Origin of the sequence: Paraburkholderia phymatum, from assembly GCF_038900715.1 — a bacterium.
GTDB classification, from domain to species: Bacteria; Pseudomonadota; Gammaproteobacteria; order Burkholderiales; family Burkholderiaceae; genus Paraburkholderia; species Paraburkholderia phymatum_A.
Genome location: NZ_JAYMRZ010000019.1, coordinates 112,946 through 169,884 on the forward strand (window position 1 = coordinate 112,946; position 56,939 = coordinate 169,884).

The following is a 56,939-nucleotide window of genomic DNA, read 5'->3' on the forward strand; positions in this document are numbered from 1 at the left end:
CGGTACGCCTTCAGACATGATCTTCTCCGATGTGGTCCATATTATGACGCCATAGTTAACCCTTGAATTCGGACAAAACTGTTCTACTGATTGTGGGTCTGTCCTATCATGCGGTCAACGAGCCGCATGCGATGCGCCGACATAGTCCATTATACGGACCTCTAGACGAACCGCGCAATAGGCAACACCCAATGAACTGCGACTAAGCTCGCTCACCTCAGGATGGAAGATGAGCATTAAAGGCGTCACGCATATTGCGCTGGAAGGGAGGCTGGCGAATGAAGCGCGCGTCTATGGAAAAGTCACTTGGCGGCTCATTCCGCTGCTGTTTATGTGCTATGTGGTGGCGTATCTCGATCGCGTCAACGTTGGTTTCGCGAAACTACAGATGCTTCGCGACCTACAATTCAGCGAGACGGTGTACGGCCTTGGCGCTGGCATTTTTTTCATTGGCTACTTTTTATTCGAGGTACCCAGCAACATCATCTTGCACAAGGTCGGAGCGAGGGTCTGGATCGCGCGCGTGATGGTAACTTCGGCACTGATTTCCGCCGCGACCATGTTCGTGAAAACTCCAACGATGTTCTACGTCGTGCGGTTTGCGCTCGGAGTTGCTGAGGCGGGCTTGTTTCCTGGTGTCATCCTCTACCTCACCTACTGGTACCCATCCGCGCGCCGTTCAAAGATGATCGCTCTTTTCATGACCGGCATTCCGGTTGCGGGGGTCATCGGCGGTCCGGTATCCGGCTGGATCATGCACTCAATGGCTGGCGTCTATGGCTGGGCTGGCTGGCAATGGCTGTTCCTGCTTGAAGCACTGCCCTCGATTGTTATGGCGATCGCAGTGCTCGCGTTCCTTAACGACCGGGTGAGCGATGCAAAGTGGCTCGACGAAGACGAGCGGAGCTTGATCGCGCGCGACATCTCAAGAGATCAAACTCAGACTCAGTCCCACTCGCTGCGGGACGGGTTCACTAATCCCCGGGTTTGGCTAATGTGCGGAATATATTTCTTCTTCGCAGTTGGTCTGTACGGCGTCGGTTTCTTTCTTCCGACCTTGATCAAAAACTCGGGCACAACGGACCCACTAACTATCGGCCTATTGAGCATAGTGCCGTATGCCGCTGCGGTCATTGTGATGATCCTGGTGAGCCGTTCGTCAGATGCCCGTCGCGAACGACGTTGGCACATCACAGCGCCAGCATTGATCGGTGCAATAGCGTGGTTGTTTGCAGCCGGATTCAAGCACGACGTACTGATCGCCATGATCGCTTTGACAATTGTAACGTGCTGCGTCATTGTGACCATCTCGCAGTTCTGGTGCTTGCCGACAGCAATTCTGAGTGGAGCGGCTGCTGCGGCTGGCATCGCTGTCGTGAACTCAGTGGGCAACCTGTCCGGTTTCCTGGGACCGTTCTTTATCGGCTGGATCTCGGACAGAACGCATTCGACGGACATTGGGCTCTTCACTCTGGCGGGGTCCCCTAGCGATCGGTGGACTGCTCGTTCTGCGAGTCAAAAAGGATCTCGTCAATCGGTAATTCGTTTACCTTAATAATCGACCGGAATCGCGCAGGAGAAGTGGCTATGAGTAGTTGTGTCGGTGTGATAGGACTCGGTGCAATGGGTCAGGGAGTCGCTAACAATCTCATCAAAGCCGGTTTCAAGGTCTACGGCTGCGATCTCCGCCGCGACGCAGTTGAGGCCTTCGAGCGACAGGGCGGTAAGAGCTGTACGTCGCCAGCGGTACTTGGCGAGCAGTGCGACGTGGTCATTGTGCTCGTCGTCAACGCGGTACAGACCGACGGCGTGCTCTTCGGCGAGAACGGTGCCGTGAATGGCATGAAGCCCGGAAGTGTGGTGGTGTCCTCTGCAACGGTGCAGCCTAAGTACGCTATGGAACTCGGCAAGCGCCTGGCGGAGAAACGCATTGAGTTGCTCGACTCGCCGGTATCCGGCGGTACAGCAGGCGCGGCCAATGGGACCTTGACGTTGCTGACGTCCGGGCCGGATGCTGCGTACGAGGCCTGCGGCGATGTGCTGGAAGCAATATCGTCAAAGGTCTACAAGCTTGGCTCGGGCCATGGGTTTGGCTCCAAGGTCAAAGTGATCAATCAGCTCCTGGTCGGAGTCCAAATCGCCGCTGCGGCGGAAGCGATGGCGCTTGGCCTGCGCGAAGGTGTCGATCCGCAACAGCTGTACGACGTCATCACGCACAGCGCAGGGAATTCTTGGGCCTTTGCCGATCGCGTGCCGCATATCATCAACGGCGAGTACTCTCCGCCGCACACCGCACTCGACATCTTTGTCAAGGATCTCGGTCTGGTTCTTGAAGCGGCGCGTGCGAACACCTTCCCGTTACCGCTCGCATCCACCGCGTACCAGATGTTCGCCGCAGCTTCCGCGGCGGGCCTCGGCAACGAGGACGATACGGCCGTCATCAAAACATTTCCGGGCATAAAACTGCCCGGAATCTGAACATCAATCTCAATACAGGTCTTCGTCATGCAACCTTCGATTATTGGTTGGAGCCATCTGCCGTTCGGCAAACTCGACGCACTCGATCCCGAAGAAATGATTGCCACATCAGCAAGAGCGGCGTTGGAGCATGCGAGCGTCGCACCGGAGTCGATCGACTCGATTCACGTCGGGACTTTCAATGCAGGGTTCGTATATCAAGACCATCCCTCGGCGCTCGTTTTCAACTCCATTCCTCAGCTTCGCTATTCGGCCACCGTTCGATGCGAGAATGCTTGCGCGACGGGTTCAGCCGCAATCTATTCCGCACTTGATGCGGTGCGCTCCGGCCGCTCGAAATACGCGCTCGTGATCGGTTTCGAGAAAATGACCGGCCTGCCGACGAAGGAAGTCGGTGATGTCCTGCAGAAGTGTTCGTATGCCAAGGAGGAAGCGGGTGTAGCGGGCGGGTTCGCAGGAATCTTCGGAACCATTGCACAAGCTTACTTCGACCGCTACGGCGACCAGTCGGACGCGCTCGCCGCTATTGCGGCGAAAAACCATTACAACGGCGTATCGAATCCATACGCACACATGCGCCGTGACTTCGGCTTTGACTTTTGCCGGACGCCGTCGGAGAAAAACCCGTTCGTCGCAGGGCCGCTCAAGCGCACCGACTGTTCGCTGATCTCCGATGGCGCCGCTGCCATGGTCATTGCCGCCCCCGAGGTCGCCGGGAACGCCCCGCGAGCGATTGCGTTCCGTTCGGCTACCCAGATCAGCGACTTCCTGCCGCTCTCGCGTCGGGATTGCACCGAATTCAGCGGCGCGCGGGAAACGTGGAAAAAAGGCTTGGCTGACGCGGGCGTAAGTCTCAGCGACCTCTCGCTAGTCGAAACTCACGACTGCTTCACCATCGCAGAGTTGCTCGAATACGAAGCGATGGGTCTGGCCGAAAAAGGTCAAGGTGCCCGCGTCATCCTTGATGGTGTGACAGCAAAGGACGGTCGCCTGCCGGTGAATCCGTCAGGCGGGCTCAAGTCAAAGGGACATCCGATCGGTGCGACGGGTGTATCGATGCACGTGATGGCGGCGATGCAGCTTGCGGGTGAGGCCGGTGACATGCAGATCCCGAACGCGACCCTCGCAGGGGTGTTCAATATGGGCGGCGCCGCCGTGACCAACTATCTGAGCATCCTCGAGCGCCGCTCGTAATGCGTATTGGCCATTGAAGGAAGAAACGCGACATGCTGACTACCGTCATGAACCTTGGAGATTTGCTCACGCAGGTCGCTCGCCGTCACCCGAACGAACCCGGACTTATCACGCCAGCGCAGACGTGGACATGGTCCGAGATTAACAATCGCGTGGACGCTGTCTGCGCAGCCTTACGCAGGCTCGGCATAGGAAAGGGCGACAAGATCCTTGTCCATTCCCGCAATAACCTGCCATTGTTTGAGAGCGCGTACGTCGCATTCAAGCTTGGCGCGGTATGGGTCCCGACGAACTACCGCATTGCCCCCCCTGAGGCTGCGTACCTCGGGAAGTCGAGCGGCGCAAAGGTGATGATCTACGATACCGGCTTCGAAGAATACGTCGATGCCGTTCGCGAGGCGTCGTCAGCGCTTCAGGTGATTCTGGCGCTGGGCCAACCGCGCGCCGGCGAACTGGCATATCAGACTCTCGTTACTGCATCAAGGACACCGTTCGAGTCGGAAGAGGTCGACCGTGACGATCCCCTCTGGTTCTTCTACACATCGGGCACCACGGGGCAGCCCAAAGCTGGCACGCTGACGCATGGCCAGATGGCGTTCGTCGTGACGAACCATCTGGCGGACCTCATGCCGGGAATCGACTATCGATCGCGCTCGCTCGTGGTGGCACCGCTCTCTCACGGCGCAGGCATTCACGCCATCGTCAACACGGCGCGGGGCGCCGCGAGCGTACTGCTGGGCTCTGACCGTTTCGATCCGGAAGAGGCGTGGTCGTTGGTCGAGAAGCACAACGTCGACAATATGTTCACGGTTCCAACAGTCGTCAAGATGCTTACCGAGCACGAATCTGTCGACCGATATGACCACAGCTCCCTTCGCTTCGTGATTTACGCTGGCGCGCCAATGTACCGCGCAGATCAGAAGCATGCTCTGAAAAAGCTGGGTCGTGTCCTCGTTCAATATTATGGCCTTGGGGAGGTGACGGGGAACATTACGGTGCTGCCGCCGTCGATGCACGAAGAAGACGACGGGGCGCCTAACTGCCGGCTTGGCACGTGCGGCTTCCCGCGCACTGGCATTGAAATAGCGATTTGTGACGACGACGGCAAGAAGTTGCAGCCGTTTGAAACTGGTGAAGTATGTGTTCGCGGTCCCGCCGTGATGATTGGCTACGACAACAACCCGGAAGCCAACGCGAAGGCGTTCAAAAATGGCTGGTTCCATACGGGCGACCTCGGTCATCTCGACAGGGAAGGGTTCCTCTACATCACTGGTCGCTCCTCCGACATGTATATCTCGGGAGGATCAAACGTCTACCCGCGTGAAGTGGAGGAGGCCCTCCTGACCCACGAAAGCGTTCATGAAGTTGCTGTACTTGGAATGCCAGATCCGAAGTGGGGAGAGTTGGGCGTCGCGGTGGTTGTCTGCAAGCCGGGATGCGAGCCCGCTTCAGAGCAGCTGATCAACCACCTCGACGGTAAGCTGGCGAGATATAAATGGCCGCGACATGTCGTCTTCTGGGAAACGCTTCCGAAGTCTGCATACGGAAAGATCACCAAGAAAGACGTCCGCTCGCTTCTGCTGAAAGAGTGGGAAGCGTTCTGCATCGGTCAGCAGGCGAGCGTGTGAGATGGCGATATACAAGATCGGCACACGTCAGCCTTTGGTACATCCACAAGCCTATGTGTCCGAGCACGCCGCCATCATAGGGGACGTTGAGATCGGACAAGGGGCATCCGTCTGGCCCGGGGCCGTGATTCGAGGCGATAACGAGAAAATCACGATCGGAAAAGATGTCAACGTGCAGGACGGCGCCATCATCCACGCGGACCCGGGCTTCCCAGTTGCGATTGGGAACGGCGTGTCTATCGGCCACCAGGCAATGCTTCACGGTTGCGTGGTGGGCGCGCATACCCTCATCGGTTTGCAGGCGGTTCTGCTCAACGGTGTGACGGTGGGACAAAACAGCCTGGTTGGTGCCGCGGCTCTCCTCGGAGAGAACAAGGCGTTTCCAGATCGCAGTCTCATCATCGGCGCGCCTGCGAAGGTGGTTCGCGAGCTGGCCGATGACGTGGTTGAGAAGATCCGGCTGAACGCTCAGGACTATAGGGGCCGAGGCCGGCTTTATGCAGCGGAGCTTGAGCGGGTGGACCGCCAGCAGCGCTGAGCTGGGCCCATGCCGGATGCGCGTGGGGCTTCGATCACAGCAACAGAATAGGAGCGGGGGCACCCCCGTTGAACGATCGCGCGAGCACGTGCGGCTCTCGGCACCTGAAGCCTCGATGGGAATGTCCTCCGGGCCCTGTCTGATTACTGTGATCGCGATCCTCGAGTCTCAGTCCACGACAGGAGCGGAAGAATGTTGCGTTTCGATGGCGAAGATTATGTATGGAACGGTACCCCCGTCCAAAAATTGAAAGTCGATGAGCTCAGTGACAGTGATCGCTTCGAGTTTCTTTGTGCGATTTACGCACATGACCCGATCTTCATTGAGATGGCGAGTGGTTGTGCGTGGAAGAACGTATCGAGCAGTGGCAGCTGACTACGACTGAGAATGTACTGACAGGAAGAAAGCGCCCGATGCAGGCCCTCGGGGGCGCCGGGGATGCGGTATGTAAAGCCCGGCGGAGGTGCTCATGCCGCGCCGGAACCATTGGGTCCACATTATGAATCAATAGTTACCCTTGCGTGGATGAAATCGCTGTTTACCCGTCCTGCACCGTTCTATTATCAACCTATAGCAAGGCTGAGCATTTGCATTCGTATCATAATGCGGACCCTGCCTAAACGGCGTGCTAGTCGTACGTGGGCGGCGGAAGTGCGCTACGGAATACCGAGACGGGCCGAAGCGAAATGATTCCCTTGGAATAACAGGTCTTAAAGACCGGACAGAATGCGAGACCGAAACGAATGGAGACGAGCATGAAAATTGAGGCAGCAACACCAGATCCACAGTCAATCGAAGCAGCGCGACACTCATCGCCGGCAGACCGGGTTCGATCGGTCAAGTTAATTGCCGCCTCGACCTTAGGGAACGCGTTGGAGTTCTACGATTTTATTGTCTACGGGACGATATCGGCGCTGGTTTTCAACAAGTTATTTTTCCCGTCCCACTCGTCTGCCAGCGGGTTGATGCTTGCGTTGGGCACGTTCGCGGCCGGTTTTCTCGCCCGACCGTTGGGCGCGGCTATTTTCGGTCATATTGGGGACCGGCTTGGTCGTAAAACGACCTTGCAGATGACCCTCACCGTGATGGGGATGGCCACGGTAGGCATCGCGCTTCTGCCCACATACCGCGAGATTGGTAGCGCTGCACCCGTCGTTCTGGTACTCCTTCGCATTCTCCAGGGAATCGCGGTTGGCGGTGAATGGGGAGGCGCCGTATTGCTTATTGGAGAACACTCGGACAACCGCCGTCGAGGCTACTCATCTAGCTTTGCACAGCTGGGCTCTCCTGCCGGTACCTTATTGGCCAATGCGGTTGTACTGGTTACCATTACTTCAATGTCGGAGGAAAGCTTTTTGACATGGGGCTGGAGACTACCCTTCGCGCTCGGAGTAGTCTTGCTAGCGGTCGGCTGGTACATGCGACGCGAGGTTGATGAAACGCCAGTGTTCCTGAAGTTGCAACGGACAAGAACGGTCGCGAAGTCTCCAGTCCTGGACGTCTTCAAAAGTCATAAGAAGCGCTTGTTACTGGCAGTCGGCTCCACGTCGGTGATCTTCGGGGGCTATTACCTTTTCACGACAATCTGCCTGGCGTTCGTTTCGACTCACCACTTGCCGTCGTCGATCGGACTCTATGGGACTATATTGGGCTCGGCATTGGCGCTGCCCGTCCTGCTGTGCTCCGGGCGCCTTTCCGACAGGCTCGGTCGTCGACCAATGTATGTCATCGCCGCCGTCGCGATGGGCCTCTGGTCCTTGGTGGTTTTTCCCCTGATCAATACGGCTTCGCCTGTTCTTGGGGTTGCTTCGATCGGTTTGGGGCTAGCATTTTGGGCAATCGCTTATGGCGTCCAAGGCGCTTTTCTGCCTGAACTATTTCCCGCCGAGGTTCGGTGCAGCGCTGCTTCGCTTGCCTACCAGGTGACAGGTGCTATCGGTGGCTTATTGCCGATGGCAGCTATATCGCTCATGAACTCATTCGGGAGTACGTTGGCGGTGTCCTGCATGATCATCGTAACCGCCTTATTTAGCCTGATTTCGGTCTTTTTCTGCCCTGAGACGGCCCACGATTAATAGTTTTGTAGGACTGCCATGGAACATATTGAACATCATCAGGCGGAGCTGTCAAACTCCACACTGCACTTTGTCACCGCTGGAGAAGGTCCCCCTTTGCTCTTGCTACACGGCTGGCCTCAGACATGGTATTGCTGGCGACGGGTAATTCCGCTCCTCGCGCAAAATTACCGCGTCATCGCTCCGGATCTTCCCGGACTAGGCGACTCGATGTACAGAAGCGAACGCTTCGACAAGCGCTCAATCGCAGCCGAGATTGTTGAACTGGCGAGCAAACATCTCGGCCTCGATGGATTCCATCTCGTCGGTCACGATTGGGGCGGTGGCGTCGCGTGGGCGGTTGCGGCTCACTTTCCAGGAAACGCCAAAACGTTGACACTGGTGGATATTGCGATTCCTGGAGATGGAAGCCCGAACATCAGTCAGGGCGGTGCCAGGTGGCATCATGGCTTCCACAACACTGTGAGCTTGCCGGAAGAACTGATCACCGGACGAGAAGCCCTATATCTTGGATGGTTCTATCGAAACTATGGAGCCACTGAAGACGCAATTAGCGCCGCGGAAACAGAGGAATACTTGCGGGCTTACAGGAAACCCTCGGTTCTCCATGCGGGATTCGAACTCTATAGAGCGGTCGCACAGGATATCAAAGAGAATGAGGCTCGAGCTCTGGTGTACCGGCCTTCTATTCCTGTGCTGGCGATTGGAGGCGGAGCATCGTGGGGCCGCGGGTCTCAAGTCGCAGAGTCAGCCAGAAGGATGGCCGACGATGTCACGGGAGAGATCATTGAGGGTGCAGGGCACTGGATTCCCGAAGAACAACCGGAGGTTTTGGCAAGCTTGATCGGCCGATTTTGTATGAGGAGATGATTTGCTGTCGGCCATCACTTCACTGATACGTAAGCACCCGATCAGCGCCGTAGCGTAGATCGTTGAAGCGATATGGAGCTTGGTGCTAACGGATGGGTTCGACGCGAGCTGAGGACGGCAACGACGACGCGACGTTCCAGGGCAGCAATTCGTCAACGCGGTTGATCGGGTGATCCGGATTGCGGTCGATGATGTGGTGTAGATACGCTTCTGGATCGAGGCCGTTCAGGCGCGCCGAGCCAATCAGGCTATACATCGCGGCTGCGCGCTCACCACCGGAGTCGGCGCCAACGAACAGATAGTTGCGGCGGTTATGCTCAGATCAGCATAACGTCGACCGATGGCCACCCCGCGTAGCGCGCGCTCGACTGGCAGGTTATTGATTTCGAGCTGGCCATCATCGCAGTAGTGTGTGAGCGCTTCCCACCGGTTCAACGCATAGAGGATCGCCCGACTCGTGTCAGATTTGCGCGAGAGCGTTTCGAGCGTCGTCGTGAGCCACGCATAAAATCGGTCAAGTAACGGCCGCGCGTGCTCCTGGCGATAGGCGCGGCGCACGTCGGGCGGTTTGCCCCGGATCGTTTCCTCAATCCGGTATAGCGCGCCGATACGCTCGAGCGCTTCGGTGTTCAACGCATTGGGGCGCGCTGCGTGCAATTCGTAGAACTGGCGTCGAGCGTGCGCCCAGCAAGCTGCCTCCGTGACGCGCCCGGTTTCGTAGATGGCCTGGTAGCCAACGTATGAATTGGCTTGCAACGGACCGTCGAACGACCCGAGGTGCTGCTGCGGATGGATACCCTTGCGATCCGGCGTATAGGCGAACCACACCGCCGGCGGTGTGATGTCGGCCGATGCACGATCATCGCGCACGTACACCCACAAGCGACCCGTCTTCGTCTTGCCGTTGCCCGGAGCAAGCACTGGAACCGGCGTGTCGTCGGCGTGCAGTTTCGTCGCCGACATCACGTGACGACGCAGTGTTTCAACGAGCGGCTGCAGCAGCGTCGCCGCGTGACCGACCCACTTCGCAAGCAGCGAACGATCAAGCTCGACGCCTTCTCGCGCGTACATGACTGACTGCCGGTAAAGCGGTATGTGGTCTGCGAACTTCGAGACCAGCACGTGCGCCAGCAGCCCTGGGCCGGCGAGTCCGCGTTCGATGGGGCGGCTCGGTGCAGGCGCCTGGGAGATGTGGTCGCAACACACGCGGGCAAACTTCGGGCGCACATGACGGATGACCCGGAAGCTGGCCGGTACGTACTCAAGCTGTTTGGCGACGTCTTCGCCCAGCGACTTCATCAGGCCACCGCACTGCGTGCACTTCCCGACGCAGTCATCTGCTATCTCGACGCCGTTGACCCGCGCGAGGCCGAGCTTGCGCGTGCGCGTTACGCGGCGCTCGACACGTACTCGAACCGCAGGCATACGGCTATGCGGCCGCCGTGGGTGCGCGGCCGGCAGCGCGCGCCGAGGTCGTGGAGCAGCAGCTGCTGCTGCAACTGGGCGCGGACGAACTCGACTATCTGTCCCGCGACGCTATCGACGTGCTCGACGCGCAGTATTTCGCCGAGAAGAACGCCCTGATCGTCGTGACCGCGGAGGCCTATTAGCGCGCGATGTTCGATCGCAGGCTTCACCTAGAACCTGCGCGACTCGCACATAGCCCGCACGCTCTTCCCATTGGCCCGATACCGCGCGCGGCCCGGCGGCCGCGGCCGGGGCGGCATCTGGGCCTACACCTCTCATCTCGGCGATGCGCGCTCGGGAAGTGGCTTCAGCGGCATTCGACTTGCCGTGTCCATTGCGATGGCGCGCAGAAAATCGCAACCTTGCTTTCACATGAAAGCGATGACAGCCGCGCGAGTGCGTTGACTTTTTCTCACAATAACCAGCCTTAATTTCCATTGAGCCACGTCGACGCGTCTCCGATAATCTGCTCACGATAATGGCGCGTAGCGCCTGTCGAATCCGCCCGCATGGGTTGCTCGACGCACAGTCGTGAAGAGCGGGCCGCAGACAACCAGGAGACAACGTGGAGCAGACGAGCGAAAGCGGCGCACGCCGCGTGGCAGTCGTGACGGGTGGTGCGATGGGCATAGGTGCGGACACTGCGGAGCAGCTCGCGAGACGCGGTTATCACGTCGTGCTTGCAGATATCAACAATGGCGCCGCCGAAGAGACGGCCGCTACGTTCAGGCGCGAAGAGCTGTCCGTATCGGCTGTGCAGATGGACGTCGCGAGTCCCGAGTCGATTGCCGCCGCGTTCGATACGATCGCCGGCACGCACGGACGTTGCGACGTGCTCGTCAACTGCGCCGGAATCGCGACGCTGGTCCCGTTCATCGATTATCCCCTCGACGTCTTCGTCAAGACGATGCAGGTCAACGTCACGGGCACGCTGTTGTGCGCGCAACATGCAGCGCGTCTGATGGTCAGGAACGGATGGGGCCGCATCGTCAATATCGCGTCCGTGGCGGGCATGCGCGCGGTCGGCAAGGGGCGCACGGCATACGGCACGTCGAAAGGCGCGGTGATCGCGCTGACGCGTCAGATGGCGGTCGAGCTATGCGACTACGGCATCACCGCGAATGCGATTGCGCCTGGACCCATCGACACGCCGATGACGAAGGCGCTGCATACCGACCAGTTCCGCGACGAGTATTCGCGCGCGATTCCGATGAAGCGCTATGGCAAGACATCGGAGATCGCAGCGGCTGTCTGTTATCTGGCTTCCGAAGAGGCCGCCTACACGAACGGCGTGGTGCTGCCCGTGGACGGCGGTTTCTTCGCGTGGGGCGCGGGCGCGGTCTGAGCAACGGCGGTGCGCGCCTCGCGGTCTCGACGCTGCGAGGCGCGTGCTTCGTCAGGCTGCTCCGCCTAGCATCAGGATGCGTTGCGCCATGCGCAGATTTGCGTAGTCGATCATCTTGCCGTCGACGGACACGGCGCCTTTGCCCTCCGCCTCGGCTTGCCGCATCGCATCGACGACGCGCGCTGCGAAGGCGAGTTCGTCCGCCGATGGCGTGAACGCGTCGCGCGTTGCGTCAACTTGTGAGGGGTGAATCACTTGCTTGCCGTCGAAACCAAGTGCCGCTGCCTTTTCTGCCCAGGCCCGCGTCAGCGTCGCGTCGCGGTATGCGCCGCATGGTCCGTCGATCGCGCGCAAGCCGAAAGCGCGCGCAGCGACGAGCACGCGCATCATCGGATAGGCGAACAGGTCGAGCGGCGTTTCGACATGGCACGCGCCCGGCGAGAGCGACGTGTGGCGATAGCCGTCCGGCGAGCCGCCGATTTCCGCGCTGCGCGCGCCGATCGAGCCCGCGAAATCGCCGACGCCAAGATGCAGTGCTGCGATGCGCTGCGCGCTCTGAGCCAGCGTCTCGACCATGACGAGGCCGAGCGCGGTCTCGATCAGCAGATCGATTTCGAGGGGAGCGGCGCGGGCCGCGCCTTCGGCTGTGTCGATCCAGCGCGCGATGTCGGCGATCTCCGCGGGGCGTTCCGACTTCGGCACCAGTATCGAATCGAGCCGCGCGAGCGGCGCGAGCGTGCGCACTTCATCTTCGATGAAACGGCTGCCGTATGCATTCACGCGCACTAACACCGTCTTGTCGCCCCAGTCGAGCGCTTGCAGTGCGCTACAGGCGCATTGCAGCGCCTCGTGTTTTTCCTGCTCCGGCACGGCATCTTCGAGATCGACAAACACGGCATCCGCAGCCGAGCGCGCGGCGGATTCGACGAGACGCGTTCGATGTGCGGGCACCGCGAGCACGGTGCGCGTCAGGCGGCTGGCGGCGCGGTTCATGCGGCGCTCCTCTTGCGGGCTGCGAGTTCAGCAAGCACGCGTGCCGTATGTTCGCCGACTGCGGGCACGGGATTCATTGCGGGCTCGACGCCTGCAATCGTGATCGCGGGGAGAAACATGGTCTGCATGCCCGTTGGCGATTGCACTTCGCGCGTTCGCTTGCGTTCGCGAATCTGCGGATGATCGACGAATTCCTCAACGGAGTTCATGCGCGCGTTCGCAATGGCGGCCATGTCGAGGCGGCGCAGCACTTCGTCACTGTCCCATTGTACGAAGCGGGCGACGATCAGCGCTTCGAGCGCATCGCGATTCGCGAGCCGTTCGGGATTCGTGGCGAAGCGCGGGTCGGTGGCGATCGTGTTGTCGCCGAGCACGACGTCGCAGAACGACGCCCATTCCCGCTGATTCTGGATGCCGAAGAAAATGCTGCGGCCGTCACCCGTTCTAAACGGGCCATATGGCGCGATCGTCGCGTGGCGCATGCCGTTGCGCTTGAGCGGCTCGCCGCGGCCCGTCGCATAGTAAGCGGGATAACTCATCCATTCCGTCATCGAGTCGAACAGCGAGACCTCGAACGCCGTGCCGCGCCCTGTGCGTTCACGCTGATAGAGCGCCATCAACACGCCATTGAGCGTGTACATGCCCGTGGCGATATCGGCAATGGCGAGTCCGCATTTCGCGGGCTCGGCTTCGCTGCCGTTGATCGCGAGAAAGCCGGATTCGCATTGCACCAACAGGTCGTATGCCTTCTTGCTGCTGTACGGGCCGCCGCTGCCATAGCCGGAGATATCGCACGCAATGAGGCGCGGATGGCGCGCGACGAGCGACTTTGCGTCGAGTCCGAGCTTCGCGGCCGCGCCGGGTGCGAGGTTTTGCAAGAAGACGTCGGCTGTTTCAAGCAGCGCGTCGAGTGCCGCTGCGCCATCGGTGCTCTTGATGTCGAGCACGACGCTTTCCTTCGAGCGGTTGGTCCAGACGAACTGGCTCGACATACCGTTCATCACGTTGTCGTAGTCGCGGCAGAAGTCGCCGCTGCCCGGACGTTCGATCTTGATGATGCGCGCGCCCCAGTCGGCGAGATGGCGGGAAGCGAGCGGCGCGGCGATGGCCTGTTCGAGCGACGCCACGGTGATGCCCGAAAGCGGAAGGGACATGCGTTGTCTCCTGATTGTGCGGATCACGATGACGGCAAGCGTTGCCGTCGCACAAAAATCCTAGCTCGCGAAGGTCTTCAGGAGGAAATACTGTTTGGAACTACGGGGTATAAGCATGTCTAATATTCCCGTTGAAAACCACGCTTGTGCGCGCGACGAAGCATACGGTCCGTTGTCAGGACGGCTCGCCCGAGAGCGTGGGCGCGATCTCTTCGACGATCTGCTGCACGCAATCCTGCACGGCGCGCGAGGCGGCCGTTTGCGGCACGGCGTTGAGCCGGCACAGTGCGACGGAGCGTTCGAGCGTCGGCTTCACGAGGCAGCGAGTGAGCAGATCCGTTTTGCGGCCCATGTTGAGAAAGCCCGAGAGTATCGTCGCGACTTCGCCGCGCCGGGCGAGTTCGAGCATCGTGGGCAACGAGTCGACGTCGGCGACGACGCTCAGATCCAGCCCCGCGCTGGCGAACGCGCGCTCGACGAGCAGCCGCAGGCCGTGCGATTTGCCGGGCAGCACCAGCGGTACGCCCGACATCAGTTCGAGCGGTACGGACTTTGCGCGCGGATTGCCGATCCATGCCGCGCCGTGCACGCAAAGACGCTCGTGAAAAAGCGGAACGGTGGAGACGCCGCGCGTTTCGGTCTCGCGAAACAGCACGGCAAAGTCGAGGCGTCCGTTCGCGAGCAGTTCGTTCAGGTATCCGCTCATGCTTTCGAAGATCTGCAAATGGATGCCCGGGTGAGCGGCCCGCATCCGCTCGATCAGCGGTACGGCGAGCGTCGACGCAACGCTGGTCGGAAGGCCGATCGCGACCTGACCCGAGAGCGCATGCTCGCCGCGTCTGACGTCGCCGCGCATCTGCTCGAGCTGCTTGATGATGGACCTTGCATGACGATACAGCGTTGTGCCGGCGTCGGTGGGCGCGACGCCCGAATAGCTGCGCAACAGCAGCGGCACGCCGAGATCGTCTTCCATTTCCGCGATCTGCTGGCTGAGCGACGGCTGCGAAACGGACAACGCGAGCGCCGCCTTCGAGAGACTGCCTGCATCGACGCAGGCCACAAAATAACGCATCTGCCGGATGTCCATCGCGCGAGTCTCCTTGATGTGCCGCGACGTAGGTATAGGCGGCGATTATATGCTCTATCGCCAATTCGTATTTGTTGCCGTTACATCGATCTCCCTATACTTTTTTTGCCCAGGCCGTTGCGCTTGCTGAGCCTGGTATCACATTCGCGGAACTGAACAGAACAGGAGACACAGCATGCCACTCGAGGCGCAAACCCTTTTCATTGATGGCGCGTGGACCAGCGCCGCTTCGGCGGCCGCGCTCGACGTGCGTTCGCCGACCGACGGCGAGACCTTCAGCGCGATTTCGCGCGGCGACAAGGCCGATGTCGAGCGTGCTGTCGGCGCGGCACGCCGCGCGCTGGAAAGGGTGTGGGCGACGATGGCGGGCTTCGAACGCGGCCGCATCATGTCGAAGCTGTCCGATCTGATTCTGGCGAATGCCGAGGAGCTTGCGCAGACCGAAGCGCGCGACACGGGCAAGCCGATCACGCAGGCGCGCACCGACATCCGCGCGACGGCGCGCTACTTCGAGTTCTACGCGGGTGCCGCCGACAAGATGCTCGGCGACGTGCTGCCGTTTCTCGACGGATATCAGGTCACCGTGCAGCGCGAGCCACGCGGGGTGTGCGGATTGATCATTCCGTGGAACTACCCGGCATCGATGTTTGGCCGCACGGTCGCGCCCGCTCTTGCCACGGGCAACACGGTCGTACTCAAACCGGCAGAAGACGCGAGCATGAGCTGCATCCGTCTCGCTGCGCTCGCGCACGAGGCGGGCGTGCCCGCGGGCGTGCTCAATCTCGTCACGGGGTTGGGCGAAGAAGCGGGCGCGGCCCTTTCGCAGCATCCTGACGTCGATTTCCTGTCTTTCACGGGTTCGCCCGAAGTCGGCACGCTGATCCAGACGGCAGCCGCCAGGAACCATGTGCCTTGCGTGCTCGAACTCGGTGGCAAGTCGCCGCAGATCGTGTTCGACGATGCGGATCTCGAACGCGCTGCGCAGACCATCGTCGGCGTGATTACGCAAAACGCGGGGCAGACCTGCTCGGCAGGCAGCCGCGTGCTGATCCAGCGCTCTGCATACGACCGCTTCATCGCGATGCTCAAGGAGCGCATGTCGGCCGTGAGAGTCGGCGCGCCCGCAGCCGATCTGCAGTGCGGGCCGGTGATCAACAGTACGCAGGCGAAGAAGGTGCAGGGCTTTCTCGATCGTGCGCGCGCTGATGGTATCGAAGTGATCGCACAAGGCTCGCTCGACGGTAGCGCGGTCAAGACGGGCTACTTCGTGCTGCCGACGCTGTTCGGGCCGGTGCCGACCACACATGAACTCGCGCAGGAAGAAGTGTTCGGCCCCGTGCTCGCGGCCATTCCGTTCGAAGACGAAGCGGAAGCGATCCGTATCGCGAACGGCACGGCGTATGGTCTCGTCGCCGGCTTGTGGACGGAGAACGGCGCGCGTCAGATGCGAGTCGCGAAGAAGCTGCGCGTGGGGCAGGTGTTCATCAACAACTATGGCGCCGGCGGCGGCATCGAATTGCCGTTTGGCGGCGTGAAGCGTAGCGGCCACGGCCGCGAGAAAGGCCTCGAAGCACTGAAGGAATACACGGTCGCGAAGACCATCGTGCTGCGCCACGACTGATCGCGCGCGACACCGCCAATGACAATGATCCGAATGGACATCATCAGGAGACAGTCCGTATGACGGCAGTACCTGAATTTTCCCGCGCTGCGGTGTTGCGCGAATTCAAGGCGCCTCTCGCAATCGAAGAAGTCCCGGTGCCGCGCGAAACTGAGCCCAATGCCGCGCTCGTGAAGATCGAGATGTGCTCGATCTGCGGCACCGACGTGCATCTGTGGCAAGGCTCGCTGTCGCTCAAGGTGAATCTGCCTGTCATCATCGGGCACGAGATGGTGGGCCGCGTGATCCGCACAGGTGCGGGCGTGAGCACCGATTCCGTGGGTACGCCGCTGAAGGTGGGCGATCGCGTCGTCTACACGCACACCTCGTGCGGCGGCTGCTACTTCTGCACGACGGCGCGCAAGCCGACGCTGTGCACGAACCGCCGCGCGTACATGTACGAGAACATCGAAGAATCGCCTTATCTGCTCGGCGGCTTTTCGCAGTACGGCTATATCCTGCCGCAGGCGGGGCGTCTGCGCGTGCCCGATTCGGTGCCGAACGAGCTGGCGAGTCTGTCCAGTTGCGCGCTGCGTTCGGTGATGAATGCTTTCTCGCAGATCGGCGAGATCGAGCCGACCGAAACCGTGCTGATCCAGGGCGCAGGTCCGCTCGGCCTGCTGGCGACGGCGAATGCGCGCGTGCGCGGCGCAGAGAAGATCATCGTGGTGGGTTCGCCGGAGCCGCGCCTCAAGATGGCGGAGCGTTTCGGCGCGGACGTGTGCATTCCCGTCGAAGGCACGACGCCCGCCGAGCGGCTCGACAAGGTGCTGTCGCAGACGGAGGGACGCGGCGCCGACATCGTGATGGAGTTCACGGGCGTGCCCGCCGCATTCGCCGAGGGCCTTGCCCTTGCGCGCAAAGGCGGGCGGTATCTCGTGGTCGGCCAGCTCGGTGAAGCTGCTACGTCGATGCAGCCGTCGATGATCGTCAAGAAAAATCTGCAGGTCATTGGTTCGTTCTCGGGCGACGCGCGCAGCTATTCGCTCGCGCTGCAGTTTCTAGCGCGGCATCAGCATGCGTTTCCATTCCACGAAATGATTTCCGGCCGCTATACGCTCGACGAGGTGAACGTCGCGCTGACGCGCATGAAGAACTTCGAAGAGATCAAGCCGGTCATCACAGTCGATTGACGATGGACGGCACGCTCGCCGGAACGGATGGGCGGGCACGGCACGCCAGGCATTTCCAACGCGCGGACATCATGCCGGGTCAATCCGGCAGAACATAAAAGGAGACAACAGATGGCTATGAATCGTCGCAACTTTCTCGTCACGAGCGCAGGTTCAGTGGCGGTTGCCGCATCGGGCATGCTCGGCGCGCCCTGGATTCGCCGCGCGCAGGCAGCAGAGTTCACGTACAAGGTCGGCACCGATCTGCCCGCATCGCACCCGCTCAATGTGCGGATTCAGGAAGCCGCGAACGCGATCAAAAAGGAAACCGACGGACGCATGGAAATCCGCGTGTTTCCGAACAATCAGCTCGGCGGCGATCCGGACATGTTCGCGCAACTCCGTGCAGGGGCGCTGGAGTTCTTTACGCTCTCGGGCGCAAATGCGCTCTCCGCTCTCGTGCCGAAGACGGCCATCTCCGGTGTCGGCTTCGCGTTCAAGGATTACGACCAGGTATTCGCGGCGCTCGACGGCGAACTGGGCGCGCATCTGCGCGGCCTGATCACGAAAGCGGGTCTCGTCGTGCAGGACAAGGTCTGGGACAACGGCTTCCGTCAGATCACGAGCAGCACGAAGCCGATCAGCACGCCCACCGACCTGCAAGGGATGAAGATTCGCGTGCCGCCTGGCCGTCTGTGGATTTCGCTCTTTCGCGGGCTGTCCGCCGCGCCCACTTCGATCAGCTTCAACGAGGTGTATTCCGCGTTGCAGACGAAGGTCGTCGAAGGTCAGGAAAATGCGCTTGCCGTCGTCGATACGGCCAAGCTGTACGAAGTGCAGAAGTACTGCTCGATGACGAGCCACATGTGGGACGGCTTCTGGTTCCTCGGCAATCGCGCTGCGTGGGACAAGCTGCCCGCGAACATCCGCGACATCGTATCGAAGAATCTCAACTCGTACGCGTTGCAGCAGCGCAAGGATGTGGCGCAACTGAATTCGTCGCTGCAGAAGACGCTGGAAGGCAAGGGGCTCGTGATCAATTCGCCGGATATGACGGCGTTCCGCGACGTGCTGCGCAAATCGGGTTTTTACGCCGAGCAGAAGCAGTTCTTCGGCGAAGAGGAGTGGGCGCTGCTCGAGAAAGTCACCGGGAAGCTAGCATGAGAACGCACATCGTCGAAGACTTCTCGCAGCCGCCGCACGACGGAGGCGCGCTTGCGTTGCCGTCGACGCCGGACCGGCTCGCGCGCGTCGACCGCGTGCTCGGGCTGATCGTCGCGGTCCCGGCGGCGCTGCTCGTGCTCGCGGAAATCGTGCTGCTCTTCAGCGGCGTGTGCGCGCGCTACGTGCTTCACCGGCCATTGGTGTGGGGCGACGAACTGGCGTCGATCCTGTTCCTGTGGCTCGCGATGACGGGCGCGGCAACGGCGCTGCATCGCGGCGCGCATATGCGGATGACGGCCATCGTCAACCGTGCGGGCCGCGAGTGGGGCGCAATCTGGGATACGGTTGCACTCGTCGCGAGTCTGCTCTTTCTTGGCCTGATCGCGGCGCCCGCGTATTCGTATATCCAGCAGCAATGGATGATCGTGACGCCCGCGCTCGAATTCAACGACGGGCTGCGGGTCGCCGCGATCGTCTATGGCGTCGGCTGCATGCTGCTGATGTGCGTGGTGAAGCTGCTGGCGATCGGCTGGAAGCCTGCACTGATCGGCGTGGTGGTGTCGGCGGCCGTCGTGATGGGGCTGGACACGGCTGGTCCGCTACTTCAGTCGTTCGGCAATCTGAACCTGCTGATCTTTTTCGTCGGCGTCGTTGGCTTCACCGTGCTGAGCGGCATGCCGATCGCGTTCTCGTTCGGGCTCGCGGTGTTCTCGTACCTGTCGCTGTCGACGTCGATGCCGCCGGAAATCGTGGTGAGCCGGATGGACGAGGGCATGTCGCAACTGCTACTGCTCGCGGTGCCGATGTTCATCTTCCTTGGCTTGCTGATCGAAATGACGGGCATGGCGCGCGCGATGATCGGCTTTCTTGCGTCGCTGCTCGGGCATGTGCGTGGCGGCCTGTCGTACGTGCTAGTCGGCGCGATGTATCTGATCTCGGGCATCTCGGGTTCGAAGGCGGCGGATATGGCCGCCGTCGCGCCGATCCTGTTCCCGGAGATGAAGAAGCGCGGCGAGCATCCGGGCGAACTGGTCGCGCTGCTGTCGGCGACGGGTGCGCAAACCGAGACCGTGCCGCCCAGCATCGTGCTGATCACGATCGGCTCGGTGACGGGCGTGTCCATTTCGGCGCTCTTCACGGGCGGTCTGCTGCCGGGGTTCGTGCTCGCATTGGCGCTGTGCGCGCTGGTCTGGTGGCGTTCGCGCCGCGCTCAGCCCGTGTCGGCGACGCGCGCTCCGCTGTCGGAGATCGGCAAGGCGCTGCTGATCGCCGTGCCGGCGCTTGCGCTGCCCGTCGTGATCCGCTTTGCGGTGGTCGAGGGCGTTGCAACGGCCACGGAAGTATCGACGGTCGGCATCGTCTACGCGCTGCTCGCCGGTCTTTTGATCTACCGGCAGTTCGACTGGAAGCGCATCGGTCCGATGCTCGTCGAGACGGCTGCACTGTCGGGCGCGATCCTGATCATCATCGGGACCGCGACGGCGATGGCGTGGGCGCTCACGCAGTCCGGCTTCTCGCACAGCCTTGCCGCATTCATGGAACACCTGCCGGGCGGCGCCGCCGCTTTCATGGCGGTGTCGGTCGTGATGTTCGTGCTGCTTGGCAGCGTGCTGGAAGGCATCCCCGCGATCGTGCTGTTCGGGCCGCTGCTGTTTCCGATTGCGCGCGAAGTGGGCATCCACGAAGTGCAGTATGCGATGGTCGTGATCCTGTCGATGGGACTTGGGCTGTTCTCGCCGCCGTTCGGCGTCGGCTATTACGGTGCATGTGCGGTCAGCAAGATTCATCCCGACGAAGGCATTCGTCCGATCGTTGGCTACATGATCGCGTTGTTCATCGGCATTGTCGTGATCGCCGCCGTGCCGTGGATCTCGACCGGGTTCCTGAAAGCGCCATGATGTCGTGCGCTTGCCGCGCAATCCATAAGCGCTGGCGAGCCATGCAAAAAGGAAAAGGGCGGTGACGAAAAGTCACCGCCCTTTCTCTTGTTCGCTGCTCGCCTGCTGACGACTAGCGCGTGTTGCCGTCGCGCGCGGTTACGAACAGATTCGCGTCGCCCATCTGTCCGCCCTTGAGTGCGACCTGCAACTGCTTCAGATGCGGCTTGTTCGAAATCACGCGACAGAGCGGCACACCCGGCGTCAGTCGCGCGTCGATTTCGAGTGCGTCAGGGCCGAGCACCTGTGTGACCTGGCTCGACGTATCGCCGCCGGAAAGAACCAGTCGCCGCAACGGCACCGCTTCGAGCATGGCCTGAGCGATGGCTCCCAGCCGCTGACCCAGCAGACGCCCGCCGCGATGCCGCGCTTCGTCGTGGCTCATGCCGTCCGCTACGAGCGCGTCGAGCATCGCAGCGATACGCGGATCTTGCGGCCCGCGCGCGGTGTGCATCACGACGCTGCGCCCTTCTCGAAGCGCCGCGACAGTGCGCGCGACGATCTGCACAAAGGTCTGCTTCCAGTCGCGCTCGTCGAGCAATGCGCGTGCGTCGATTGCGATGTCGACGAAGCCCGCTGCAATCGCCGCGTCGATCTGCGCAGCGGACAGCGGCGACGCGCTGCCCGACAGCACGAGAATCTGCGAGACGGGTTCGATGCGGTCATACGAAGGACGAACAGAGGGCAACTGTCCGCTCTCGGTCCACCATTGCGTCAACGCATATTCGAGCCCGGAAGAACCGACCGCGAACACAGGCGCGTAACGTTGCGCGTCGCGTTCCAGCAGACGCCCGACTTCTGTCAGATGCGCGTGTGTCGACGTGTCGAGCAGCAGGCCGGCGGGCTCGACGGCCAACGCGTGTTGCCACGCCGCGTCGATGGCGCTCCGATCGCCTTCGAAGCCCGGTAGAAAGAAACCGGCTATCGGCAGATCAGTCTGGCGCGCGAGATGCCGCAACAGATCGCCTTCGTCCATCGGCGTGACGGGATGCACGCTCATGATCGGATGGCGGTCGATCCTGTAGATGCGGCCGTCGGTGCCCGAGCGTGCGAACAGATTGCCGAACACGCAGAACCGCTGCAACGCGGGCGTGCCGGCGACGATCGGAATGGTATGTCGCGTGACATACGCCCGTGCGATTTCCATCACACGGCCAATGCTGCCGATGGTCGCGGAGCTGTCGAACGTCGAGCAGACCTTGTAGTGGAGAATCGGCGCGTGCAGTTCGCGCAGCGCCGTGAAGATCGGGGGCAGCGCCGCGTCCATTTCCGCGGGTGTCATCGCGCGGCTGTCGCCCGCCACGCCAATCGCGTCGAAGCCGTCGTGGCCGTCGAGGCTCGCCAGTTGCGCACGCGTCGGTGGCTTCAGGAAGAGGGCGCAGCGCAGGCCTGCAAAGGCGAGTACTTCCAGAGCATCGGTCGAACCCGTGAAGTCGTCGCCGTAAAAGGCGAGCCGAAGAGAAGGTTGCACGTTCAGCGGAGCGTCGCTCATCGTCTCGATCAGATCGCGTTGAAGTGGGAGAGGGCGGCGCGCAGTGCGGGACGCGTGCGTGAATACGTATCGAGATCGATGCCTTCGACGGCCGCTTCCCACGCTTCGCGCATGCTCGCGACGCCCGCCGCGATGCCTTGCGGATGGCCGATGATACCGCCGCCCGCCAGATGCATCAGGTCGACGGTGCGCAACGCGGCGAACATATCGGATGCCTGCGACGCCCATTGTCCCGACGAGAACACCGGCATCAGCGGTTGGACACCGGCGAAAGGCGCGAGGCACGCGCGCGCCGAATCGAGTACGGACGCGTCCGGTTCCCAGAACTTGCTGCGAATGCCGTTCACGTGCAGATGGTCGACGCCGGCGAGACGCCACAGCTTCTGGAATGCGGCAAACGAGAAGCCGAGCTGAGGGCAGCGCGTCAGCGCGCCCCAGCCGTTGCGATGTCCGTGGATGGGCAATTGCGTGTGCCGGCGAAGATGCTCGACGCCGGAAAATCCCACCCAGTTCACGCTCATCATCACGCAATTGCCGCCTGCATCGAGCACCTGATCGTGACGGCGCAGCATTTCGTCGATGGTCCCCGAAATATTGATTGCGTACATCGGCATGCGGCCTATCCGGTCCGCGTGCCGGTGAAGCACGGGCATGACGGCGGCGAGCCGCGCATCGAAGCTCGCGTAAGCGGGATCGGCGAGCAACTCGTCATCCTTGATGAAGTCGATATCGGCGGCGCACAGGTCGTCGACGATCTGCGCGGTCTGATCGGGCAGCAATCCGATGCTTGGCTTGATGATCGTGCCGATCAGCGGGCGCCCATGAACCCTCGCGACACGCCGTGTTCCTTCGATCCCGAAGCGCGGCCCAGGAAAGCGCTTTGCGTGATGCTCCGGCAACTGGATGTCGAGCAGGCGCAGGCCTGTTATTTCGCCGAGTTCGAACAGATTGCCAGCGACGGTGGCGAGAAGTTGCTGCAAATTTGCGCCGACGTTGTCGACGGGAAACGCGATCTCGATCTCGCCGCGATAGAAGATCTCTGCCGGCTCCCTGCGCTCGACGAATGCGCTGTGCAGCGATGCGTCGAGCGCGGGCGGCAACGATTCGACCTTGAGCACGCGAGCCCGCGCGCGCTCCTTGAGCGCGTCTGTTTCGCCTGGCAATGCGAGGAAAGTGCCGCTCGACTGCTCGCCCGCGATGACCTCGGCGGCCTTCGCGATGGGAACCGAACTTTCGACGAAATAGCGTGCCGTGAATTCCGCGCGTGAGTGAGAAGAGTTGGGCATGTTGTGGCTCGTTGTTTTGCTGTGCGCGAAGGGGGGAAGAGCGAATAAGCGCGCCGCGCGTCTCCGAGCGCGATATGCGGCGCGGGCGCGCGTGAAGGCCGCATGCCCCCGATTCACGGACTATAAGATTGACCGTCTAAAGCTCCAAACGATATGATTTCAGCAGGCGATGCGAAAAACTCACAATAGCGTTGCATCGTCGCGATCCTCTATCCGGTTCTCTGCCGTTTAACGCTGGCGCTTGCGTGTGAACGCGAGAGCGCTCTCTAGCGAGGAAATCTGCGCGTGCCCCGTCCTTCACTCAATGCATTGCGCGCGTTCGAAGCCACCGCGCGTTTGCGCAGCTTCGGAGACGCTGCGCAAGAGCTTTCCGTCACGCACGGCGCGATCAGCCGTCACATTCGCTCGCTTGAAGACAACCTCGGGGTGCTGCTGCTGTTGCGCAACGCGCATTCGACGGAGCCGACACCCGAAGGCGCGCGGCTCGCCGACGGGTTGTCGCGCGCGTTCAACCTGATCCAGGCGAGCGTCGAGCAGGTGAGGCCCGGTCCGCTCACGTTGTCGTGCTCCGCGTCGATCATGATGTACTGGCTGCTGCCGCGGCTCACGAAGCTGCATCGCAAGCATCCAGCGCTCGAAGTCAGCTTCAACATGGGCTATGACGAGGTCGATTTCATGCGCGACAACATCAGCGTCGCGATCCGGCTGAACACGATCAGAGCACCAAGAGAGATCGAGCCGCATCCGCTCGTCGACGAATGGGTCGGCCCCGTTTGCGCGCCCGAATATATGCGCGCGACGCGCATTACCCACGTAGGCGATCTGGAACGCACGCGGCTGCTGGCGACCAATACGCGTCCTGCCGCGTGGGACGACTGGTACGTGGCGGCGGAGCATACGGCGGCGCGCCGTCCGCCCATCGCCGAGTCGTTCGAGCACTTCTACCTGCTGATTCAAGCCGCGAAATGCGGACTCGGCGTGGCCGCCGTGCCGCGCATGATGGTGCGCGACGAGCTGGACTCCGGCGCGCTCGTCGCACCGTTCGGCTTCGTGCCCGGACCGCGCAAGCTCGTGCTGTGGGTCGCACCGCATCTCGAAGCGCGACCGCAGACCATCGCGCTTGTCGAGTGGCTGAAGGACGAGTTTTCACAAGCCGAAGGCAAAGCGCTCTAGCTGATGCGCGCGGCGTGACCCGCGCGCCGCGAGTTCAGATCGCGGTGCCGCCGTCGGCGTTGTAGACGTGCCCCGTCACGAACGATGCTTCCGGTGAAGCCAGAAACGCGATCACCGCGGCGATTTCTTCCGGTTGCGCGCCACGGCCCATCGGCGTCGCGGCATAGATCGTGTCGATGAAGCCGGGCGGCTTGGTGTCGAGTTGCCGGCGCACGAAGTCGGTGAGCGTAAAAGCGGGCGCAACTGCATTCACGCGGATGCCAGATTTTGCAAACTCTTTCGCGAGCGACTTCGTCATCGCAATGACCGCGCCTTTCGACGTGGCGTAGGCAGCGGTGCCGAGCATGCCTCCGCCTTTCTGCCCGGCAATCGAACTCAGATTGACGATCGCGCCGCGCTTCTGTTCGAGCATGCGAGCGATGGCGTGTTGGCAGCATAGCCAGGTGCCCGTCGTGTTCACCTCGATCACGCGATGAAATTCTTCCAGCGTGATGTTGAGGAAGGGCTTGGCGCTTTCGAGGCCCGCGCTGTTCACGAGCACATCGAGACGGCCCCAACGGCCGATCACGGTTTCCATCATCGCCTTGACGCTCGCTTCGTCGGCGACATCGACCTTGACGGCGATGGCGTCGCCGCCGCGCGCGCGAATCTTTTCGGCGGCGGCCGCCGCGGGTTGTTCGCGCAGGTCGGCTATTGCGACGCGATGGCCACGGTCGGCAAGCAGCACGGCGCTCGCCTCACCGATGCCGCTCGCGGCGCCGGTGACGATCGCGACAGGTGTCTCATTCGTCATTCTTTCTGCCTTCTGATGAGGCGACGGCCGTCCGTCGCGGTGGATCGTGTGCGCGCTATCTGCGGGCTCCCGCGAAAATATATGGCGCGTGCAGGGCCATCATCAAACGAAATGTTTTCCTGAGACGCGGAGAAAAACTCACTATCGGCACCAGCCGATATAAGCCGTTGGCGTGGATTCACGTCGAGCGGCTATTTCGGGCTCTGGTGCAAATTTCAATGGCGAGCGAGAAACGGCGTATTCGCCGCCACCTCATCGAGCGGAAAGGACTGTCTTCCAAATAGCGGGCGCACTGGTATCTTTGAGGCGTAGGTTCGTGAGATCGAATTGAGCTTTGCGAATGCAATGCATCAACTCGATGCCCGAGATCGTGACGGCCGCGTTTCTGAAGCATTTGAAGCCGAGCATCGCGTTGACCCTGGACTTGATGTTGCGATGATCTTGCTCGATCAGATTGTTCAAGTATTTGGAGGATCGCAACGTCGTGTCTTTGGGCAAGATCTCATCGGCCCTCATTTCGCGCACCGCGCGGTGGGACGCCGCGTAGCCGTCCAGCGTGATCGTTGCGGGAGCGCGGCCCTGACTTCTGATCGCCTTCGCGAAGAACGCCTTGGCCGCAGCCACATCCCGCCTGGCGCTGAGTCGAAAATCGACCGTTTTTCCCGCCCGGTCAACTGCGCGGTAAAGATAGACTCATTTGCCACGGATCTTCACATAGGTCTCGTCGACTCGCCACGACTGACCGGCTTTCAAGGCCCGGCGATTCCATCGTTTGACGAACTCCGGCGTGAAGCGCTGGACCCAGCGCATGATCGTCGTGTGCGCCATCGACAGACCGCGCTCGGCCATCATTTCAGCGAGGTCTCGAAAGCTGAGCTTGTAACGCAGGTACCAGCGGACACAAAGGACAATAACTTCGCGATCGAAGTGGCGCCCGTTAAACAATCCGTCAATGTCTTTCAGCTTACGCATTGGCTCGTGCTCGTCAAAAAACCGAGCGTAACAGACCAGCACATCCGAATTGCACCACAACCGTCGACCGCAGCCGCCGGAGAGTGTCGGTGAATCGGCGCGCCGTCAAAACCGCGAACTCCCTGCCATTCCTGCCTCAATTCGCTGCATTGAGCACCAGTGAGCGAGATGAATGAAGAATCGGTACGTCCGGGCCGCCGTGCGTCACGCAGTGCAGCCGGCGCGCTGCTGTTGTATGTTCAGAATGTTCAGCCGCGAATTAGGAGGAGTCCATGACTCAGAAGGCGCGAGAGCTTTACAGGAGTGCGAACGGAGACCGTTGGTCGCTCGTCCACGACTACGACTCTGGCCTGGTGTTTGTCCGCCATGAGCCGAACCTTTCCTCAGGTGGCCGCCCGTCCGACATTTCAGTTGGTGACTTCCTCGTTCGAGATGGCAAAGGGCCGGAACATACCGAACTGCTGCGCCTGATCGGAACATTGGTAGAGACGCCAGTCGCTAAATAGTGCTTACCGAGGACGAGGTGCTCTCGAATTGCGATGGCAGCGGATGGATCAGGAAGTCTCCATTACGCGGCCTTCAGAGCACGAGATAGCCGCCTGCGGAAGCTAACGCGGCTATCACCGGCGCCTGGAACCACCATCTCTGTCAGGCTTATTTCCCATAGTGCAAGCAGCCCAATGCAGTCAACTCATTGCACCGAGGCGACCGGGTCGGGCGGGCGAAAAACTGGCCCAAACCCCACTGATCGAGCGCGACCCGGATCCAGGCACCACCTCGCCACACGACGCCCACGGAACGCCAATCGCGGCAATCCTGACTGGCGCAAATCTTAACGAGGTGACGCAACTCGCTTCGCTGATTGAGGCCATCGTGCCGGTGGGCGAAATGCGTGGGCGACCTCTGAGCCGCCCTGAACGCGTCTATGGTGTTCGAGATTACGACCGCGACAAGTAGCGACACATTCGATCGTGTCCATGATTCTTGCCGATATGGACCGCGTCGTTGCCGGCGAACTGCGTATCGACGTACTCGTTGATGGCATCAGCGACGACACACGAAAGCGAGACGACACCGAAGTCCGACGAAGATGGCGTGGAAGCGCACGCTTCCAGCGACGACCGCGAACGACACCTCGGCGGTCACCACATTCCACGGCCCGGTCTTTCCCTTCCGCGGGCCCGTTCTACTTGGAGACCGCGCCAAAGCATCACACGGCCGACGCTTTCCGGCGCTTCGCTCATTGTCGCGCCGGCTTCCTGCACGAGCCTGTTGCCGTTGTCCACAGCGTGAATGACTCGGGCATTGCTACGGGGACCGCCGTGCCAAAGCAGAAGTTGCTCGATAATTTCCGCATCAACCGATTGCTCTGCCGCCCTGCATGCACCCCCGATCTTCTTCTGCGCGGCAGTGTCATCCTGAACATCAGGCAAATCCTGTAGCAGGCGATCGTAGTAAGCCTGTTCGCGTGGCGAGAGATAGCTTTCGCCATTCGACAACTTTGCACAGGCGCTGGCGATCAACGTCTGGCACGGGCAATGTCTCGAACGCATCCAGTTCGTCGTCATGCGCCTAAACGAAGAATGCGCCATCGTGCCGAACAATGGGACGAGGCCGGTCAGGGTCAAGGTGCTGCGGAAGTCTCTGGACCTTTCCCGAGCGCTTCCGCTGGTACTACGAACGAATATGGCGCTGTGACGCAGTCCGGATCAGGCGCAGACTAGAGCGCTTTTGACGCCTGTTCCTTTGCCAGAAGCCGCTTTGCCTGAAGGTCACCGCGATTCGCTTCCTGCGCGGTTTGAACCGACGTCTCGGTGGCTTCAAGCAACGCCGCACGCGCCGCGCCGCTGATACTGACGGTATACGAGGCAGGGGAAGACGTCGACGTCGTCTTACTGGTTGATGGTGTACCCCCTGCAGATTGTGACGGAGGTGTGGTGACAGACTGGGTCGAGTTCTGGCCGACTGCCTGGATTGACATGGTTCTCTCCAAAAGTTACGCCGTATTTCGGCAGCAGGTCTATCGGCAAACTGACCGGATCACTTGAGAACTATATTTTTCAGAAATCCCCATCCGGTTAAGGCAACCTTAATGTTTGACGGGCTCTCGTCTGAATACCCGACCATTCGCGTTGCGGATTACGCTCACACCACCTTACACACATCGAATGTTTATTGCCCGCCCATAGCCGGGACGTCGGGGACCATGCATCGGCGAACAACGACTTTCGCGCTACGTCAATCAGACCACGCATCAAACGCACACTCAACGTAAGCATTCGATAAGGTTCGCGCCGTCATAGTATGGCGCAACAGAACGGACTTCATATTGGACTCAATGAAGCCGAACGCGGTAAATCAACGCCTTTGAACAAAGGAGTGGGGAGAATGTCTGACGCGCACGTCACACCAATGCAAAACAAGGTGCCTGAAGTTACGGCCGCATTCTGGACGATCAAGATCCTGTCCACGACGGTCGGTGAAACAGGTGCCGACTATCTTGCCGTCCATGTCGGGCTCGGCACCACCACCACGATTGCCATCACGTTGTCGCTGCTTGCGGCTTCGCTGGTCACGCAATTGCGCAAACGCGCATATGTGCCATGGATCTACTGGCTCACTGTGGTGCTCGTGAGCGTCGTGGGCACGCAATTGACCGACGTACTGACCGACGGTCTCGGTGTCAGTCTGTACTTCAGTACCGCGGTGTTTGCCATTCTGCTCTGCGGCGTCTTCGCTATCTGGTATCGGAAGGAACGAACGCTCTCCATTAACGCGATCGTGACAAGCAAGCGCGAGCTGTTCTACTGGACCGCGATTCTTGTCACGTTTGCATTGGGTACGGCAGCCGGCGATCTCGCGACAGAAGCGATCGGCCTCGGCTTTAGCCTCGGCGTCGTTGTGTTCGGCATCCTGCTCCTGCTTATGGGCTGCGCGGCGCATCTCGGCGCGAACCATGTACTGATCTTCTGGTTCGCCTACATTCTGACGCGGCCCTTCGGCGCGTCGCTTGGCGATCTGCTGTCTCAGTCGAGAGATTATGGCGGGCTCGGCATGGGCACCGTCATGACCAGCGCGGTATTCCTCGCCGTCATCGTCGTGCTCGTGGGCATTCACGCTTCGGCCAGAACGCGCCAGGGTCAGGCCACGTAGCACACATCGGGTTTCAGTTCACGCCGCCAGATCTGGCGAAGCTATTGCATCTTCATACGGAGGATCGGTTATGAACCGGCGCATGGTAGTTCCTGTACTCGCAGTTGCCGCTTTCGCAACCTGTACGATCGAAGGCTCGCATATTGCTTCAATGTCGCAACGTCTCGCTGCGCTGTCGCCGATCTCGGTGGCACATGCCGCTACTGCACCATCGAAGCTCGGCGATCTGTCGAAGTTTCGAACCATCGCGACCGACACGTCGAAGCTCGTCGACGCGAATGATCTGGCCGGCGCGAAAAAGCGGATCAAGGATCTCGAAACATCGTGGGATGATGCTGAGCCTTCGCTCAAACCGCGCGCCGCCGCCGACTGGCACAAGCTCGACAAGGCCATCGACAACGCGCTCGAAGCGCTGCGCGAGAAGTCGCCCGAACAGGCCAGGTGCAAGGTAGCGCTCGCCGATCTGATCGCGATGATGGATCAGATGAGTGGGAAAGGTTGAGCAGGCTTCAATACGAAAGGTGAAACGCGCTTTCGTCGCGGGATGCGAGCGCGTTTTCATCAAAGGCCCGGTTCGCACCAGGGAATTGGTCTCCAGCTCATGGGCCATGACAGAAAGTTAGCAAATATCGTTTTCGCGATCTCCGCCATGAAAACAACGCTGCGGCTGCCCAAACAGTGCTGTCGATTGCCGTAGACTTTGCACCTTCTCCTCAATCGGCACGCGAACCTGGTTGCTGCGAGTCCCAATGCGATGCCCTGCGTCGTGACAGCCAGACTCGAATGCATCAGGATGCCGCATACTGTATCGATGGGAGTGGTGAAGCATAGATGCCGGTGAACGGCATCCATCGCTCCTTCTGACGAAGAACGCCGCACGTGGGTGGCCGCTGAAACAGCTCGCATGGTGACAGGATGGCCACAGTTACCTGGTCCGCAACCCGGAAAGCGTGACGCGCAGACCTGGACGGTCGTCGTTGCTGTCGAAGGAGAGTGTCGCGTGATGACGCTGAGCGATTTTCAGCGCGATGGCGAGACCCAGGCCGCTGCCATGTTCCTTGTGGCCCGTGCTGCGATAGAACCGGTCAAAAACGCGCTCGCGGTCCGCCGCCGGAATGCCGGGGCCGCTATCCGATACGCTCATGCTGACCTCACTACCGCTACGCGTCAGGATCACATCCACCTTCCCGCCCTGGGGGGTGTAACGGATCGCATTGTCGATCAGATTATTGAGCAGCACTTCGAGTCCCTGCGACTCGGCGCGCACCATGTAGGCATCGTCGGCTTTCGTCGATGAGCCGTTGCATTCAAGCCCCAGGTCGATCTGCTTTGCCTCGGCGAGCAATGAGAAGTCACCCACCCCACGCTCGCACAATCTGCGCAGACTCACGGCTTCGAATTTCGCGCTGCGTGGCGCATCTTCACGTGCCAGCGTCAGCAACTGGTGTACGAGGTGGATTAACCGGTTCAGACGCCCTTCGATGCGCGCGAACGCCGGCTTGCTGCCGACCAGTGAACCATCGCGCTCGGCGGCCTGCAATTGCAGCTTCAGCGCGGCCAGCGGCGAGCGCAATTCATGCGCGGCATCCGCGACAAACGTGCGTTGCATTTCGGAAGCAATGTTCAACCGATGCAGCAGATCATTGAGTGCCTCGACGAGCGGTTTCATTTCGACGGGCATGCGGCCATCGAGCCGCAGCGGTTCAAGCGAATCCAGTGAGCGTGTCGACAATGCGCGGGAAATGCTGCCAAGCGGCGCGAGTCCCCGGCCGACCACCCAGAGCACGATCAGAATGATCGCGGGAAAGAACAGACCGAGTGGCCACAGCGTACGCAATGCCAGCCGCAAGGCCAGATCTTCGCGCACGGACACGGGCTGAGCGACCTGTACGAAACGATCGCCCTCCTGAACACCCAACACGCGCCAGTGATATTCATCGCGTTCAATCGTGCGAATGCCTTCGGGAAAGCGCGCAAGATCGATACCGCCCAGCGATTTATAAACGCCCCTGCCAGCCTGATCCCAGATCTCGATAAGAATGCGATCGTCGGACAGACCTTCGAAATCCGGCGTGCGCCGCGTGAGCGTATCGACGCGGCTGATATTCGCGGGCACAGAAAGCGCCACCGTACGCAATTCGTAGTCGAACAGTTCGCTCGCCTCTTCACGTGCCGTATGAAAGATGCCAAAACCCGCGATCGACGCTGCCACAGCCAGGCCAGCGATCAGCCAGCCGAGCAGCCAGCGCCGGATCGACGTCATTCGCACCTCTTCAGGCGATAGCCCACGCCGCGCACCGTCACGATCTGCTCTGCCCCGATCTTGCGACGCAGGCTATGCACGTGCACTTCGATCGTATTGCTGCCAACTTCCTCGCCCCAGCCATACAGCTTCTCCTCGAGTTCCGAGCGCGTATACACGCGCGTCGGTCCTTCGATCAACGCCTGCAGCAGGCTGAATTCGCGCGGCACGAGAGCAAGCGGTTCGCCTTTCAACGTCGCTTCATGTGTGGCGGGATTCAATGTCAGATCGCCATGCGAATAGACGGGACTGGTCTGCCCCGTGCGCCGACGAAGCAAGGCACGCACACGCGCAGCGAGTTCGTCGAGATCGAAAGGCTTGACGAGGTAGTCGTCCGCGCCCGCATCGAGTCCGCCGATGCGGCTTTCAACGGCATCGCGCGCCGTGAGAATGATCACAGGCGCATTGCCGCTTCGCCGGCGATAACGGTTGAGTACATTGATGCCATCCGCTTCCGGCAAGCCGAGGTCGAGCAGAACCAGGTCGTAGACATCGTGGTCCAGCGTCAGTTCGGCCTCGCGTCCATCGCGCGCCCAATCAATCGCATAGCCCGCGCGCCGCATCGTGCCCGCGACAGGCTCGCCAATCATCTCGTCATCTTCCACCAGCAGCAAGCGCATGGCGCCAGTTCTCCTGAATAGCCTTCATTGTCGGCGCCTTTTGCTTAACGCGCCCTTAAGGGTCTCTTAAGCGCGTGCTGCCGACAATCCGCCCGTTACTCGACGCAATCTTCATCCGAGCGGCCCCGCTCAGGAGTATGCCTTGTCCTTCCACTCTGCCGCCCGTTTTGTCCGCACGCGCTTCGGTTCACGACGCATGCCGTTTGCGGTCATCGCGGGCGCCTATGTCCTGACCTTGTCAGGATGCACCTGGTATCACCGCGAACCGCTTTCGCCCTATACGACCAGTACGTCTGCCACACAGCTCGAGCGCATCCAGATCGACCCGTCGCGTATGCCGTTGCCTGAACTGGCCGCGCATCGCTTCGATCCTTCCGATGGACTCGATATCGAAGAAGTCGCCATGCTCGCCATCGCGAACAATCCCGCATTGAAGCTCGCGCGCGACGATCTGCATATCGCCTGTGCACAGGCCTATTCCGCAGGTCTGCTGCCCGATCCGCAACTGAGCATTTCAAGCGACTATCCGGGCGCATACGGCGCGACGCGCGCGTTCAACTACGGCTTGAGCATGGACGTGATGGCGATCGTCACGCGCAGCGCGAACAGGCAGTCCGCTGATGCGACTGTTGCGAAGACGGATCTCGGGCTGCTCTGGCAGGAGTGGCAGACCGTTGCACAGGCCAGGCAGATCTTCATCAAGTCGCGCTTCCAGCAGCAGACGTTGCCGCTGTTGCAGCAGCAGCGCGACCTTTCGCGCATGCGCTATGAACGGATGGCCGAAGCGCAGCGCGCCGGCAATCTGACCGCAGACACGCTGACAGCTGCGCTCACGTCATACACGGACGCGAACCGCCAGTACACCGATGCGCAACGTGCCGCCCAGCAGACGCATCACGATCTGAATGCGTTGCTCGGTCTCGCACAGGACGTGCAGTTGCAACTGACGGGCGACGATCACGACGTGCCGCTCGCTGACGACACCCTCGACGCCGCCCTCTCCGCGCTGCCCGAACGCAGACCGGATCTGCTCGCGCTCCGGGCGGGCTACGAAGCGCAGGAGCAGAAGTATCGCGCGGCGATTCTCAGCCAGTTTCCGAGCCTCTCCGTGGGCTTCGTACGCGCACGCGACACGTCCAACATCTACACGAGCGGTTTCCAGATCAACCTGAGCCTGCCGGTCTTCAATCGCAACCAGGGCAACGTTGCGATCGAGCGAGCAACGCGTCAACGTCTGCGCGACGAGTATCAGGACCGGCTCAACACGGCCTACGCGGACGTCGCCCAAATGCGCGCGGACACCGCGATCCTCACGCGCCAGTTGCAAGCAACCGAATCGGCGCTGCCCGATGTCGACGCTGCGGCAACGCACGCCACCGCGGCCTACGCGGAACACAACCTCGCGCTCGGCGCATATGTCGATGCGCAAAGCGCGTCCATCACAAAACGCATTGACGTGGCGACGCTGCGCGAGTCGCTTGCCGAACAGCGCGTCGGCTTGCAGGCGTTGCTCGGCAGCGCGATCCCCGATGCTTACTCCTCAGACAGAACCTTCACCGAATCCGATGCGAAATAACCGCACATGGCTTTATTCCGGCCTCGTCGCTGCCGGCATCTCGGCAGTCCTCTCAGTGTGTTGTGCTTCATCCTATGCGGATGAAGCGCCCGTCACCACCGTGCAGACGGTCACGCCCACGCGCGGGACGATTGCCCAGCCTGTTCATGCATACGGCGTGGTCGCGAGTTCATCGTCGAGCGTGACGACCGTCGATCTGCCGTACGTCGCGCGCATCGACCAGATGCGCGTGCAGGCCGGTCAGGCCGTCAAGCGCGGCGCACCGCTGTTTGTCGTGCAGGCCGATCCCGCAGCCGTGGTCGCGGCAACCCAGGCGAAGAGCGCGGCGCGGCTCGCGCAGGACGAACTCGCACGCACGCAATCGCTCTATGACAAGTCACTCGCGACGCAATCGCAGCTGGCCAGCGCGCGCAAGGCCGCGCTCGATGCAAAACAGGCGCTCGACGCGCAACAGCAACTCGGCATCGGCGCCGGGCACACGACCATCGTCGCGCCGCATGACGGGGTCGTCACGCAGGTGACCGTCGCGCAGGGCGATCAGGTGCAGGCGGGCGCGCCGATCCTGCAGCTGTCGGCGGACTCGCGCGGCGATAGTTCACGGCCGAACGTGACGCTCGGCGTTGAACCCGCCGATGCCGCATCGATCCATCCTGGCGACGCCATCATCGTCAGCGGCCTCTCGACGGCGCTTCAGACGGCGCGCGTCGCGGGACGTGTTGCGATGGTCGGTGCGTCCATCGATGCGCAAAGCCAGCTCGTCAATATCGGCGCGAGCGTACCGTTCGGGCAAAGCGCTTTCATTCCGGGCACGCGCGTGAAGGCCGACATCGCGACGCAATCGGGCACGCACTGGATCGTGCCACGCAGCGCCGTATTGAGCGACGCGCATGGCGACTATGTGTATCAGACGGGCAGCGACAACAAGGCGCATCGCGTGAACGTCAAAAAAGTCGTCGAGGACGGTGACCGTTATGGCGTCGATGGCGTAATCGACGCGGCACGTCCGCTCGTTGTTGTCGGCAACTATGAACTGCAGGATGGCGCAGCTGTGCATATCGATGGGACGAATGAGCCGGGCATCGGGCCGAACGCAAGGAAGGGAACGACGCGATGAACTTCAGCCAGTGGATGCAAAGGCATCGTCGTTCGCTGCTGTTCGTCGTCGCGTTGCTTGCGATAGCCGGTGCGCTCACCGCGTTCCGCATGCCGATTTCGCTGTTTCCGAACGTCGCGTTTCCGCGCGCCGTCGTATCGCTCGATGCCGGCGACCGTCCCGCCGAACAGATGACGACGCTCGTCACGATGCCCGTCGAGGAAGCGCTGCGCCGCGTGCCGAACGTGCGTGACGTCGAATCGAAAACGAGCCGCGGCGCCGCCGAGATCTCGATCAATTTCGACTGGGGCACGGACATGGCACAGGCGACGCTGCAGGCGCAGTCGGCCATCAGCGAGATCCTCGCGACGCTGCCGCAAGGCACGTCGATGCAGGTGCGCCGCATGGACCCGACCGTGTTTCCTGTACTGGCCTACAGCCTGACTTCGCAGCAACAGTCGCAGTCGGCACTGCGCGATCTCGCGCAATTCCAGTTGCGCCCGTTGCTGTCGTCGGTGGAAGGCGTGGCGCGTGTCGACGTGATGGGTGGCGCCCAGGACGAGTTCGAAGTGGCGATCGACCCGGCGCGTCTTGCCGCATACAAGCTCTCGCTCGCGGACGTATCGAAAGCGATCGGCACGAGCAACGTGCTGATGGCCACGGGCCGCATCGAGGATCACTACAAGCTGTATCTGGTAATCGCGAACACGACGATCACGCATATCGATGAACTGAGGCACGTTGTCGTGTCGTCGAATGGGCCGACGCAGATTCGGCTCGGCGATATCGCCACGGTGCAGCAGGGCGTCGTGCCGCAATGGATGCGCGTGACAGCCGACGGCAAGGATGCCGTGCTCATCAACATCTATCAGCAGCCGGGGGCGAACAGCGTCGCGATGGCGCGCGCGATTCACGCGAGACTTGCGGACTTCCAGCACAAGATGCCAACCGGTGTGCACCTCGCAAACTGGTACGACCAGAGCGAGCTGGTGGTCGCGTCGGCGTCGAGCGTGCGCGACGCGATCATGATCGGCGTTGTGCTGGCCGCGCTCACGCTGTTCGTGTTTCTGCGCAACTGGAAGATCACGGCCATTGCCGTCGCGCTCGTGCCCGTCGTCATGGCTGCCACAATCCTGTTGCTCGACGTGTTCGGCATGGGCTTCAACATCATGACGCTCGGCGGCATGGCGGCCGCCGTCGGTCTCGTCATCGACGATGCGATCGTGATGATCGAGCACATCGTGCGACGCATGCGCGAAGCGGGCGCGCAGGCGTTCCATGGCCGCGTGATGTCGGCAGCGCTCGAATTCACGCGCCCGCTTGCGGGCTCGTCGGCCGCGACGCTGATCATCTTCGTGCCGCTTGCGTTTCTTTCCGGCGTGACAGGCGCGTTTTTCAAGGCGCTGTCCGTGACGATGGCAAGCGCGCTGCTCATCTCGTTCATCGTGACGTGGCTCGCCGTACCGATTCTGTGTGATCACTGGCTCAAGGCGAAGGACGCGGAAGAACACGAGGAAACGCGCCTTGCATCGTGGATGAACAGGCGCTACGCGTATCTGATCGAGCATGTGACGTCGAAGCCTTGGCTCGTGCTGACTGGTCTCGTGCCGCTCATCGCTGTCGCCGCGTTCGCGTTTACGCAGGTCGGCAGCGGCTTCATGCCGACGATGGACGAAGGCGGCTTCGTGCTCGACTATCACACGGCGCCCGGCACGTCGATCACCGAAACGGACCGCCTGATGCAGCAGATCGAGACGATCGTGCAGTCCAATCCGAATGTCTCGACGTACTCGCGCCGTACAGGCGCGGGTCTGGGTGGCGACCTGAACGAACCGAATCGTGGTGATTTCTTCGTGCGGCTGAAGTCCGGCAGTCGCGAGCCGATCGAAACGGTGATGGAAGAAATCCGTTCGCAGATCGAGACTCAGGTGCCGGGCGTGAGCGTCGAGCTCGCCCAACTGATGGAGGATCTGATCGGCGATCTGACAGCGGTGCCGCAACCCGTGCAGATCAAGATCTATTCCGACGACCAGAACACGCTCGACACGACGGCCCGCAAGGTCGCGGCGCGCATTGGCAAGATTCCGGGCGTCGTCGATGTGAACGACGGTATCAATCCCGCCGGCGATGCGCTCGAAATGCGGATTCGCCCCGATGCGGCAGCGGCCGAAGGGATGGACGTGCAATCGGTCGCACAGACCATCTCCGACATGCTGGAAGGCAGCGTCGCCACACAGTTCCAGAGCGGGCCGAAGACGGTCGGCGTTCGCGTGCGTGTGGCGAACGCCCTGAGCCTCACCGATACCCAACTCGGCCAGCTGCTCGTGCGCGCGCCGGACGGTCATCTGTTTCCCGTTGGCCGCGTCGCGGATATGGTCAAGGTCACAGGTCAGCCGGAGATCAGCCGCGACAACCTGAAGCGCATGGTGGCCGTGACGGCACGCATTGACGGGCGCGATCTGGGTTCGACGGTCGCCGATGTGCAAAAGGCGCTCGGTGAACCGCAACTGCTGCCGTCGAGCGTCTACTATGAGCTTGGTGGTCTGTACCAGCAGCAGCAGATCGCGTTCAAGGGGCTCGTCACGGTGTTCGGCGCGGCCGTCGCGCTCGTGTTCGGCCTGCTGCTCTTTCTCTACGAGCGCTTTCGCGTTGCGCTCGCGGTGATGGCGATGCCGCTGCTCGCTGCGGGCGCGGTCTTCATCGGATTATGGATGACGGGCATCGAACTCAACATCTCCGCGATGATGGGCATGACGATGATCATCGGTATCGTGACCGAGGTCGCCATCTTTTACGTGTCGGAACTGCAGGGACTTGTGCTCGACGAAGGCCTGCCATTCGAGCGCGCGCTCGTCGAAGCGGGCCGCAACCGTCTGCGTCCCATCGCGATGACGACCATCGCGGCAATTCTCGCGCTGCTGCCGCTCGCGTTTGCACTGGGCCAGGGCTCGGCGATGCAGCAGCCGCTCGCCATTGCGATCATCTCCGGGCTCATCGTGCAGTTGCCGCTCGTGCTTCTGCTGCTGCCCGTGCTGCTCCAGTTGCTGATGAAAAAGCGCGTTCCGGGGAGCGGGACGGGCTGATGGGTGGCTTTTCGACGCAGACCATGAGGGCTGGATGTTCGCCTTTCCTGGCCTTCATGTCTGCACGGCTTTTTTGCCGAAGTCAGCCCGCAAAGCGTGCTGGGCAAGAGTTTGGATCTTATACCGATGTGGATCGTGCTGCCCCCTCTTTCCCCCCCGGTCGCTCTCTACCGGCCAAGCACCCAGACAGCAGCCCTTTGATTTACAACCAATATCTATTGGGGGCGGTTCGCAGGGCAGCGTCTAGTCTAGATCACCCTAACCGGAAAATCGCACGTAGATCAAGGTCACCCCTTTGGAGCGGACCTTCACGGTGCCAGCCATGGAACCAGCGCAGTCGCATCGGGCGGCACCATGCGGAAACCGCCGTCGCGCGGCGCGTGTGCGGGTTGCGACGCTAAGAACTCGGCAAAGCGCAGTCTGGCGCGTTCACCCGCCGTCGTGACGAGGGCCGGCAGAGCGGCCGGGGAGAAAGAGGGTGACCGCATGATCCATCGGTATAAGGTCTCCCAGATGCCCGGTTAGCTGGACGTCTGCACTGCAGTGACGGTTCCGGTCCGTTGTTGCCGGAGCTGCGCGACCGGGCCGTGGTCCGCATCCGTACACGTTCGCGAGATCGTGTCCTTGGCCGTGTACATCCCCGCAGCGGCAACCGCCTCGATGTCCAGCTTCCAATCCCGGTAGTAGTCTTGGACCGCGTTCACGGCTGTGATGGGAAGAACTGTAATACTACTAAGCGTGTCGTGTCCGTGTCAATGGAAAAAAACTACGACCAATTGATTGGCATCCTAACTATTTGACATAAGCCTGATCATCAACGTTTTTTTGGAATCCTATATAGTGGCATTGTCGTTCTGAATCAAAAAGCCTCAGTCCGAAAATTGAGGCTCGTGTCTGTTTTTACATTCTGATGAGTCGTTTTGCGAGTATTGCTTTCAGGTCTCTTCTGGTGTCGCTTATGATGTGTATGTAGATGGTGTCATTTGCAATCTGGTAGATGATTCTGTTCATGCCGCTGATGACTTGATAGTAACCAGTGAGTTGGAAGTCCATCAGTTCAGGTGGGTTGCTGCCCTTCAGTGGAAACTCTTCGACCTGTTTGATTGATTGCTGTATCTTGATTCGGGTCTCAAGCCACGTCCTGTTGCCAAACTTGTTGATGATGTAGCGTCGCAAGTCTTGCAGGTCGGACTTGGCAGGGCCGAGAATGACCGACTTCATTCGATCCCTTCGTCCCTGTCCATGCGTTCCAGTTCGGCAAACACTTCGTCCGTGGGCGTGAAGTTGCCAGTCTCGATGTCCTTCTGACCCATCGCGAGAATCTTGAGGAGGGCGACTGTCTGTTGCATGTCCTCATACGATTGGGCATCCTGCACGACAACCTTTGCCTCGCCGTTCTGGGTGATGAGCATGGGCTCGCCGCTCTCGGTGATGTCCCGGACGATTTCTGCTGCGTGGCTTTTCAGGTAGCTTATTGGCTTGACCTGACTCGGTTTCATACCCGCGCCCTTCGGTTGAGATTGCAAGACTAAATATAGACCTAAATTCGGTCCGAGTCTAGAGCGGACGCGCCAAGAGGCTGAAATAGGGGCGGTTCAAAAATAGTAGGCGCCCGTCACGACACCAACCGCGCGGTGCGTCATAATTTGACATAATTAAAGTTATCACCCGATAGAACGGTCGTGCTTTTTTTGTGAAAATAATCCTACGTCACCGCCATCACGCATTGGTCCGTCCAGGATCTCGGTCAAGGCGTCAGCCTGTGAGCAATCTTGCGGCTTGCCTGAACCATCACGCTGGCTAGGCCGATGATCTTGTCGGGATCGCGGGCCGTGAAGGTCTGGGCGATGCCGCTAATGGGCGCATTCAGCACGCCGGCCGACCGGTTGGTCCAGACAAGGCTCAGCGAACATCCATGCAGCGCCTCGTGCGCAAATACACTGGCTTCTGCGGGACTGATTCTCGCCAACGCTGCGTCAACCTCGTCCGGGCTGATGCAGTCCGGCAGATAGTTGATCCGAACCTTGCCGAGCATCTGCTGTTCGAGCATGATCGTCACCTCGCGTGGCCGGCCGATACGTCCGTGACCGGGCACAGGACGCGCGGTCGATCGTCACCCTGCCCGTCGGGCCCCTGAAGCGGTGGCAAGAAAATGGCCCGCGCCTTCGCGGACCCTTTTCTGGCGAGGCACAGACAGGCGGCCAGTTTCCCGCCAGCCCCGCCCGTGCCCCGCGTCGCGGCACGTGCCGTTAATGCCGTTAACACGCACCACGTCTACATGATAGTCACTGCGGCAGCGCCCGGCGGCGTTTTTATCCCCCTCGCACATGCGCGAGCGCGGTCGTCGGGCGGCCGGTCCGGGAAGCCAGTATCTCCCGGATGGCGGCCAGCGATTGCTCGGCGGCCGCGCTCGGCGTGATATGGCGCGGTGCGCTGAACCGCGGCGCCTTCACGCCGAGCGTCCGGCACACCGCCGACAGGTACGGCTTCGATGCGCCGTACCGCTGCGCTGCTGCCGCGATTGCTGCGTCGCCGACCTGGTCGCGCAGCCACGCAAGCGTGCGGCGGTCCCGTTCATTCTGCACGCGCACCAGATGCTCCATGACGCCCTCCAGTACTGTATGTACGAACACCTGTATATATATACAGTATCCGAGGGATTTTCAAGCGATCTGAGCGCATCGCACAAATCGCAGGCTTGTCCTCGGGCGCAAACCATGATTTATTCTCGATAAATGCAAGCTTTTGGGCTTCCAGCGAATAAATCATGCGCGCCGCAGCGATGCGGGTCCAGCCGGTCACGACAGCGTTCCGATCCGGCGCCGTCGGTCGTTCGTCCCTCTCTTGCATGATTTAATTGCAAGAACTTAAAATAAATAGCCGTTCCGCCGAAAAACCCATGCAACCGGGGATCCGATGGCCAGCAAGACACTTCAACGCCTGATGGACGTCGCGCCACGCGGGCAGCCGCTCGATCCGGAGATGCTGCGTGATTGCGGCATCAGTGCGCAACAGACCACCTATCTGGTGAACGCCGGATGGCTGCAGCGTCTGTCCAAGGGCGCCTATCTCCTGACCGGCGACACGCCAACGCGTGACGGGATCCTGGCTTACCTGAGCCGGCGGATACCGGGCCTGCATGTGGGCGGCAGGACGGCCCTGGACTGGCAGGGGGTGCGCCACAATGTGAGCTTTCGCGAGCGTGTCGTCCTGTGGGCTGATCGTCCCTACGTCATGCCGGACTGGGTCGGCGAACACATGCCCTACACACTGCAGACGACGCGCCTGTTCGACGCGAACCTGCCCGCCGGCACCGGCCTGTCACCGCTTCCCAACCGCGATCCTTCACTCGTCGTTGCCGAGCCCGAACGCGCGCTGCTGGAATTGGCCAGTGACGTCGGCAAACGGCGGGCGAAGGGCCAGTCGCTCGAGGAAGCCATGAGCATCGCTGCCTCGTTGCGCAATCTTCGCCCAAAAGTTCTCGATACCCTGCTTTCGCATTGCACGCGGGTGAAGGTCGTGAAGCTGGTGCGCGACCTTGGCGAGGCGAGCGGATTTGCCTGGGGCAAGGATTTGCAGCGGCATGTCGACAGACTGGGGGCCGGCCGGCGCTGGACGAGCAGCCGCAAGGATGGCCCCCGCTTCACCCTGAAAGCCTGACCGCGGTTCTGCCGTGAAAACTGAATGCAATGAACGACCTGTACCTGAATACCGTTCGCCTGATGCTGGCGATTGCACCTGACGTGTTTGACACGCCCCACTTCGCGATGAAGGGCGGCACCGCGATCAACATGTTCGTGCAGGACCTGCCCCGCCTGTCGGTCGACATCGATGTCGTCATGCGTGCGCATGGCCCTGCCCGACGCGAGGCGCTTGCGATCATTGACGCCGAGCTGACGCGTGCGAAGGCAGCAATCGAAAGGCAGGGACACACACAGTCACGGTGGCAGCAGCCAGTGGCCGGCATCAGGGTGACGATGTGAAGCTGACCGCATCGTCCGCAGACGCGCAGGTGAAAGTCGAGGTGAACTACGTTTTCCGCGGCACGCTGATGCCAACAGTGATGCGCAGTGTCGTGCCGCGCGCGCAGAGCATGTTCCGTGTCGATTTTGAGGTGCCGACGCTCGATGATGCGGAGCTGTACGGCAGCAAGCTCGTCGCTGCACTCGACCGGCAACATCCGCGCGATATTTTCGTCGTGCAGCACATGTACGACACGTACGGGCTGCGCGAGGATTTCGTCTCAGCGTTTGTCGGTTACCTCGCCGGCCACAACCGGCCCGTCCACGAGGTGCTCTTTGCGAAGCCGCGATCGCTCGAGCACGAGTATGAGGGTGGCTTTGTCGGGATGACGGTTGACCCGGTGGATCTGCACGTACTGGAGATGGTGCAGGCGCGGCTCCATCATGATCTCCCGCGCGCATTGAGCGGGCGGCACCGCGAATTTCTCGTCTCGCTCGTCCGGCTTGCACCCGACTGGTCACTGATGCCATACAAGCATCTGCGCGAGCTACCGGCCATTCGCTGGAAGCTGGAGAATCTCGGCAAACTCAAGACGCGCGACGCAACGCGTTTTGCCCAGCAGGCTGCCTTGCTGCAGGACGGCTTTGCCGCGCTCGATCATAGCTAAGGTGCGAGGGCGAGCAGTCCCGGAGAGGTGAGGCTCGATAGCAGGCCGACGCGATTGGTCACGCTGACCCGCTCAGGGGCTCGATTTCACGCGAACGAACGTGTGCAGAAAAAGATGCTTAGTAAGCGGCCTTGACAAATCTCTGCTCATAGAAGGTTTTGGACGCCTGTCCATGTCCACGGGCTCGCGAGCGCATGACTGCGCATGCGAGCAGGCGTTGGACAAACCTCAAGACGATGCGACATTCACTGTGCGGCGCGGTCACACATACGCAGCTGGTGTCGTACACCCGATTCGATGACACGCGCGATTTGGAGTAATCGTCCTTCTCGCGCCCATTTCCGGTAGTAGCAGGACGTCGAACCGCCTAAGCAAGACTTTGCAGACACGCACGCGTCGCGCGATCGAATGGTTTGCAAGTCATTGATTGATCAGGCCCCTCCCCTCTCCTACCGCCAGAATTTGCACGAGAAGTGCGATTACCTCTATTACCAAATACATATGTACCTAGATAGCGCGCGTAGCTCACACTGCGCAATATGGCATGAGTTTTTAACCCGAAAGACCGTGCCTGCCATGATCCGCCGAGAGTTGCGAAGATGAGCGCCAACCCATCCTCACCGCCACCAGAGACACCTGATTCGAGCAACAACTATGTTCCAGGTGCGTCTTCTGTCTTTGGCCTGGCTCGCGACGTGTCCGTTTGCCAGCGGCTACTTTCGTTTGCCGCGCAGCGTGGCATCGAGATTCGGGAAGAGCATCTCAGCGCGGTCGGCCGTGCAGTCGAGGCGCGATCCAAGAATCATTGGAATGCATTCGATATCGCGTGTTTTTATGCGGCTTATGCAGCGATTGCAAAAGCTGTTTCTCCCGTGACGAGGGAGACGCTCACCCGTCGGGCGCCAGCCATGGCGCAAAAGTCGATGTGGTGGTACGGTTGCATTGCAGCCTTCATTGCCGTACTGGTGATCGCGTTGTCATGCCTAATGCTGATCTTTAACCAGTTCACAACCGACATCGACAAGCAGGTTGAATCGAACGACAAACTTGCTCTCTTGATCCACGACGAAACGCAAGCCTTCATTTTGCAAGTATGGGACTCGCGCGAGGAGCACGCAAGTGATCACCTCGTCAACTCTCAAATGGCGCGGGAACTGAAGGCGAATATTCAGAAGTTCGCCATCAGCATGCGCCAGCTGTATTCGGATATCGACAGCCTGAACGATGTTATGAATTTTTTGGGTTACTTGAGATTCAGTAAAAAGACAGAGATTTGGCAACGCGACGAGTACATGGGCAATTGCAAAACCAAGGATATTGGCATGGTAGAACCCATCACCAATCAGGATACAAATTTCTGGATGTGCTCTGCAGATGGCTTGAGAGCGAGCCTTGAGATCAAGGTGCCGCTGCTCCATGTCGGTACCACTGATGTGCCAGACAACCCGCCGATGCCCCGCGCACGGCCCGCTCCAAAGCCGCCCGTGGATCAGGTGCAGGAAGGGTTTCAAAAAATAGCCGTGTATCAGGATATCCGCGAAATTGCGTTGAAGCTGAAGGCAGAGGCAAACAACTTTGGTGGGTCGATCGTCGGGTTTGTTCTTCCAGTGTTGTATGCAGCACTCGGCGCTTTCGCGGCTGTCTTGAGGCGAATCTGGTCGGAATTGGCGGCGAGCACGTATCACCTTCGGAAATCCCCGATCGTGAATCTCGCTCAAATCGCGACTGCCGTCATTATCGGCATCACAATCGGACTCTTCACCAGCTTTCTGGAGAGCAGCAAGACGCTGCCACCGCTAGCGTTGGCATTTGTCGCGGGCTATGGCGTCGACAAGTTCTTCGAGTTTATCGAACGCATTGTGAGCGCGATTTTGCCTTCCGAGCAACCGCGCTCGCCGCCGGAACCCGAATTGAGCAAAGCCAAGTGAGGGCACGTAAACATGCTTCTCGGGCGGTCGGCCAATGAAGCCCCGCACCCGGATCTATGCGGCTACCCCGGTGACTGCGCCGGTCATGATCCGGCTTTGAAGTTGGGGATCGTACTTTCCGTGAAGAATCTGGCGGTACCGCAAAAGCGCCTGCAACAAGGTTTGCTGATTCATGGATAACGCGCGGTCGAGGGGCAGGCAGGCCGATCATTGATCCGTCTACTTTTTCCGTGCAAACCGCCAGACTTCGCGCGGTCCGAACGGTCAGGGGGTGTATGTCTTCGCGGTGGGAACCGCCTGAATTTGCGCGGAGTACGCACAATGTTCGGAGGCGCGTTCCGCACGTGACGGTCGAGGTCAATCAGTCCGCTGCCAACTGATATTTTTCTCGTGCATCGGAATGACTTATCGGTGATGTCTCCGCTAACCGGGCAGTCTCACGATCGTGACGCGCCGGTTCTCCGGTGCCGTAGGATTCTGGATATTCAACGGCTCGGACGAACCTTTTCCGATGGCCAAAAGACGTTCGGGCGCAACGCCATCTTTGCGCGTAAGATATTCCAGAACTGCAACAGCGCGATCCGCGGAAAGTTTCATGTTGGCATCGGGATTGCCTCGCGGGTCGGCGTGCCCCTCGATGCGAAACCTATACTCAGACAGTTCCACTGAATCCATTGCATGCGCTACTTTGTCGAGCGCTGCGCGCGCACGATCAGTGAGCGTTGTGGAGTTCGTGCCGAACGTGATCAGCAAGTTCAACGAACCACCGTTCGTCGGCATCATGCCACCACTATCAGGGACCAACCTATGCACAAGCCCACGTGTGGTGGTCTTGTTGTCGGCCGCCTCTGGCTTCAACGCATTGATGATCGACTTCTCATCAATATTCTGCTCATCCAGTAGTGGTTCAGCGGCCACCATGCGTGCAATGACGATGCACAACATTGCAATGGAGATACCGCATCGTTTGTGCACCGTAGCGGCTTTGACGCGTCTTTGTTCCCACATAGCGCTTCTCCCAACTTCGTTTTTGCAAAACGAAAAGAGAATCAAAGATCTGCCTGCTTCGGCTTCGCAAAACACAGCCGACTTACTTGTGACCTCACGAGCCGGTTGAATACATGCTTCTTTGCGCCATTTATCCTGGAGCAAGTAGTGAGGGAGACAATGGAGACAAGGCTCTTGAACTCACGGCCAATCAAACCTGAAAGTGACCTCCCATAAATCATTCTCGTCCTGCTGAGGATAAGCGCTAAGTGCAAGTCCCAAATCACGCCCAAGACTTTGATTGTGTATTGCGTCGACGGCTTCGACAGAAGCGTATTTTCCTGATGTCCATACAAACATTGCTCCCGGGCACTCGTCCTGATTGATACCAGACTCGCCTTTGTACCAATCTTTCGGTCCATAACAATGCCAGTATCTTCGTTTGTTGGCTCCGAAGCGCTGGATAAAGATTCTGCCGTACCCACCATTTTCCGGGGGACTTAAAGTACGCATCCAGTGTGCTCCGGCTTCTCCATATGCCGATGAGAGAATTTTGATTTCAAGAAACCCCGGTCGGACTTCCTTCACCGATACCCCTTTCATCCACCCTCCAATTGTCGAGAGCCCGCCTTGGATGCGCTCAAGCGGGATAGTCAAACAGACGCGCGCATCAATGGGTGGCGATCGCCAACCGATGATCCAGACGCCTCAGCTTCCCCCACCATCCCCAAAAAGGGCAAAAGGTGCCCAGAAAAGCGGGTGCGCATACGACGCGATCATCTTGCCGTCCTTGAACCGTCCTGATTTGTCGATCATCGCGACCATGGTTTGCCGCAAAGCTTCGGCGCGGCCCAGGGTCGGGTCTTCTTTCTGAAAAGAGAACAGATGGGTGGTCAGTTCCTCGGCCGATCCGGTTTCCACGGCCCAATGCGTCGCTAGCAGAGCACGTGTGCCCGCATAGAAAAAAGCCCGCCCGAGACCCGACACCGCCTCGGAACCGGCACCATCGGCCGCTGCCGTATTGCAGGCCGACAAAAGCACCCAGTCGGCGTTCAGCTTGAGTGTAAGCACATCGGCCATCCTGAGCAGTCCATCACCATCGCCCCCCACCACCTTGGGGTTCGACAAGGCCAGAGCAGGCTGCTCGAGTCCGTCGAGGTCGCCCGGCACCAAACCGTGCGTGGCAAACATGACGATACGGCGATCGGCAAGCAACGGACTCTTTGCCGCTGATACTGTCGCAGCCTCGCCGAGAAAAACGTCCGAACTCTCATTCGCACCAAGGGCACGGGCGACACCGCGTACCTCCTCCGCTGTTTCCGGGAGAGGCATCAGATCGTCCAGATGCGCCGATACCACCGCCTGGCTATCCAGCGCGCCGCGACCGGTAAGACGTGCATCAAGTACATGGATCGCACCTGCATTGCGTTGGCTCAATTGAAGCGTCCTGGCTGACTGACCCGCGCTGAAGACGGGATCACCGAAGCCGATAAAGTTCTTGCGGGCGCCTTTCTCGCGGGTCATGCGCCGCAGACTGACGAAGGCAGCCGCTGACGGCACGCTCGAACTGGCATGCGTGCGGACCAGCCACGCGACCTGCCGGTAACGATCGAACAACGCGCGCGTGTCAGTCGATTGCGCAGCAGGTGCACTGGACAGTAACGCAAACGGCACAAAACCAAGGGCCTCATCGGGGATAATCACGAGCGAATGCGTGTGTTCCCATCCCGGACGGACAGGCTCGAGCACCTGTTTGTAGATCGCGTGACTCGCGGCGAGATCGAACGGCTTGATGCTCGCGAAAGTCTCACCCTGTATTTCGGTCGTCGCCCGGATTGACGCCACAAACCGTCCAATCTGCTCGCGCCCGCCGTTCGACGCGCGAAACAGGATCGCGCCAGAAGGATCGACGCTCCAGATATAGGTGCGTTTATTGGTAAGGAACGTCGAGACAAGCACTTCGTCGGGGCGCAATACCTGTGCGACGGCATTGATGCCCACGACCGGTGATTCCAGTGCGTCGCCACGCCCGCCGAGGCGCGCGATGAGATCCTTGTGGACCACGTCCTGTTCGCGCTGGATCTGTTTCAGTTCATCCACGAGATTTGCCGCGACCTGCCGGATCTGCACACTTGGTTGCGTGGCGGATAGCCTTGCAAGATGAACGCGCAATGCACTCGCCCGCAAACTGAGGTCCTGTTCCTGACGAACGATGTCTCCTGTTTGCGACAACGTCGCGGCGGCCCGCGCCGCGGATGCCTGAATCGCGCGGCGCACCTCGCCCTCGCGTGCCGAATCCGCCATGATGAAGGCCTGCTCGGCCATCTGCCGCTTTACGTTGCTATCGCCGGCGGACGCATACGCGTCGAACAGTATGCCGACGTAGCATTCCGTGAGGAGCCTGTAGCGAACATGGTCAAATACGATGTTGCCCCCACGGCTCGTGACGTATTGCGCCAATACGCCAAACTCCGCAACGGCCTCGGCATTCTGTCCGGCATGCGCGAGTGCGAACGCATGAATCCCGCGCGCCTCGACCCATTCACGGCTGCTTTCGCCATATGTGCTGCGCCGCAGTTCCACCAGGTTATCCGCAAGCAGGAGCGCCCGCGCGAACTGGTCATTTGCGGCCAGAGACAGAATTGCGTCCGGTGACTGCTGAAATAGCGACTTCGCGAAGAAGTCATCGTCGGGCAATCCCGCTTTCGCCTGTTCAAACGAGGCAAGGCTTTTGGGCAGATCACCTTCCGCCAGATAGACGCGGCCCTTGAAGTGATCGATAAGGCGCCGCTGACGCGCGTTGGGCGGCACTTTCATCTCGTCCAGAATCGCGAGTGCTTCGTCACTGAGGCGAAGCGCATCGGCAATGTGATTGCGGGCATAGACCGCTTCGCCCAGCGCGAGAATGGCGTCGACGGTATCAAGGTTGGTTCGCCCCACGCGGTGAAGCAGCGTGCGAATCACCTGACGATCAATCGCCTCGGCTTCGTCATATCGCCCCTGCATCACCAGATTCGTGGAAAGATGCAGTAACCGTTCTTCGACCCAGTTTGGCGTCCGGTCTTTGCGGGCACTGTCTTCATACGCGACAATCGAGTCACGTATATAGGGCTCGGCTTCGCGCCAGTGTCCGTCCGATTCCAGTATCAGATATTCGACCGTTGGAGCGCGCCACTCCTGTGGCGGATCGGATCGATTGATGTGGGCCATCAATTGCTGGGCCCGGCGCCCGGCGTTGCGAGAGTTGCTTGTGTCGCCCATCAATGCATAGATGGCACTTAGCGTTTCATTGTCGCCGATCGATTTCGGCACCTCGACCAAGGCCTGTTGCATGAGTTCGATGCCGCGTTCGAAGTTGCCAGCCGCTGCTTCCGCACTGGCAAGCTCCCGTACCACATCACGGCGCGCACCCGTGACGCGGGTGTGCGCCGTTTGCTCATAGGCAGTGCGCAAATCAGCGAGCGCCTGTTCAGGTCGACCAATCTGTTCAGCTGCAGCCGCGCGTTTCCAATAGAAGGTCACGAGGCCTTGCCCATCCTCTGGCTCATCTGTGTCAGCCATCGCCGTGAGACGCGCCAACGTGGTTTCGTTGCCCTTTACGGTGCGGATTTCCGTGAGAATGTCATTCGTATTGCGCGGCGGTTGCAGGATTGGCTGAGCGGATGTGGAAAGCGGCAGCCGTACCGCTTCGTCATTATGCGTCAGTGCGCCGGATGAGCAGCCGGCAAGCAGAAACACGAAAAGCCAGCATGCAGGTCGCAAGTTCGATTTCGTTTTCACTTGCCTCTCCCTATGTCATCACGACTGCCAGCCCGGGAATTGCACTTGCGTCAGATGGATGCCGTCCGGCTGTAAGGATAGAACATCGCACATGAGGCCGCGCGTGCTTGCGTCTTCCTGGGCTTGTTCCGGCTTTAACGCGTTGACGATCGAGCGATCACTAAGCTTCGGTTGCCACATGCCATGTCCTCCCGCATTTGATCACTAAAAGCACGCCAAAACAAAAAAGCATAACGTCGAAGTTGACGTTGGCGTCCGAGCATCCGTGCGTTGCCCGCCCGATGCCAAAAGGCTCCATCGAAACAGTCAACGAGCGGCATCGCCCGTGAGGACGTATGCCGCCCAAAAGTACGGGTGTCGATACAGTTCCCCGTCCTTGCCACTGGCCATATCCCGCTCGGTGCGCTCAAGGGCGACAGCCTTTGACAGCGAGGAATCGTCGGCAAAGGTACGAAATACGCCGGTTGTCACTTCGATGGCCGAATGCGATTCGACCGCCCACTGGGTGACGAGTATCGAACGCGCGCCCGCCGCAAAAAATGCGCGCGACAATTCCGAGATCGCGTCTCCCGCGTTACCGCTGACGAGTCCGGTGTTGCAGGCGGATAGCACCACCCAGTCCGCGTTCAGGCGCAACGTCACGATATCGTCCGCAGTGAGAATCGAATCTGCCAGGCCGCTTCCTTCGTACGCCAACGCGAGCCCCGCCTTACGCCAGCCCGGCACTTCTCCCCCCACTATGCCGTGCGTCGCGAACAGGAGAACACGTTCGTTCGACAAATCCCTCGTCATCACTTCGCTGCGTGAGGCGCTCTTCCCCCATAGCACGCTCTGATCGGAGGCATTGAGCGTCTTCGCAATCGAGTTCGCCTCGTCGAGCGTCTCGGGTAGCGGCGCAACGCGATGGTAGTCGAACGAAGCAGCGCGATTGTCGACTGGAAAGGCTCGTGCTGGAGGTCTGTCTACTGGAATGTCGGCGGTGGTGGCCGGCTCGCGTCCGTCGAAGCTCGGATCGGCAAACGCGATGAGCGGCTCGTCGGCGTGCGTTGACGGATGACTTCGGGCTAGCACGAGGGCAGACGCACTCGGTATGCGAACCGGCGTTGCCGTGCTGATCCACCAGTTGGCATCCGCGAGGCTCGACGCTGGACGGGTCAATAGTACGTCGAAGGGGAGGCTCGCGAGGATGCCACTTGTGCCGATGTAAACTGTCGTCGCGCCCTTGATGTCGTCCTGCACCGGGGCAATCAGCGCCTGATAAAGGCCTGCTGCCGCAGCCAGGTCAAAGCCGGCGAGATCGCCAGGGCGCCGCGGTGGTGTCCCCGCATCAAAACTCGCGCGCAACGCCACCACCTTTTTCCTGATTGCGGCACGCGTCGTCGCCAGACGAAGAGCGCGAAACGCACCGCCCGGATGCACCACGAACGCGTAGCTTGCATCACGCCCTGCATAGAAGTCCAGGTAAACCTCGCCTTTTTGAAGCACCTTGCCAAGGGCGACGGGTGTCGGCATCACCGGAGACACTAGTTGCCGGTAGACGGGAAACTGCGCCACGATCTTCTGGCGCAGACTCGCGAGCTTGCCATCGATGGCCTCAATTGCTTTCTCTTCGTGCGTGACAACCGAACTGGCGAGGAATTCCGTCGACGGAAACGGGGATGGCGCGTGCGCCTGCTCCATCCTTCTAGTTGCGCGCGCGAGTTCAATGTGTGCCGTATTCTGCTCGTAGCGCAGTGCCTGTTCCTGCTCGACGAGCGCGCGCAGTCCTGGTGTCGATGCCGCTAGGCGCGCCGCGCCGTCGATCATCGCACCTTGCGTGGCGTTCATATGAAATAGCTCGGCAATTCGGAAAGCGAGCATTTGCCCCTGCACGCCTTCGTTCATTACACGACCCATAGACATGGCGAGCGCCCCGTCTTCGACGTAAGCGCCGCGCGTGCTCGAGTCGTTCCATTCGTCTTCGGTACCGACGATCGGCGTGACATAGTCTGCGATGTCCGCCTCGCCGACCTGGGCGGACGGATCCTGGAGGCGGTAGAGCATCTGCATCGCGGCCGGGTACTTGTAGAACGGACTTTCGGGTCCCTGCGAGCGCAGCATCGCGGTCATCAGCGCCGCTATCCGGCTTTCGGCTTCCTGCCAGTGTCCGTGAGCTGCCAGGATCAGTGACTCGCGTTCGTTGGCACTCGGAGTGCGGGCTACGACCGGATTGACGCTCGCCGCAGACTCCCAGGCGTCCGCATCCGCCTGATAGTCGCTGATACGCCCGATTGCCAGGGCGACCATCAGGCGCTGGCGTAGCGCGTCCGCAAAATTGCCCGAATGCGGAGCAGTATCCGCCTGCCGGAGGCCCGCAATGGCTGCGTCGATCGCCGCGAGCGCACCGTCGTAGTCGTCGTTGGAAGCCAACGCAATGGAGAGTCCTAGATCGACGTTCGCACGCTGCGTGGGGCTTGGCTTAAGGTCGGGCCGGTTGTCGATGTCCCAGCGCACCTCGTTCGCATAGTTCAGCGCCTCCGTGCGGCGATTGTTCTGGACCATTAGCCGCATCAACGATGCGAAGCTGCCCAGAATCTCATTGGCCGCGGCACGGTGCCGCTTTTCGCTGAGGGCTGGGTCGTTCAGGTCGTGCCATGCGAGTTCCACGCCCTCCCTGCGCAATTGGAGCGCAAGGGCATGCCGGTTCAAGTCGAGGCGATCGATCTCCGCCTCGGCGCCAAAGTATGCGTAGGACGGGTCGTTGGGCAGCGTCTCCAGTTGTTCCGGCGTGGTTTCGCGCGCGAGCGTCTTCGCCTGCTCGATCAGGTGTTGGCTTCGCGAATAGTTGTCAGAAAGCGCGTAGGCAATGGCCAGGCTGGACGCCGCCAGCGATCGCCGACCTGCGGAGATCTGCGTGTCATTAACGATTTCCTCGCGCACGCGCATCGAATCGACGACCATACCAGCACGGAAATAACCAGACGCGAGCGAATCGAGCAACGCGTACCGCGCTTCGCCGTCCGTCGTATCACTCAGTTGACGACGCACCGCCTGCTCGCGTTCCTGCACAGCAGGCTGCCCGGCAGACCCAATGAGCTTCGAAGAAGCGGAAGACTGGATGTAATGCGACGTCGAGGATGTCCCGCATGAGCTACCGACGAGGCCCACCAAAATCAGGATAACCAAAGAGGCCAGACCGCGGCCACGCACCGGCATGATGCCTGACTCCACGCATTCGATTAGCTTTCGCGACAAGATGCGATCGTCGCTTCGATTCCACCAATTGAAGCAGGGTGTTGGGCTGGGTTCAAGGAGCGATGTGCGACTCGTATGCGGTAGCGCACGAAGCTCCGCTTTTGCGCAGTTTGCCTTGGGGTGGACGCCATACTGTGCGCGACTTGCCTATTTTCGCGCCAAAAAGTCGCAAATCCTTCACCCCGGCCGCTCACAAAAAGTGATCGCCTGTGGATTGGCCTCGAGCAACACGCACTGCTCAAGCAAGGCGCGGCGATAGAACGTCATCCGGCGCGTGAGCTTGGGCGTTTGCGATTTTGGGTCTTCCCATGTCTGAATCTGTTGACGATACTTAAGCTTGTCGCGCAGGCATCGAACTGGTGCAAGCACCCACGTGTTTCAGATCGTTTCTCGTTTTGTAGAACGGCGTCGTAAGGGATTGCTTTCCCGACGCCATGTGGGCGTACGCGCGAAGAAAAGCGTCACACATCGTCTCGCAGGTCGGGGCGCAGTTCCGCCTCGATCTCGCGAATGGACGGCAGTTTTGTTTCCAGCGAGGGCGGCACCTCACGCAGCAACTGGTACTCGGCGACGCCCATCGGCTTTGCGACACCGCGCAGCGCATACTCGGCGACCAGCCGGTTCTTTTCCTTGCATAACAGCAGGCCAATGGTCGGCTGATCTTCCGGCGCCTTCACCTGTGCATCGATAGCGGACAGGTAGAAGTTGAGCTGGCCGGCGTATTCCGGCCGGAACGGTGTGGTCTTGAGTTCAACGACGACGTAGCAGCGCAACTTGGGGGGCGAACAGGGTAAGCACAATTTCCTATCATAAGCACCCAAGTTATTGTTCTTGGACAAAACCGCTGAAAATTGGCATATACGTCGAACTGCCAGCTGGAATCAGAACTCATCCCCGATTTGCGGAAATGATTCAGCAGGTCAGGCCAAGGAGGCTACGACTTGGGTTGCCACAAATACCCCGCTTTTTGCAGCCGGGCAAGCCAGGCTCCCCGCTTGCCGTGACTCGACATCAATTGCGCCAGGCGACGCCGGAATACGGCATCCCGCCTGACGTTCGCATATGCTTCGGCGAGATCCTGCAGCTTCTGGAATGCTTGATCGTAGGCGCTGCCCGTTGTGCGTCGCAGTTGTGCATCGATGCTTGACCACGCCGTGTCCTCCTGTTCGAGAAGTGATGTGAGGTATCGCGTGCGTTCCTCTCGACGGCGGGCTTCGGCTGCCTGGCGTGCCTCCTGCTCCCTTCTTTCACGGATGGCACGATGTGCGGCGACCCTTGATTCGATTTCGGATATTCGACGGCGCCTGGGTAAATTCAAGTGCTTTGTATTCCTGCCTTTCTCCCATTTGAGAAATGCGTTTCGAAGCGTTCTCTCCGCTTCATGGCTGCGCCCTTGTAGCAGCATGCGCAGCTTCGCACGCATTTCATCAACCGACAACTCACGTAACCAGGGATCAAAGTTGTCCTCGCTTCCGTTGGATTCCGAGGCCAATATTGACGGACTGGACTCAGCGGCGGCGGCGAGCCAATCCGCATCCAGCATCAGAAACTCCGCCAGAGCCACCTGCGCGGGCGTCAACGCCTGTAATCCCGCAGGCACCGGCGGTTCGAATTCGTCATCGCACAGTTCACCATTCCCGAGTCGGGCAAGCCACCCGAGATAAAGCGGGCGAGCATCGCCGCCCAGCAGCTCGTTGCGCACAGGCAGCAAGCGCGTCATCCACCCCGCACCATCCAGCGCTCTTCCGAGAAGCGGGAGTATTCGCCCGAGTCATCATTGAACGACCAGTCGAGGATGCACCAGTCATCGACATCCATGGCCTCGAAGGCTTTCCCGAAACGGGGGCGGCCTCTTTCGTCCAGCTTTGACGTAATCGCGGATGGTCTCCGCGTCAAACGTCCCATGCGGGAGACGAAGAAGCAGGCGGCAGTTCCCCCAGTTGGAAGAGTAGACATGGGCGTCGAAATATTGCTGTACCCACTCGAGCGGGTCGCCCTTGAGATCTCCCCAGTGATATTCGTTGACGAAGCTTGAGGCGGTGATCGTGGCCCGCGTGGAGAAACTGCGCAACTCTGTCTGCTGGGTCGCCGTCAGCAGCTGGTCGACGCATGCAAACTCGTAGTATTGGTATTCGCTCATGCCAGATTCCCGTAGCGAAGCACATGGAAGACGAGAAGGTGAATGTGCTGGCGCGCAACCGGACGGAACCCGGAAATTCCGGGCCGACGTGAAAGCCAGAATGCTTCATGGCAAGCGCCGAAAGGCGTGCGCGTTGCCATTGTGACGTCCTTTCGGCACGAGATGCGGCGCTTTCAGCCAGTCGCGCCCGCGACGCCCAGCCGCATCCGGTAGTCCACCAGTAGCTGCTGCTGCGCTTCGATCTGCGCGGCCAGCTTCGTCAGGTCCACGTTGAGCGAGTCGCGAGCCTCGCGTACCTGGAGCAGCTCGGCAACCCGCGCATCGGCTGCCACCTGCGCTGCATCGCGCTCGGCCTCGGCGCGCGCCCAATCGGCGAGCGCACGATTGAGGGCGGACTGCAACGCCTCGCCATGTGCCTGCTGATCGCGTGCGAGCCTGGTCGTGGCCGCCGCTTCGGCGACGAGCCGCGCGTTGTCCCGGTTCAGCTGGGTGATCTCGTTCTGCCGGACGATGGCCGTCTGGTTCGCCTGGCGTAGCTCAGCCTGCACCTGCTGGACCTGCTGTTCATGTCGGTGCGCTTCCTGCTCGCGCTGCTCGCGCGCGGCCGTACGGAAATGCTCAAGGGAATCGCGCGCATGCGTGAGCTTTGCCTCGAGCGACAGGCGGAAGCCCTCCTGCTCGGCAAGGCGCTCGGTCTGGTCGCGTACCTGCTGGGAGAGCCGCTCGACGTCCAGGTCGCGCTGATGCAGCGCCAGGCGAGTCCCGGCGTGCGCGTCCTGCTCCCCGGAAAGGGTGGCGGTCGCGCCAGATAGTTGCTCCCGCACCGTGGCCAGGTCGGCGACGAGCTTCTCGATTTCGGACTGCGCCTGCTGGCGTTGCGCGGCCGCAGCGGCGGCCTGCTGGTCGATGAGGGCTTGTGCTTCCTCGTGCAGGCGGGCGGCAAGGCGGCTGACGAGATCCTGGATCGCGTCAGAGAGCGACCCGGCGCGCGCGAGTGACGCGCCCTCATCTTCCTCCAATTCCTTCAGGTACCGGTGGATCGTGGTTTTCGAGCCCGTGTTGCCGAGCGCGATACGTATCGTGTCGATCGATGTGTGCTGCCCCTGCGCGAGCAACGCGTCGCGGGCGCGCTTTACGTCCATGCGCGTAAGACCGGTGCGGGCCATCCGCTTCCTCACTCGAATATCGTACCGTATTACGTACCATGTATATATGTATTGTTGGCACTGGTCAAGTGATGTCCTAGGTGGCGTTTATAGATATGCGATAAAGGAGGATTATCGAATGCGAGAGCCCGAAAAGTGACCTCCGGCGGACGGAAACGGTACGGAATACGGATTCGCTGCCCGATTTCAGGCCAGCTGCAGCTGGAGACCCTCTCCGGGCGTGCGCATCTGGTAGCCCATCGCCCGGTAACCGCGCTGGCGCTTCTCCCACATGCGCTGCAGTGCCGGATGGCCGCCGTCAACGTAATCGATCACCCGTACGCCGGTTTTGCCCGCATGTTCGCGATGCAGGCGGCCGGCGTACTGCTGCAGGGTGCCCTTCCAGGCGACCGGCATGCCCAGCACCAGGGTGTCCAGCGCCGGATGATCGAAACCTTCGCCCACCAGCCTGCCGGTCGCCAGCACTACGCGGGGCGTGTCACCGGCCAGCGCGTCAAGGGCAGCCAGCTGCGCAGCTCGCGCTTTCCTGCCGAGGCGGCCGTGCAGAACGAACAGCGGCTTCACCGTGTCCGCCAGGACCTGCTGAAGGCTTTCGAGATGGTCTGTGCGCTCGGTGAGCACCAGCACATTGCGTCCCTGCGCGTATTGCTCACGGATGGCCGTGGCGATCATGTGTGTGCGCGACGCATCCTGCGCGAGACACGCGAAGACCTCCTGGATCGGCGCGTCGGCCGTAACATCCACTGCGGCGGTGAGCCTTTGCGGGAACACCTCGAGCATCTGTGGCGCGCTGGTCGGGGATTTCGCTGCATGCCGGATCGGCCCGCAC

47 protein-coding genes and 6 pseudogenes (1 of these 53 cut by a window edge) are annotated in these 56,939 nt (G+C 60.7%); 25 read left to right on the forward strand and 28 right to left on the reverse strand.

Going from position 1 to position 56,939, the window contains the following annotated elements; all coding sequences use genetic code 11:
* On the reverse strand, window positions 1-18 hold the beginning of the coding sequence (locus VSR68_RS29665; protein ID WP_342943251.1) for an IclR family transcriptional regulator. Its footprint begins 801 nt before the window's first position; only the first 18 of its 819 coding nucleotides appear in the window; the start codon lies at window positions 16-18; the stop codon falls past the left edge of the window.
* Window positions 19-229: 211 nt separating this feature from the next.
* Between VSR68_RS29665 and VSR68_RS29670 the strand changes: the two are divergent.
* The 8 genes and pseudogenes from VSR68_RS29670 to VSR68_RS29705 all read left to right on the forward strand — a co-directional run bounded on the left by VSR68_RS29670 (window position 230) and on the right by VSR68_RS29705 (window position 8,783).
* Window positions 230-1,541 (forward strand): annotated as a pseudogene (locus VSR68_RS29670) (MFS transporter).
* Window positions 1,542-1,587: 46 nt separating this feature from the next.
* Window positions 1,588-2,478, forward strand: a complete 891-nt coding sequence (gene ltnD / locus VSR68_RS29675; RefSeq protein WP_342943252.1) for an L-threonate dehydrogenase — start codon at window positions 1,588-1,590, stop codon at window positions 2,476-2,478.
* Between the two features lie 27 nt (window positions 2,479-2,505).
* Window positions 2,506-3,672: an acetyl-CoA acetyltransferase gene (locus tag VSR68_RS29680; RefSeq protein WP_342943253.1), complete on the forward strand. Its 1,167-nt coding sequence runs from the start codon at window positions 2,506-2,508 to the stop codon at window positions 3,670-3,672.
* A gap of 32 nt (window positions 3,673-3,704) precedes the next feature.
* Window positions 3,705-5,300, forward strand: coding sequence for an acyl-CoA synthetase (locus VSR68_RS29685; protein WP_342943254.1), 1,596 nt, complete (start codon window positions 3,705-3,707; stop codon window positions 5,298-5,300).
* A 1-nt stretch (window position 5,301) separates the two neighbouring features.
* Window positions 5,302-5,838, forward strand: a complete 537-nt coding sequence (locus tag VSR68_RS29690; RefSeq protein WP_342943255.1) for a gamma carbonic anhydrase family protein — start codon at window positions 5,302-5,304, stop codon at window positions 5,836-5,838.
* A gap of 192 nt (window positions 5,839-6,030) precedes the next feature.
* The gene (locus VSR68_RS29695; protein ID WP_342943256.1) at window positions 6,031-6,213 is read left to right on the forward strand and encodes a hypothetical protein; all 183 of its coding nucleotides are present in this window, start codon (window positions 6,031-6,033) and stop codon (window positions 6,211-6,213) included.
* A 380-nt stretch (window positions 6,214-6,593) separates the two neighbouring features.
* Window positions 6,594-7,913, forward strand: coding sequence for an MFS transporter (locus VSR68_RS29700; protein WP_342943257.1), 1,320 nt, complete (start codon window positions 6,594-6,596; stop codon window positions 7,911-7,913).
* An 18-nt stretch (window positions 7,914-7,931) separates the two neighbouring features.
* Window positions 7,932-8,783: an alpha/beta hydrolase gene (locus VSR68_RS29705; protein WP_342943258.1), complete on the forward strand. Its 852-nt coding sequence runs from the start codon at window positions 7,932-7,934 to the stop codon at window positions 8,781-8,783.
* An 85-nt stretch (window positions 8,784-8,868) separates the two neighbouring features.
* On the opposite strand, the pseudogene tnpC reads toward VSR68_RS29705, so the two are convergent.
* Window positions 8,869-10,280: pseudogene (tnpC, locus tag VSR68_RS29710) on the reverse strand (IS66 family transposase); the annotation flags it as partial.
* Between tnpC and VSR68_RS29715 the strand changes: the two are divergent.
* Together VSR68_RS29715 and VSR68_RS29720 are read left to right on the forward strand one after the other, a co-directional pair.
* Window positions 10,226-10,393: a hypothetical protein gene (locus VSR68_RS29715; RefSeq protein ID WP_342943259.1), complete on the forward strand. Its 168-nt coding sequence runs from the start codon at window positions 10,226-10,228 to the stop codon at window positions 10,391-10,393. The pseudogene tnpC and the gene VSR68_RS29715 sit on opposite strands and share 55 nt — an antisense overlap.
* A gap of 422 nt (window positions 10,394-10,815) precedes the next feature.
* The gene (locus VSR68_RS29720) at window positions 10,816-11,595 is read left to right on the forward strand and encodes an SDR family NAD(P)-dependent oxidoreductase (RefSeq protein WP_342943260.1); all 780 of its coding nucleotides are present in this window, start codon (window positions 10,816-10,818) and stop codon (window positions 11,593-11,595) included.
* 51 nt (window positions 11,596-11,646) lie between these two features.
* Here the strand turns inward: VSR68_RS29720 and VSR68_RS29725 are convergent, their stop codons facing one another.
* The 3 genes from VSR68_RS29725 to VSR68_RS29735 all read right to left on the reverse strand — a co-directional run bounded on the left by VSR68_RS29725 (window position 11,647) and on the right by VSR68_RS29735 (window position 14,829).
* Window positions 11,647-12,588: a CoA ester lyase gene (locus tag VSR68_RS29725; RefSeq protein ID WP_342943261.1), complete on the reverse strand. Its 942-nt coding sequence runs from the start codon at window positions 12,586-12,588 to the stop codon at window positions 11,647-11,649.
* The gene (locus VSR68_RS29730; RefSeq protein ID WP_342943262.1) at window positions 12,585-13,742 is read right to left on the reverse strand and encodes a CaiB/BaiF CoA-transferase family protein; all 1,158 of its coding nucleotides are present in this window, start codon (window positions 13,740-13,742) and stop codon (window positions 12,585-12,587) included. Before VSR68_RS29730 ends, VSR68_RS29725 begins: the two co-directional genes overlap by 4 nt.
* A gap of 175 nt (window positions 13,743-13,917) precedes the next feature.
* Window positions 13,918-14,829, reverse strand: coding sequence for a LysR substrate-binding domain-containing protein (locus VSR68_RS29735; protein WP_342943263.1), 912 nt, complete (start codon window positions 14,827-14,829; stop codon window positions 13,918-13,920).
* A 175-nt stretch (window positions 14,830-15,004) separates the two neighbouring features.
* On the opposite strand from VSR68_RS29735, the gene VSR68_RS29740 reads away from it, so the two are divergent.
* The 4 genes from VSR68_RS29740 (at window position 15,005) to VSR68_RS29755 (ending at window position 20,663) form a co-directional block, all read left to right on the forward strand.
* On the forward strand, window positions 15,005-16,450 hold the full coding sequence (locus VSR68_RS29740) for an aldehyde dehydrogenase family protein (protein ID WP_342943264.1): 1,446 nt from the start codon (window positions 15,005-15,007) through the stop codon (window positions 16,448-16,450).
* Between the two features lie 59 nt (window positions 16,451-16,509).
* A complete protein-coding gene (locus tag VSR68_RS29745; protein WP_342943265.1) occupies window positions 16,510-17,622 on the forward strand; it encodes a zinc-binding dehydrogenase in 1,113 nt (370 codons plus the stop codon).
* A 111-nt stretch (window positions 17,623-17,733) separates the two neighbouring features.
* A complete protein-coding gene (locus VSR68_RS29750) occupies window positions 17,734-18,765 on the forward strand; it encodes a TRAP transporter substrate-binding protein (protein ID WP_342943266.1) in 1,032 nt (343 codons plus the stop codon).
* Window positions 18,762-20,663, forward strand: coding sequence for a TRAP transporter large permease subunit (locus VSR68_RS29755; RefSeq protein ID WP_342943267.1), 1,902 nt, complete (start codon window positions 18,762-18,764; stop codon window positions 20,661-20,663). Before VSR68_RS29750 ends, VSR68_RS29755 begins: the two co-directional genes overlap by 4 nt.
* A gap of 112 nt (window positions 20,664-20,775) precedes the next feature.
* Here VSR68_RS29755 and VSR68_RS29760 read toward each other — a convergent pair whose 3' ends face one another.
* A complete protein-coding gene (locus tag VSR68_RS29760; protein WP_342943268.1) occupies window positions 20,776-22,194 on the reverse strand; it encodes a four-carbon acid sugar kinase family protein in 1,419 nt (472 codons plus the stop codon).
* Window positions 22,195-22,202: 8 nt separating this feature from the next.
* Window positions 22,203-23,480 carry a ribulose-bisphosphate carboxylase large subunit family protein gene (locus tag VSR68_RS29765; RefSeq protein WP_342943269.1) on the reverse strand — a complete coding sequence of 426 codons (1,278 nt, stop codon included), beginning with the start codon at window positions 23,478-23,480 and terminating at the stop codon, window positions 22,203-22,205.
* A gap of 285 nt (window positions 23,481-23,765) precedes the next feature.
* On the opposite strand from VSR68_RS29765, the gene VSR68_RS29770 reads away from it, so the two are divergent.
* Window positions 23,766-24,653, forward strand: a complete 888-nt coding sequence (locus VSR68_RS29770) for a LysR substrate-binding domain-containing protein (protein WP_342943270.1) — start codon at window positions 23,766-23,768, stop codon at window positions 24,651-24,653.
* A gap of 34 nt (window positions 24,654-24,687) precedes the next feature.
* On the opposite strand, the gene VSR68_RS29775 is transcribed toward VSR68_RS29770, so the two are convergent.
* Window positions 24,688-25,446: a glucose 1-dehydrogenase gene (locus VSR68_RS29775; protein WP_342943271.1), complete on the reverse strand. Its 759-nt coding sequence runs from the start codon at window positions 25,444-25,446 to the stop codon at window positions 24,688-24,690.
* 252 nt (window positions 25,447-25,698) lie between these two features.
* Window positions 25,699-26,418 (reverse strand): annotated as a pseudogene (locus VSR68_RS29780) (IS6 family transposase).
* Window positions 26,419-26,690: 272 nt separating this feature from the next.
* Here VSR68_RS29780 and VSR68_RS29785 point away from each other — a divergent pair.
* Window positions 26,691-26,924, forward strand: a complete 234-nt coding sequence (locus tag VSR68_RS29785; protein ID WP_342943272.1) for a hypothetical protein — start codon at window positions 26,691-26,693, stop codon at window positions 26,922-26,924.
* 213 nt (window positions 26,925-27,137) lie between these two features.
* Window positions 27,138-27,372: pseudogene (locus VSR68_RS29790) on the forward strand (transposase); the annotation flags it as partial.
* 188 nt (window positions 27,373-27,560) lie between these two features.
* Here VSR68_RS29790 and VSR68_RS29795 read toward each other — a convergent pair.
* Together VSR68_RS29795 and VSR68_RS29800 are read right to left on the reverse strand one after the other, a co-directional pair.
* The gene (locus tag VSR68_RS29795; RefSeq protein WP_342943273.1) at window positions 27,561-28,046 is read right to left on the reverse strand and encodes a hypothetical protein; all 486 of its coding nucleotides are present in this window, start codon (window positions 28,044-28,046) and stop codon (window positions 27,561-27,563) included.
* Window positions 28,047-28,138: 92 nt separating this feature from the next.
* Window positions 28,139-28,399 carry a hypothetical protein gene (locus tag VSR68_RS29800; protein ID WP_342943274.1) on the reverse strand — a complete coding sequence of 87 codons (261 nt, stop codon included), beginning with the start codon at window positions 28,397-28,399 and terminating at the stop codon, window positions 28,139-28,141.
* Window positions 28,400-28,830: 431 nt separating this feature from the next.
* Here VSR68_RS29800 and VSR68_RS29805 point away from each other — a divergent pair, with 431 nt between their 5' ends.
* A complete protein-coding gene (locus VSR68_RS29805; protein ID WP_342943300.1) occupies window positions 28,831-29,571 on the forward strand; it encodes a hypothetical protein in 741 nt (246 codons plus the stop codon).
* Window positions 29,572-29,641: 70 nt separating this feature from the next.
* Window positions 29,642-30,073 carry a hypothetical protein gene (locus VSR68_RS29810; protein ID WP_342943275.1) on the forward strand — a complete coding sequence of 144 codons (432 nt, stop codon included), beginning with the start codon at window positions 29,642-29,644 and terminating at the stop codon, window positions 30,071-30,073.
* 423 nt (window positions 30,074-30,496) lie between these two features.
* Here the strand turns inward: VSR68_RS29810 and VSR68_RS29815 are convergent, their stop codons facing one another.
* Together VSR68_RS29815 and VSR68_RS29820 are read right to left on the reverse strand one after the other, a co-directional pair.
* Window positions 30,497-31,834 carry an ATP-binding protein gene (locus VSR68_RS29815; RefSeq protein ID WP_342943276.1) on the reverse strand — a complete coding sequence of 446 codons (1,338 nt, stop codon included), beginning with the start codon at window positions 31,832-31,834 and terminating at the stop codon, window positions 30,497-30,499.
* Complete coding sequence (locus tag VSR68_RS29820; RefSeq protein WP_342943277.1) at window positions 31,831-32,493, reverse strand: response regulator; 663 nt, start codon at window positions 32,491-32,493, stop codon at window positions 31,831-31,833. Before VSR68_RS29820 ends, VSR68_RS29815 begins: the two co-directional genes overlap by 4 nt.
* A 142-nt stretch (window positions 32,494-32,635) precedes the next feature.
* On the opposite strand from VSR68_RS29820, the gene VSR68_RS29825 reads away from it, so the two are divergent.
* From VSR68_RS29825 to VSR68_RS29835, 3 genes are read left to right on the forward strand one after another with little or no spacing between them, the layout of a single operon-like run.
* The gene (locus VSR68_RS29825) at window positions 32,636-34,069 is read left to right on the forward strand and encodes a TolC family protein (RefSeq protein ID WP_342943278.1); all 1,434 of its coding nucleotides are present in this window, start codon (window positions 32,636-32,638) and stop codon (window positions 34,067-34,069) included.
* Window positions 34,059-35,183: an efflux RND transporter periplasmic adaptor subunit gene (locus tag VSR68_RS29830; protein WP_342943279.1), complete on the forward strand. Its 1,125-nt coding sequence runs from the start codon at window positions 34,059-34,061 to the stop codon at window positions 35,181-35,183. Before VSR68_RS29825 ends, VSR68_RS29830 begins: the two co-directional genes overlap by 11 nt.
* A complete protein-coding gene (locus VSR68_RS29835) occupies window positions 35,180-38,245 on the forward strand; it encodes an efflux RND transporter permease subunit (RefSeq protein WP_342943280.1) in 3,066 nt (1,021 codons plus the stop codon). Before VSR68_RS29830 ends, VSR68_RS29835 begins: the two co-directional genes overlap by 4 nt.
* Window positions 38,246-39,145: 900 nt before the next feature.
* Here VSR68_RS29835 and VSR68_RS29840 read toward each other — a convergent pair.
* The 5 genes from VSR68_RS29840 to VSR68_RS29860 all read right to left on the reverse strand — a co-directional run bounded on the left by VSR68_RS29840 (window position 39,146) and on the right by VSR68_RS29860 (window position 41,047).
* Complete coding sequence (locus tag VSR68_RS29840; protein WP_342943281.1) at window positions 39,146-39,466, reverse strand: type II toxin-antitoxin system RelE/ParE family toxin; 321 nt, start codon at window positions 39,464-39,466, stop codon at window positions 39,146-39,148.
* Entirely contained in the window at window positions 39,463-39,744 is a 282-nt protein-coding gene (locus VSR68_RS29845) for a type II toxin-antitoxin system Phd/YefM family antitoxin (protein ID WP_131241613.1), read from the reverse strand. Before VSR68_RS29845 ends, VSR68_RS29840 begins: the two co-directional genes overlap by 4 nt.
* 248 nt (window positions 39,745-39,992) lie before the next feature.
* Window positions 39,993-40,295 carry a hypothetical protein gene (locus VSR68_RS29850; RefSeq protein WP_342943282.1) on the reverse strand — a complete coding sequence of 101 codons (303 nt, stop codon included), beginning with the start codon at window positions 40,293-40,295 and terminating at the stop codon, window positions 39,993-39,995.
* A 262-nt stretch (window positions 40,296-40,557) separates the two neighbouring features.
* Entirely contained in the window at window positions 40,558-40,848 is a 291-nt protein-coding gene (locus VSR68_RS29855; RefSeq protein WP_342943283.1) for a hypothetical protein, read from the reverse strand.
* Window positions 40,820-41,047, reverse strand: coding sequence for a hypothetical protein (locus VSR68_RS29860; RefSeq protein ID WP_342943284.1), 228 nt, complete (start codon window positions 41,045-41,047; stop codon window positions 40,820-40,822). The genes VSR68_RS29855 and VSR68_RS29860 overlap by 29 nt, the downstream gene beginning before the upstream one ends.
* Before the next feature lie 114 nt (window positions 41,048-41,161).
* Here VSR68_RS29860 and VSR68_RS29865 point away from each other — a divergent pair, with 114 nt between their 5' ends.
* From VSR68_RS29865 to VSR68_RS29875, 3 genes and pseudogenes are all read left to right on the forward strand, one after another.
* Window positions 41,162-41,905: a type IV toxin-antitoxin system AbiEi family antitoxin domain-containing protein gene (locus VSR68_RS29865; RefSeq protein ID WP_342943285.1), complete on the forward strand. Its 744-nt coding sequence runs from the start codon at window positions 41,162-41,164 to the stop codon at window positions 41,903-41,905.
* 107 nt (window positions 41,906-42,012) lie between these two features.
* Window positions 42,013-42,875, forward strand: a pseudogene (locus VSR68_RS29870) (nucleotidyl transferase AbiEii/AbiGii toxin family protein).
* A 599-nt stretch (window positions 42,876-43,474) separates the two neighbouring features.
* Window positions 43,475-44,803, forward strand: a complete 1,329-nt coding sequence (locus tag VSR68_RS29875; protein WP_342943286.1) for a hypothetical protein — start codon at window positions 43,475-43,477, stop codon at window positions 44,801-44,803.
* A 423-nt stretch (window positions 44,804-45,226) separates the two neighbouring features.
* Here VSR68_RS29875 and VSR68_RS29880 read toward each other — a convergent pair whose 3' ends face one another.
* The 10 genes and pseudogenes from VSR68_RS29880 to VSR68_RS29925 form a co-directional block, all read right to left on the reverse strand.
* Window positions 45,227-45,811, reverse strand: a complete 585-nt coding sequence (locus VSR68_RS29880) for an OmpA family protein (protein ID WP_342943287.1) — start codon at window positions 45,809-45,811, stop codon at window positions 45,227-45,229.
* A 180-nt stretch (window positions 45,812-45,991) separates the two neighbouring features.
* Complete coding sequence (locus tag VSR68_RS29885) at window positions 45,992-46,393, reverse strand: hypothetical protein (RefSeq protein WP_342943288.1); 402 nt, start codon at window positions 46,391-46,393, stop codon at window positions 45,992-45,994.
* Window positions 46,394-46,498: 105 nt separating this feature from the next.
* On the reverse strand, window positions 46,499-49,570 hold the full coding sequence (locus VSR68_RS29890) for a CHAT domain-containing tetratricopeptide repeat protein (RefSeq protein WP_342943289.1): 3,072 nt from the start codon (window positions 49,568-49,570) through the stop codon (window positions 46,499-46,501).
* An 18-nt stretch (window positions 49,571-49,588) separates the two neighbouring features.
* On the reverse strand, window positions 49,589-49,750 hold the full coding sequence (locus tag VSR68_RS29895; protein ID WP_342943290.1) for a hypothetical protein: 162 nt from the start codon (window positions 49,748-49,750) through the stop codon (window positions 49,589-49,591).
* A 126-nt stretch (window positions 49,751-49,876) separates the two neighbouring features.
* Entirely contained in the window at window positions 49,877-52,765 is a 2,889-nt protein-coding gene (locus VSR68_RS29900) for a CHAT domain-containing protein (RefSeq protein WP_342943291.1), read from the reverse strand.
* A 500-nt stretch (window positions 52,766-53,265) separates the two neighbouring features.
* Window positions 53,266-53,580 (reverse strand): annotated as a pseudogene (locus tag VSR68_RS29905) (PDDEXK nuclease domain-containing protein); the annotation flags it as partial.
* A 158-nt stretch (window positions 53,581-53,738) separates the two neighbouring features.
* Entirely contained in the window at window positions 53,739-54,524 is a 786-nt protein-coding gene (locus VSR68_RS29910; RefSeq protein WP_342943292.1) for a hypothetical protein, read from the reverse strand.
* 84 nt (window positions 54,525-54,608) lie between these two features.
* The gene (locus VSR68_RS29915) at window positions 54,609-54,944 is read right to left on the reverse strand and encodes a hypothetical protein (protein ID WP_342943293.1); all 336 of its coding nucleotides are present in this window, start codon (window positions 54,942-54,944) and stop codon (window positions 54,609-54,611) included.
* A gap of 173 nt (window positions 54,945-55,117) precedes the next feature.
* Window positions 55,118-56,110: a DNA-binding protein gene (locus tag VSR68_RS29920; RefSeq protein ID WP_342943294.1), complete on the reverse strand. Its 993-nt coding sequence runs from the start codon at window positions 56,108-56,110 to the stop codon at window positions 55,118-55,120.
* 186 nt (window positions 56,111-56,296) lie between these two features.
* Window positions 56,297-56,939, reverse strand: a 643-nt coding sequence (locus VSR68_RS29925; protein ID WP_342943295.1) for a DEAD/DEAH box helicase, incomplete at its 5' end; no start/stop codon positions are given.

What these genes read in the sequence shown, in the direction of transcription:
- ltnD (WP_342943252.1), top strand. Translation starts at nt 1,588, where the DNA reads ATGAGTAGTTGTGTCGGTGTGATAGGACTCGGTGCAATGGGTCAGGGA.
- VSR68_RS29680 (WP_342943253.1), top strand. Translation starts at nt 2,506, where the DNA reads ATGCAACCTTCGATTATTGGTTGGAGCCATCTGCCGTTCGGCAAACTC.
- VSR68_RS29685 (WP_342943254.1), top strand. Translation starts at nt 3,705, where the DNA reads ATGCTGACTACCGTCATGAACCTTGGAGATTTGCTCACGCAGGTCGCT.
- VSR68_RS29690 (WP_342943255.1), top strand. Translation starts at nt 5,302, where the DNA reads ATGGCGATATACAAGATCGGCACACGTCAGCCTTTGGTACATCCACAA.
- VSR68_RS29695 (WP_342943256.1), top strand. Translation starts at nt 6,031, where the DNA reads ATGTTGCGTTTCGATGGCGAAGATTATGTATGGAACGGTACCCCCGTC.
- VSR68_RS29700 (WP_342943257.1), top strand. Translation starts at nt 6,594, where the DNA reads ATGAAAATTGAGGCAGCAACACCAGATCCACAGTCAATCGAAGCAGCG.
- VSR68_RS29705 (WP_342943258.1), top strand. Translation starts at nt 7,932, where the DNA reads ATGGAACATATTGAACATCATCAGGCGGAGCTGTCAAACTCCACACTG.
- VSR68_RS29725 (WP_342943261.1), bottom strand. Translation starts at nt 12,588, where the DNA reads ATGAACCGCGCCGCCAGCCGCCTGACGCGCACCGTGCTCGCGGTGCCC.
- VSR68_RS29730 (WP_342943262.1), bottom strand. Translation starts at nt 13,742, where the DNA reads ATGTCCCTTCCGCTTTCGGGCATCACCGTGGCGTCGCTCGAACAGGCC.
- VSR68_RS29735 (WP_342943263.1), bottom strand. Translation starts at nt 14,829, where the DNA reads ATGGACATCCGGCAGATGCGTTATTTTGTGGCCTGCGTCGATGCAGGC.
- VSR68_RS29740 (WP_342943264.1), top strand. Translation starts at nt 15,005, where the DNA reads ATGCCACTCGAGGCGCAAACCCTTTTCATTGATGGCGCGTGGACCAGC.
- VSR68_RS29745 (WP_342943265.1), top strand. Translation starts at nt 16,510, where the DNA reads ATGACGGCAGTACCTGAATTTTCCCGCGCTGCGGTGTTGCGCGAATTC.
- VSR68_RS29750 (WP_342943266.1), top strand. Translation starts at nt 17,734, where the DNA reads ATGGCTATGAATCGTCGCAACTTTCTCGTCACGAGCGCAGGTTCAGTG.
- VSR68_RS29755 (WP_342943267.1), top strand. Translation starts at nt 18,762, where the DNA reads ATGAGAACGCACATCGTCGAAGACTTCTCGCAGCCGCCGCACGACGGA.
- VSR68_RS29760 (WP_342943268.1), bottom strand. Translation starts at nt 22,194, where the DNA reads ATGAGCGACGCTCCGCTGAACGTGCAACCTTCTCTTCGGCTCGCCTTT.
- VSR68_RS29765 (WP_342943269.1), bottom strand. Translation starts at nt 23,480, where the DNA reads ATGCCCAACTCTTCTCACTCACGCGCGGAATTCACGGCACGCTATTTC.
- VSR68_RS29775 (WP_342943271.1), bottom strand. Translation starts at nt 25,446, where the DNA reads ATGACGAATGAGACACCTGTCGCGATCGTCACCGGCGCCGCGAGCGGC.
- VSR68_RS29785 (WP_342943272.1), top strand. Translation starts at nt 26,691, where the DNA reads ATGACTCAGAAGGCGCGAGAGCTTTACAGGAGTGCGAACGGAGACCGT.
- VSR68_RS29800 (WP_342943274.1), bottom strand. Translation starts at nt 28,399, where the DNA reads ATGTCAATCCAGGCAGTCGGCCAGAACTCGACCCAGTCTGTCACCACA.
- VSR68_RS29805 (WP_342943300.1), top strand. Translation starts at nt 28,831, where the DNA reads ATGCAAAACAAGGTGCCTGAAGTTACGGCCGCATTCTGGACGATCAAG.
- VSR68_RS29810 (WP_342943275.1), top strand. Translation starts at nt 29,642, where the DNA reads ATGAACCGGCGCATGGTAGTTCCTGTACTCGCAGTTGCCGCTTTCGCA.
- VSR68_RS29815 (WP_342943276.1), bottom strand. Translation starts at nt 31,834, where the DNA reads ATGACGTCGATCCGGCGCTGGCTGCTCGGCTGGCTGATCGCTGGCCTG.
- VSR68_RS29820 (WP_342943277.1), bottom strand. Translation starts at nt 32,493, where the DNA reads ATGCGCTTGCTGCTGGTGGAAGATGACGAGATGATTGGCGAGCCTGTC.
- VSR68_RS29830 (WP_342943279.1), top strand. Translation starts at nt 34,059, where the DNA reads ATGCGAAATAACCGCACATGGCTTTATTCCGGCCTCGTCGCTGCCGGC.
- VSR68_RS29835 (WP_342943280.1), top strand. Translation starts at nt 35,180, where the DNA reads ATGAACTTCAGCCAGTGGATGCAAAGGCATCGTCGTTCGCTGCTGTTC.
- VSR68_RS29840 (WP_342943281.1), bottom strand. Translation starts at nt 39,466, where the DNA reads ATGAAGTCGGTCATTCTCGGCCCTGCCAAGTCCGACCTGCAAGACTTG.
- VSR68_RS29845 (WP_131241613.1), bottom strand. Translation starts at nt 39,744, where the DNA reads ATGAAACCGAGTCAGGTCAAGCCAATAAGCTACCTGAAAAGCCACGCA.
- VSR68_RS29850 (WP_342943282.1), bottom strand. Translation starts at nt 40,295, where the DNA reads ATGCTCGAACAGCAGATGCTCGGCAAGGTTCGGATCAACTATCTGCCG.
- VSR68_RS29855 (WP_342943283.1), bottom strand. Translation starts at nt 40,848, where the DNA reads ATGGAGCATCTGGTGCGCGTGCAGAATGAACGGGACCGCCGCACGCTT.
- VSR68_RS29865 (WP_342943285.1), top strand. Translation starts at nt 41,162, where the DNA reads ATGGCCAGCAAGACACTTCAACGCCTGATGGACGTCGCGCCACGCGGG.
- VSR68_RS29875 (WP_342943286.1), top strand. Translation starts at nt 43,475, where the DNA reads ATGAGCGCCAACCCATCCTCACCGCCACCAGAGACACCTGATTCGAGC.
- VSR68_RS29880 (WP_342943287.1), bottom strand. Translation starts at nt 45,811, where the DNA reads ATGTGGGAACAAAGACGCGTCAAAGCCGCTACGGTGCACAAACGATGC.
- VSR68_RS29885 (WP_342943288.1), bottom strand. Translation starts at nt 46,393, where the DNA reads ATGAAAGGGGTATCGGTGAAGGAAGTCCGACCGGGGTTTCTTGAAATC.
- VSR68_RS29895 (WP_342943290.1), bottom strand. Translation starts at nt 49,750, where the DNA reads ATGTGGCAACCGAAGCTTAGTGATCGCTCGATCGTCAACGCGTTAAAG.
- VSR68_RS29900 (WP_342943291.1), bottom strand. Translation starts at nt 52,765, where the DNA reads ATGCCGGTGCGTGGCCGCGGTCTGGCCTCTTTGGTTATCCTGATTTTG.
- VSR68_RS29910 (WP_342943292.1), bottom strand. Translation starts at nt 54,524, where the DNA reads ATGACGCGCTTGCTGCCTGTGCGCAACGAGCTGCTGGGCGGCGATGCT.
- VSR68_RS29915 (WP_342943293.1), bottom strand. Translation starts at nt 54,944, where the DNA reads ATGAGCGAATACCAATACTACGAGTTTGCATGCGTCGACCAGCTGCTG.
- VSR68_RS29920 (WP_342943294.1), bottom strand. Translation starts at nt 56,110, where the DNA reads ATGGCCCGCACCGGTCTTACGCGCATGGACGTAAAGCGCGCCCGCGAC.